This is a genomic window from Flavobacterium saliperosum, from assembly GCF_900100625.1.
GTDB classification, from domain to species: Bacteria; Bacteroidota; Bacteroidia; order Flavobacteriales; family Flavobacteriaceae; genus Flavobacterium; species Flavobacterium saliperosum.
In genome coordinates this window covers 1-57,671 of record NZ_FMTY01000004.1, presented here as the reverse complement: position 1 = coordinate 57,671, position 57,671 = coordinate 1, and the positions used below count along the sequence as shown (strand labels likewise).

The 57,671-nt window shown below is 40.4% G+C and carries 54 protein-coding genes and 1 riboswitch (1 of these 55 running past the window's edge); of the genes, 41 read left to right on the top strand and 13 right to left on the bottom strand.

Annotated elements, in window-relative coordinates; all coding sequences use genetic code 11:
- Positions 1-990 carry the end of a glycoside hydrolase family 2 protein gene (locus BLQ05_RS08875; RefSeq protein WP_035654241.1) on the top strand. Its footprint begins 1,479 nt before the window's first position, so the window shows 990 of its 2,469 coding nt (coding positions 1,480-2,469); its start codon lies beyond the left edge, outside the window; its stop codon occupies positions 988-990.
- Here BLQ05_RS08875 and BLQ05_RS08870 read toward each other — a convergent pair.
- The 3 genes from BLQ05_RS08870 to BLQ05_RS08860 are packed head-to-tail and all read right to left on the bottom strand — an operon-like array spanning position 987 to position 2,845.
- Positions 987-1,379, bottom strand: coding sequence for a hypothetical protein (locus tag BLQ05_RS08870; RefSeq protein ID WP_023575956.1), 393 nt, complete (start codon positions 1,377-1,379; stop codon positions 987-989). The two genes, BLQ05_RS08875 and BLQ05_RS08870, sit on opposite strands and share 4 nt — an antisense overlap.
- 60 nt (positions 1,380-1,439) lie before the next feature.
- Positions 1,440-2,054, bottom strand: a complete 615-nt coding sequence (locus tag BLQ05_RS08865; RefSeq protein ID WP_023569258.1) for a deoxynucleoside kinase — start codon at positions 2,052-2,054, stop codon at positions 1,440-1,442.
- Positions 2,054-2,845, bottom strand: a complete 792-nt coding sequence (locus BLQ05_RS08860) for a hypothetical protein (protein ID WP_035654238.1) — start codon at positions 2,843-2,845, stop codon at positions 2,054-2,056. Before BLQ05_RS08860 ends, BLQ05_RS08865 begins: the two co-directional genes overlap by 1 nt.
- A gap of 113 nt (positions 2,846-2,958) precedes the next feature.
- Here BLQ05_RS08860 and BLQ05_RS08855 point away from each other — a divergent pair, with 113 nt between their 5' ends.
- Both BLQ05_RS08855 and BLQ05_RS08850 read left to right on the top strand, forming a co-directional pair.
- Positions 2,959-3,858, top strand: coding sequence for a GLPGLI family protein (locus BLQ05_RS08855; protein WP_023575955.1), 900 nt, complete (start codon positions 2,959-2,961; stop codon positions 3,856-3,858).
- A 46-nt stretch (positions 3,859-3,904) separates the two neighbouring features.
- Entirely contained in the window at positions 3,905-6,616 is a 2,712-nt protein-coding gene (locus tag BLQ05_RS08850; protein WP_023575954.1) for a carboxypeptidase-like regulatory domain-containing protein, read from the top strand.
- Between the two features lie 60 nt (positions 6,617-6,676).
- On the opposite strand, the gene metK is transcribed toward BLQ05_RS08850, so the two are convergent.
- Positions 6,677-7,963: a methionine adenosyltransferase gene (gene metK, locus BLQ05_RS08845; protein ID WP_023575953.1), complete on the bottom strand. Its 1,287-nt coding sequence runs from the start codon at positions 7,961-7,963 to the stop codon at positions 6,677-6,679.
- A 45-nt stretch (positions 7,964-8,008) separates the two neighbouring features.
- Here metK and BLQ05_RS08840 point away from each other — a divergent pair, with 45 nt between their 5' ends.
- From BLQ05_RS08840 to BLQ05_RS08790, 12 genes are all read left to right on the top strand, one after another.
- On the top strand, positions 8,009-8,248 hold the full coding sequence (locus BLQ05_RS08840) for a hypothetical protein (protein ID WP_035654236.1): 240 nt from the start codon (positions 8,009-8,011) through the stop codon (positions 8,246-8,248).
- A gap of 475 nt (positions 8,249-8,723) precedes the next feature.
- A complete protein-coding gene (locus BLQ05_RS13785) occupies positions 8,724-8,900 on the top strand; it encodes a hypothetical protein (RefSeq protein WP_023575950.1) in 177 nt (58 codons plus the stop codon).
- A gap of 25 nt (positions 8,901-8,925) precedes the next feature.
- Positions 8,926-9,399 (top strand): OsmC family protein, encoded by a 474-nt coding sequence (locus tag BLQ05_RS08835; RefSeq protein ID WP_023575949.1) that lies wholly within the window; start codon positions 8,926-8,928, stop codon positions 9,397-9,399.
- A gap of 605 nt (positions 9,400-10,004) precedes the next feature.
- Entirely contained in the window at positions 10,005-11,009 is a 1,005-nt protein-coding gene (locus BLQ05_RS08830) for an alpha/beta fold hydrolase (RefSeq protein WP_023575947.1), read from the top strand.
- Positions 11,006-13,423 carry a bifunctional aspartate kinase/homoserine dehydrogenase I gene (thrA, locus tag BLQ05_RS08825; RefSeq protein WP_035654235.1) on the top strand — a complete coding sequence of 806 codons (2,418 nt, stop codon included), beginning with the start codon at positions 11,006-11,008 and terminating at the stop codon, positions 13,421-13,423. The genes BLQ05_RS08830 and thrA overlap by 4 nt, the downstream gene beginning before the upstream one ends.
- A gap of 84 nt (positions 13,424-13,507) precedes the next feature.
- A complete protein-coding gene (locus BLQ05_RS08820) occupies positions 13,508-14,680 on the top strand; it encodes a trans-sulfuration enzyme family protein (protein ID WP_023575945.1) in 1,173 nt (390 codons plus the stop codon).
- A 139-nt stretch (positions 14,681-14,819) separates the two neighbouring features.
- A riboswitch (SAM riboswitch) is annotated at positions 14,820-14,924 on the top strand.
- Positions 14,925-15,099: 175 nt separating this feature from the next.
- The gene (locus tag BLQ05_RS08815) at positions 15,100-16,086 is read left to right on the top strand and encodes a homocysteine S-methyltransferase family protein (RefSeq protein ID WP_023575944.1); all 987 of its coding nucleotides are present in this window, start codon (positions 15,100-15,102) and stop codon (positions 16,084-16,086) included.
- Positions 16,086-18,764 (top strand): methionine synthase, encoded by a 2,679-nt coding sequence (gene metH, locus BLQ05_RS08810; RefSeq protein ID WP_035654234.1) that lies wholly within the window; start codon positions 16,086-16,088, stop codon positions 18,762-18,764. The genes BLQ05_RS08815 and metH overlap by 1 nt, the downstream gene beginning before the upstream one ends.
- Before the next feature lies 1 nt (position 18,765).
- Positions 18,766-19,722, top strand: a complete 957-nt coding sequence (gene metF / locus BLQ05_RS08805; RefSeq protein WP_023575942.1) for a methylenetetrahydrofolate reductase [NAD(P)H] — start codon at positions 18,766-18,768, stop codon at positions 19,720-19,722.
- Positions 19,723-19,848: 126 nt separating this feature from the next.
- On the top strand, positions 19,849-20,283 hold the full coding sequence (locus BLQ05_RS08800) for a hypothetical protein (protein WP_023575941.1): 435 nt from the start codon (positions 19,849-19,851) through the stop codon (positions 20,281-20,283).
- Positions 20,284-20,388: 105 nt separating this feature from the next.
- Positions 20,389-21,480 (top strand): acyloxyacyl hydrolase, encoded by a 1,092-nt coding sequence (locus BLQ05_RS08795; protein WP_023575940.1) that lies wholly within the window; start codon positions 20,389-20,391, stop codon positions 21,478-21,480.
- Positions 21,477-22,217 (top strand): head GIN domain-containing protein, encoded by a 741-nt coding sequence (locus tag BLQ05_RS08790; protein ID WP_051365737.1) that lies wholly within the window; start codon positions 21,477-21,479, stop codon positions 22,215-22,217. Before BLQ05_RS08795 ends, BLQ05_RS08790 begins: the two co-directional genes overlap by 4 nt.
- A 93-nt stretch (positions 22,218-22,310) precedes the next feature.
- Here BLQ05_RS08790 and gldA read toward each other — a convergent pair whose 3' ends face one another.
- Positions 22,311-23,210 (bottom strand): gliding motility-associated ABC transporter ATP-binding subunit GldA, encoded by a 900-nt coding sequence (gldA, locus tag BLQ05_RS08785; protein ID WP_023575938.1) that lies wholly within the window; start codon positions 23,208-23,210, stop codon positions 22,311-22,313.
- A gap of 118 nt (positions 23,211-23,328) precedes the next feature.
- Between gldA and BLQ05_RS08780 the strand changes: the two genes are divergently transcribed.
- The 8 genes from BLQ05_RS08780 (at position 23,329) to BLQ05_RS08745 (ending at position 30,573) form a co-directional block, all read left to right on the top strand.
- Complete coding sequence (locus tag BLQ05_RS08780; RefSeq protein WP_023575937.1) at positions 23,329-24,009, top strand: TetR family transcriptional regulator C-terminal domain-containing protein; 681 nt, start codon at positions 23,329-23,331, stop codon at positions 24,007-24,009.
- Between the two features lies 1 nt (position 24,010).
- Positions 24,011-25,318, top strand: coding sequence for an ABC1 kinase family protein (locus BLQ05_RS08775; RefSeq protein WP_023575936.1), 1,308 nt, complete (start codon positions 24,011-24,013; stop codon positions 25,316-25,318).
- A 231-nt stretch (positions 25,319-25,549) separates the two neighbouring features.
- Entirely contained in the window at positions 25,550-26,371 is an 822-nt protein-coding gene (locus BLQ05_RS08770) for a prephenate dehydratase (RefSeq protein ID WP_023575935.1), read from the top strand.
- Positions 26,372-26,407: 36 nt separating this feature from the next.
- Positions 26,408-27,487, top strand: coding sequence for a bifunctional 3-deoxy-7-phosphoheptulonate synthase/chorismate mutase type II (locus tag BLQ05_RS08765; protein ID WP_023575934.1), 1,080 nt, complete (start codon positions 26,408-26,410; stop codon positions 27,485-27,487).
- An 85-nt stretch (positions 27,488-27,572) separates the two neighbouring features.
- Positions 27,573-28,553 carry a ribosome small subunit-dependent GTPase A gene (gene rsgA, locus BLQ05_RS08760; protein WP_023575933.1) on the top strand — a complete coding sequence of 327 codons (981 nt, stop codon included), beginning with the start codon at positions 27,573-27,575 and terminating at the stop codon, positions 28,551-28,553.
- Between the two features lie 12 nt (positions 28,554-28,565).
- Entirely contained in the window at positions 28,566-29,018 is a 453-nt protein-coding gene (gene dtd / locus BLQ05_RS08755) for a D-aminoacyl-tRNA deacylase (protein WP_023575932.1), read from the top strand.
- Entirely contained in the window at positions 29,018-29,344 is a 327-nt protein-coding gene (locus BLQ05_RS08750; RefSeq protein ID WP_035654233.1) for a nucleotide pyrophosphohydrolase, read from the top strand. Before dtd ends, BLQ05_RS08750 begins: the two co-directional genes overlap by 1 nt.
- Before the next feature lie 2 nt (positions 29,345-29,346).
- The gene (locus tag BLQ05_RS08745) at positions 29,347-30,573 is read left to right on the top strand and encodes a 3-phosphoshikimate 1-carboxyvinyltransferase (protein WP_023575930.1); all 1,227 of its coding nucleotides are present in this window, start codon (positions 29,347-29,349) and stop codon (positions 30,571-30,573) included.
- On the opposite strand, the gene BLQ05_RS08740 is transcribed toward BLQ05_RS08745, so the two are convergent.
- Together BLQ05_RS08740 and BLQ05_RS08735 are read right to left on the bottom strand one after the other, a co-directional pair.
- Positions 30,574-31,320, bottom strand: a complete 747-nt coding sequence (locus BLQ05_RS08740) for a LytR/AlgR family response regulator transcription factor (RefSeq protein WP_023575929.1) — start codon at positions 31,318-31,320, stop codon at positions 30,574-30,576. It lies immediately after the preceding gene.
- A 55-nt stretch (positions 31,321-31,375) separates the two neighbouring features.
- The gene (locus tag BLQ05_RS08735; RefSeq protein ID WP_023575928.1) at positions 31,376-34,282 is read right to left on the bottom strand and encodes a sensor histidine kinase; all 2,907 of its coding nucleotides are present in this window, start codon (positions 34,280-34,282) and stop codon (positions 31,376-31,378) included.
- Between the two features lie 300 nt (positions 34,283-34,582).
- Here BLQ05_RS08735 and queA point away from each other — a divergent pair, with 300 nt between their 5' ends.
- The gene (gene queA / locus BLQ05_RS08730) at positions 34,583-35,632 is read left to right on the top strand and encodes a tRNA preQ1(34) S-adenosylmethionine ribosyltransferase-isomerase QueA (RefSeq protein WP_023575926.1); all 1,050 of its coding nucleotides are present in this window, start codon (positions 34,583-34,585) and stop codon (positions 35,630-35,632) included.
- A 52-nt stretch (positions 35,633-35,684) separates the two neighbouring features.
- Here the strand turns inward: queA and BLQ05_RS08725 are convergent, their stop codons facing one another.
- Positions 35,685-36,125, bottom strand: a complete 441-nt coding sequence (locus tag BLQ05_RS08725; protein ID WP_023575925.1) for an SRPBCC family protein — start codon at positions 36,123-36,125, stop codon at positions 35,685-35,687.
- A gap of 31 nt (positions 36,126-36,156) precedes the next feature.
- A complete protein-coding gene (locus tag BLQ05_RS08720; protein ID WP_074460119.1) occupies positions 36,157-36,888 on the bottom strand; it encodes an SIMPL domain-containing protein in 732 nt (243 codons plus the stop codon).
- Between the two features lie 108 nt (positions 36,889-36,996).
- Here BLQ05_RS08720 and kynU point away from each other — a divergent pair, with 108 nt between their 5' ends.
- The 5 genes from kynU (at position 36,997) to BLQ05_RS08695 (ending at position 43,736) form a co-directional block, all read left to right on the top strand.
- Entirely contained in the window at positions 36,997-38,274 is a 1,278-nt protein-coding gene (gene kynU / locus BLQ05_RS08715; protein ID WP_023575924.1) for a kynureninase, read from the top strand.
- Positions 38,275-38,361: 87 nt separating this feature from the next.
- On the top strand, positions 38,362-40,443 hold the full coding sequence (locus BLQ05_RS08710) for a T9SS type A sorting domain-containing protein (RefSeq protein ID WP_074460118.1): 2,082 nt from the start codon (positions 38,362-38,364) through the stop codon (positions 40,441-40,443).
- A 190-nt stretch (positions 40,444-40,633) separates the two neighbouring features.
- Entirely contained in the window at positions 40,634-41,710 is a 1,077-nt protein-coding gene (locus BLQ05_RS08705) for an agmatinase family protein (RefSeq protein ID WP_143000936.1), read from the top strand.
- A gap of 134 nt (positions 41,711-41,844) precedes the next feature.
- Positions 41,845-42,246, top strand: coding sequence for a glycine zipper family protein (locus BLQ05_RS08700; RefSeq protein ID WP_023575921.1), 402 nt, complete (start codon positions 41,845-41,847; stop codon positions 42,244-42,246).
- Positions 42,247-42,392: 146 nt separating this feature from the next.
- The gene (locus BLQ05_RS08695) at positions 42,393-43,736 is read left to right on the top strand and encodes an FAD-dependent oxidoreductase (RefSeq protein ID WP_074460116.1); all 1,344 of its coding nucleotides are present in this window, start codon (positions 42,393-42,395) and stop codon (positions 43,734-43,736) included.
- Positions 43,737-43,741: 5 nt separating this feature from the next.
- Here the strand turns inward: BLQ05_RS08695 and BLQ05_RS08690 are convergent, their stop codons facing one another.
- Together BLQ05_RS08690 and BLQ05_RS08685 are read right to left on the bottom strand one after the other, a co-directional pair.
- Positions 43,742-44,107: a cupin domain-containing protein gene (locus BLQ05_RS08690; protein WP_023575919.1), complete on the bottom strand. Its 366-nt coding sequence runs from the start codon at positions 44,105-44,107 to the stop codon at positions 43,742-43,744.
- A gap of 2 nt (positions 44,108-44,109) precedes the next feature.
- On the bottom strand, positions 44,110-45,627 hold the full coding sequence (locus BLQ05_RS08685; RefSeq protein ID WP_074460115.1) for a helicase HerA-like domain-containing protein: 1,518 nt from the start codon (positions 45,625-45,627) through the stop codon (positions 44,110-44,112).
- 336 nt (positions 45,628-45,963) lie between these two features.
- On the opposite strand from BLQ05_RS08685, the gene BLQ05_RS08680 reads away from it, so the two are divergent.
- The 9 genes from BLQ05_RS08680 to BLQ05_RS08640 all read left to right on the top strand — a co-directional run bounded on the left by BLQ05_RS08680 (position 45,964) and on the right by BLQ05_RS08640 (position 53,319).
- Positions 45,964-46,794 carry a MotA/TolQ/ExbB proton channel family protein gene (locus BLQ05_RS08680; RefSeq protein ID WP_035654211.1) on the top strand — a complete coding sequence of 277 codons (831 nt, stop codon included), beginning with the start codon at positions 45,964-45,966 and terminating at the stop codon, positions 46,792-46,794.
- Between the two features lie 89 nt (positions 46,795-46,883).
- The gene (locus BLQ05_RS08675; RefSeq protein WP_023575917.1) at positions 46,884-47,498 is read left to right on the top strand and encodes an ExbD/TolR family protein; all 615 of its coding nucleotides are present in this window, start codon (positions 46,884-46,886) and stop codon (positions 47,496-47,498) included.
- 19 nt (positions 47,499-47,517) lie between these two features.
- Positions 47,518-48,078 carry an ExbD/TolR family protein gene (locus tag BLQ05_RS08670; RefSeq protein ID WP_023575916.1) on the top strand — a complete coding sequence of 187 codons (561 nt, stop codon included), beginning with the start codon at positions 47,518-47,520 and terminating at the stop codon, positions 48,076-48,078.
- 29 nt (positions 48,079-48,107) lie between these two features.
- Positions 48,108-48,923, top strand: a complete 816-nt coding sequence (locus BLQ05_RS08665; RefSeq protein WP_074460114.1) for an energy transducer TonB — start codon at positions 48,108-48,110, stop codon at positions 48,921-48,923.
- A 1-nt stretch (position 48,924) separates the two neighbouring features.
- Positions 48,925-49,146 carry a hypothetical protein gene (locus BLQ05_RS08660; RefSeq protein WP_023575915.1) on the top strand — a complete coding sequence of 74 codons (222 nt, stop codon included), beginning with the start codon at positions 48,925-48,927 and terminating at the stop codon, positions 49,144-49,146.
- A gap of 212 nt (positions 49,147-49,358) precedes the next feature.
- On the top strand, positions 49,359-50,288 hold the full coding sequence (locus tag BLQ05_RS08655) for a PstS family phosphate ABC transporter substrate-binding protein (RefSeq protein WP_035654206.1): 930 nt from the start codon (positions 49,359-49,361) through the stop codon (positions 50,286-50,288).
- Positions 50,289-50,318: 30 nt separating this feature from the next.
- A complete protein-coding gene (locus BLQ05_RS08650) occupies positions 50,319-51,995 on the top strand; it encodes a tetratricopeptide repeat protein (RefSeq protein WP_023575913.1) in 1,677 nt (558 codons plus the stop codon).
- Between the two features lie 258 nt (positions 51,996-52,253).
- Positions 52,254-52,886: a 7-carboxy-7-deazaguanine synthase QueE gene (locus BLQ05_RS08645; protein ID WP_074460113.1), complete on the top strand. Its 633-nt coding sequence runs from the start codon at positions 52,254-52,256 to the stop codon at positions 52,884-52,886.
- Positions 52,887-52,911: 25 nt separating this feature from the next.
- A complete protein-coding gene (locus tag BLQ05_RS08640) occupies positions 52,912-53,319 on the top strand; it encodes a DUF2059 domain-containing protein (protein ID WP_023575911.1) in 408 nt (135 codons plus the stop codon).
- 56 nt (positions 53,320-53,375) lie between these two features.
- Here the strand turns inward: BLQ05_RS08640 and BLQ05_RS08635 are convergent, their stop codons facing one another.
- Positions 53,376-54,086 (bottom strand): class I SAM-dependent methyltransferase, encoded by a 711-nt coding sequence (locus tag BLQ05_RS08635; protein ID WP_023575910.1) that lies wholly within the window; start codon positions 54,084-54,086, stop codon positions 53,376-53,378.
- A gap of 91 nt (positions 54,087-54,177) precedes the next feature.
- On the opposite strand from BLQ05_RS08635, the gene BLQ05_RS08630 reads away from it, so the two are divergent.
- Together BLQ05_RS08630 and BLQ05_RS08625 are read left to right on the top strand one after the other, a co-directional pair.
- Positions 54,178-54,675, top strand: a complete 498-nt coding sequence (locus BLQ05_RS08630; protein ID WP_023575909.1) for a YkgJ family cysteine cluster protein — start codon at positions 54,178-54,180, stop codon at positions 54,673-54,675.
- A 1-nt stretch (position 54,676) separates the two neighbouring features.
- Entirely contained in the window at positions 54,677-55,078 is a 402-nt protein-coding gene (locus tag BLQ05_RS08625; protein WP_023575908.1) for a PH domain-containing protein, read from the top strand.
- Positions 55,079-55,108: 30 nt separating this feature from the next.
- Here BLQ05_RS08625 and BLQ05_RS08620 read toward each other — a convergent pair whose 3' ends face one another.
- Positions 55,109-56,338: an exo-beta-N-acetylmuramidase NamZ family protein gene (locus BLQ05_RS08620; protein ID WP_023575907.1), complete on the bottom strand. Its 1,230-nt coding sequence runs from the start codon at positions 56,336-56,338 to the stop codon at positions 55,109-55,111.
- Between the two features lie 5 nt (positions 56,339-56,343).
- Between BLQ05_RS08620 and BLQ05_RS08615 the strand changes: the two genes are divergently transcribed.
- Entirely contained in the window at positions 56,344-57,576 is a 1,233-nt protein-coding gene (locus BLQ05_RS08615; protein WP_023575906.1) for an ABC transporter permease, read from the top strand.
- The last annotated feature ends 95 nt before the right edge of the window (positions 57,577-57,671 follow it).

Below are 57,671 nucleotides of genomic sequence, written 5' to 3'. Positions count from 1 at the left end.
GGCTGGGGAAGAAAGGAGAGTCTGCTTCAGGGTGATTCCCATTATTGGGGCGTTTGGTGGGGCATGGAGCCGTTTGAAATTTATAAGAAAAAAGTCGGCCGATTTATGTCGGAATACGGTTTTCAAGGGATGCCCAAACTGCAAGCATTTAAGGCTTTTGCAAATGAAACCGACTTACATCTTGCTTCCGAAACGGTAAAAAACCATCAGAAACATCCAACAGGCTATCAGACCATTCAAACGTATATGGAACGGGAGTATAAAGTTCCGACGCAATTCGAAGAGTATATTTATGTTTCCCAATTGTTACAGGCGGAAGGAATGAAAACCGCGATTGAGGCGCATCGGAGGGCAAAACCGTATTGTATGGGCACCTTGTATTGGCAATTGAACGATTGCTGGCCGGTGACGTCGTGGAGTTCGGTGGATTATTTTGGAAATTGGAAAGCGTTCCATTATCAGGCGAAGCGCAGTTTTGAACCTATCCTGGTTTCGGTTGCAGAAGAGGACAATCAGTATAAAGTGTATGTGGTTAGCGATGAATTGACTCCGAAAAAGGGAAGATTGCAACTTGAATTGATCGATTTTAAAGGAAATGTTTTATGGAAATCAACTTCGGAAATTCAGGTAGAGGGAAACACCGGTAAAGAGTATTATGCGATTGCTGGAAAAGAGATGGAGAAGTTCAATTCCAAACAGGTGGTACTTTCGGTAAAGCTTTTATTGTCTGATGCAGATGTGAAATCGACATTGTTTTATTTTGAAAAACCAAAGGATTTAGAATTGAAGGAACCGAAAATCACCATCAGATACCGGAATGAAAATACGATGGAAATTTCTTCCGATGTTTTGGCGAAAAATGTTTTTCTTTCAGTTGATGCTGTTCATTTTTCAGATAATTATTTTGATTTGTTACCGGGTGAAAAACGAATTATCCACTTCTCAGGACATATTGAAAATCTTAAGATTAAGACATTGAACGAGTTTTAAAAACCTCCAACCGGACCCGCACCGGTACTCCAACCACTCGATGTAATAAGTGCAACCAAAAGTCCGATGGTAACCGTGACGCCGGCAATGGTAAGTAGTCGTGACTTTGGTTTGTTGATTATTTGGATTTGTTGGATTTCTTCTTTTTTGATTTCTTTTTTGATGATGTTTAACCCGGATTCCTCAAGGCCATAATAGGTGCTGTCCGTTTTTTCGATTCTTTTGAAGAATCGTTTCTTGTTGTCGACTGTAGTGATTTTTAACCTTTGATTGGATACAGCAACTTCTTCAAGCGGCACGGGAATTTTTTGGTACACATGACAACTCCCGAATAATAAACTCATTGTCAAAAGATAACAAAGCCATTTGTGTTTTCCTGAAGGTGCCATTTCCAATCCTTTTGAAATAAAGGTATAAAAAAATCCCGATGTAAATCGGGAGTGTAGAATTTAAAATAATCCGTTTATTTCGGCATCGATTCGGTTGATGATCATTCCTAAATCTTCAGGATTATCTACAAAATTGATGTTGTCCACATCGATAATCAATAATTTTCCTTTGTTATAGGTTTGCACCCAGGCCTCGTAACGCTCGTTCAATCGGCTCAAATATTCGATGGATATGGTATTTTCATAATCACGTCCGCGTTTGTGAATCTGGGAAACCAAATTCGGGATGGAACTTCTCAGGTAAATCAGCAAATCGGGAGCGCCAACCAAATTTTCCATCAGTTCGAATAACGAGGAATAATTTTCGAAATCGCGGTTGCTCATCAATCCCATTGTGTGAAGATTCGGCGCAAAAATATGGGCGTCTTCATAAATGGTTCGGTCCTGAATGATTTTTTTTCCGCTTTCACGAATCTGCAATACCTGACGGAAACGGCTGTTCAGGAAATAAATCTGTAAGTTAAACGACCATCGGTCCATCGAATGATAAAAGTCATCCAGATACGGATTGTCCACCACATCTTCAAAATGAGGTTCCCATTTGAAATGTTTGGATAAAAGTCGGGTTAAAGTGGTTTTTCCGGCGCCAATGTTTCCTGCTACAGCTATATGCATTATGGTAAAATTATTTTGTAATTCCTGATTTCGTTGGTGGTAAAAATAGACAAAATTTGTTCTTTATAATAAAAATTGTCAAAGCTTTTTTCGGGTAAGGAAACGATTTGTGAAGTTTGTTTTTCTACCTCAAAAAGATTTAATAAAGCGCCTTTTTTTAACAGGATTTGCTTGGAAGAAATAATTTGAATCTGATCGAATTCCGGTATTTTTCCAAGGAAACTTATTTTTCCGTAGTTGTTGGACGCATACAGATTCTGCTGATTGTCAACCCAGTAAAAATAGTTGTAATCCGATTTTGAATGGATAATCGGTGTTTCAAACGGCACTGAAATGGGATGGAAGGTGTTCTTCTGATAATCGTACATACCCAGTTTTTGCGAGGCCTGATCGTAAAGCCAAAGCCGATTTTGTGTCGTTAAGCCGACCCACTGGGGGAGCAATTCGGGATTGGTTTCCGAAAAATTAATTTTAATCGTTTCATTCAGTTGATTGTCCAATACGACCACAGCATTCATTACCTTGTAAAACAAGACAATCTGCAACGGATTGGTTAAGTCCACCTGTTCGATTTTTCCTAAAGCGATGTTTTTATAATCCCATTTTTGCTGCTTGTTCTCTTTTCGGAAGACATTGTCTGATAGGGTATAATTATAACCAAAGGCGTCTTTGCCAACAAAAGCGTCCGCCTCGGTTTTCTGAGTTTCAAGGTGGGTTAAGCCAATGTTTTTTTGTTGGCAAAAGCCGAAACAAAAGTGAAACAGGAAAACGATTTTGAAGATATTTTGCATGAAAGCCAAATTACGAATAAACCTTTTACAAAAACAGCAGTCTAACAAGAATATTTTTGTAACAAAAAACGTTTTCAATCGTCTTATATGTCGTTAATTAACTTAAAAAAATCATGAAAAAAATTTCAATAGCATTGCTAGTATTATTTTGTACTTCATTATCCTCGTTTGCCCAGGAATTTCAAGGGATGGCGGTTTATGAGTCGAAAACCAGTACGGCCGATTTCAAATCGCGAATGGATGGTAACAAAGAGGTGACTCCCGAGATGCGAAAAATGATTGAAGAACGTATGAAGAAAATGTTTGAGAAAACATTTATTCTGAATTTTGACAAGACAAGTTCGATTTATAAAGAAGAAGAGAAACTAGACGCTCCAGGACAAAATGCAGGCGGTTTCCGTGTGATGAGCTCCATGATGGGCGGCGGCGGAACGTTCTACAAAAACGTTAAGGATAAAACCTATACGGTGGATAAGGAATTCATGAGTAAGGAATTTTTAGTGGTGGATTCCCTGCCCAAATTGGCATGGAAGCTGGGAAGCGAAACCAAGAAAATCGGGGATTATACCTGCTTTAAGGCAACGGCGATAAAACCGGTTAGCGCTTCCGATTTCAGAAATGCCCGTCCTAAAAAAGAAGAAGCTAAAAAAGAGGAGGCTAAAAAAGGCGAAGAGACCAAAGAAAAGAAAACCAATTTCATGGCGGATTTTGACATGCCGAAAGAAATTGAAATCACCGCATGGTACACTCCGGAAATTCCAATCAGTCAAGGACCTGAGAGTTATTGGGGATTACCGGGTCTGATATTGGAAGTGAACGATGGAAAAACGGTTGTTATGTGTTCGAAACTGGTAATGAATACGAAAGACAAAGTGGAAATTAAAGCGCCCAAAAACGGGAAAGTAGTCAAACAGAAAGAATACGACGATATTGTGGTGAAAAAAATGCAGGAAATGCAGGAGCAGTTCCAGTCACAAGGCGGAAACAGAGGGGGAATGAGAATGGGACATTAATGCAATTAATTAAACAAAAACTTATTTTTATTCCCATTCCCATTATATGAAAAAAATATACCTTGTTGTGCTGTTTCTGGTTACAACAATCGCTTTTTCACAAAACGTGAAATTTGAAGGAGTTATCAAGGACACCACTGGAGTGGCTTTGGAGATGGCCAATATTATGGCAGTCAATCAGGCAACCAAAGCTATGGACGGCTATTCCATTACCAATGACAAAGGGCGTTTTCAAATATCACTGAACGCCAATACCACTTATGACATTAAAGTTAGTTATGTTGGTTTTCAGCCGTATGAAATCACGCTGAAGACCGGTACCGAAAATATCATAAAAAACATTGTACTTAAAGAAGGAACGCTGCTCAAGGAAATCGAAATCGTAAAAGAAATGCCGGTTTCCATAAGTGGCGATACCATTATTTACAATTCCGATTCTTTCAGAAACGGGACGGAGCGTAAGCTGGAAGATGTACTGAAAAAACTTCCCGGAGTCGAAGTCAATAAAGACGGCGAAATTCAGGTGGAAGGCAAGAAAGTGCAGAAAATAATGGTGGAAGGCAAAGATTTCTTCGATGGCGATACCAAAATTGCTACCAAAAACATTCCTGCCGATGCGTTGGATAAAATTCAGGTGCTTCGAAACTACAACGAAGTAACCAACCTGAAAGGCCTGGAAAACAATGAGGAAAACGTAGCCATCAACATCAAACTGAAAGAAGGGAAAAAGAACTTCTGGTTTGGCGACATGACTGCAGGAATCGGTGTGGGGCATAAGGAAGACCGGTACATTATTAATCCGAAACTCTTTTATTACAGTCCGAAATACAGTTTGAATGTCATCGGTAACCGTAACAATATCGGCGAGTTGCCTCTGACCATGCAGGATTACTTCAAGTTTACCGGCGGATTCAAAAACATGATGAAAAAAGGCGGTTCCAGTTTTAATGTGGCCTCGAATGATTTGGGGATTTTAGGCTTGCGAAATAATCAGGCGAAAGAAATCGACACCAAATTCGGAGCGGCCAATTTCAGTTACAACCCATCGAAAGCCTGGACCTTGAGCGGATTCGGAATCTTTTCTTCCAATGAAACCGATATCGAAACCAATGCCAAAACCACACGAACCGACCGGTTACCCGACGGAACGTCTGTGGTTGTAAATGAAACCCGTCAGGATCTTTCCCGTCAGCAATCGTCATTAGGATTGTTTAAGCTGAGCTCAAGTTATGTGCCTTCGGAAAAAGTGCATTTCGATTATGACGCTTTGCTGAAATTGTCGGATCAAAAAGAAAATACCAGCGTTTTTTCCAGTTTGCTGGATGATATTTATACGACCAAAAAGCAGAATCCGTTTTCGTTCAATCAGAATATGAATTACTATTATACGCTGAACGATAAAAACGTGTTTGCCTTTGAAATGCAGCATATGTATCAGGATGAAGATCCGTTTTACAACGCTAATTTAGCGAATCAGCCGTTTGTGTTTTCGGGTTACAATAACACTCAAACTCGTAACGACCTAACGCAAAACCGTTTTGTAAAGACCAATAAAGTGGATGCGAAGTTTGATTATTATTACATGGTAACGCCAAAGAGCAACATCAATCTTACATTGGGAAATACCTATTCGTACCAAAATTTCAATTCCCATATTTTCCAGATACTGGATGACGGAACGCAAAACGATTTGAATGATCCGGAAAATAATAACGATGTGAATTACGCGTTTAACGATGTGTTCATGGCATTGCATTATAAATTCATTACCGGGAAATTTACCTTTAATCCGGGATTCAGTGTGCATAATTATCTGACGAATGATGAACAATTGGGTACATCCAACAAGAATTCATTCAATAGGGTTTTACCTGATTTTTACGCGTTATGGCAATTGAAAAAAGCAGAAACGCTGACGTATAATTTCTCGATGAGCAATAATTTCACTGATATTAATAAGTTAGCACAAGGCTATGTTTTCTCCAATTACAACAGTTTGTTCAGCGGTAACAGAATGTTAGAAAATTCGCTTTCTCAGGTACATTCGTTGCGTTATTTCAAATACAACATGTTTAATTTCGAGAATATTTTCGGTAACATTACCTATACCAGACAAGTTGATGCAGTGAAAAACAAGGCTTTCTTCGATGGGGTAAATCAACAATCTTCGTCGGTAAATATGAATTCTGCTTTCGCCGATGAAACCCTTACGGGAAGCGGAACTTATGGGCGTTCGTTTCTTCGTTATTACAAGGCATCGTTGGGTGCAAGTTTGAACTGGAGTAAGTTTAACAACCTGCGTGTTTATTCGCCAACGGAAGAAAGTGTTCAAACGACAGAATCGTTTACGCAAAATTATACGGCTCGTTTCTCGACGAATTACAAAAAGATTCCGAATCTTGAATTTGCCTATAATTTCACGGTTAATGATTTTTCAAGTGATACGTTTTATGTCGACAGCCCTTCGGTAACTTTGGAATATTACTTCCTGGATGCCTTTTCATTTACTTCGGAATATTCGTTTTATCACAACCGAAACAAAACCAAAACGTCCAATAACGAATACGATTTCTTAACCGCAAGTCTGATGTATCAAAAGAAAGACAGCAAGTGGGAGTGGAAACTTTCCGGAACCAATTTGTTGGATACGAAGTCGATTAATGACAGTAGTTTTGAACAGTTAGGAGGAAGAAGTACCTTTTCAAGTTATATTGTTCAGCCGCGCTATTTGATTTTGAGCGTGAAGTATGCGTTATAGTATAAAATAAAAAACCATTCGCCGCGGCGAATGGTTTTTTTATATCAAAACGGTTTTGAATTACAATCCGAAAGCCGCTTTTACCTGATCAACATAATCCAGTTTTTCCCAAGTAAACAATTCTACAGTAACTGTTTTTGGAGTGCCATTTGGTAATTGGAACGTTTTTGTTACCGTTTCTGGTTTTCTACCCATGTGACCGTAAGCAGCGGTTTCACTGTAAATTGGATTTCTCAATTTCAAACGTTGCTCGATAAAATACGGACGCATATCAAAAACGTTCTCCACTACTTTGCTGATTTCACCGTCAGTCAAATTCACTTTGGAAGTTCCATAAGTTACCACATTGATAGAAGTTGGTTTTGCAACTCCAATCGCATATGAAACCTGTACCAAAACTTCATCACACAATCCGGCAGCCACCAAGTTTTTAGCAATGTGACGCGTTGCATACGCAGCGGAACGGTCTACTTTTGAAGGGTCTTTTCCGGAGAAAGCACCACCACCGTGAGCTCCTTTTCCACCATAGGTGTCCACAATAATCTTTCTTCCGGTTAAACCGGTATCTCCGTGAGGACCTCCGATTACGAAAACACCGGTCGGGTTGATATGGTAGGTAATGTTATCATTGAATAAATGAGCATATTGCGGGTATTTAGCTTTGATTCTTGGAATCAGAATCGAAACTAAATCACTCTTAATTTTAGCTAACATTTCGTTATTGGCGGCTTCTTTGTCAGCTTTTGAATCTGATTTTGGTTTTACAAAATCGTCGTGTTGTGTAGAAATTACAATAGCATCAATACGCTGTGGTTTGTTGTCATCAGAATATTCTAAAGTTACCTGAGATTTTGCATCCGGACGTAAATATTTGATCTCGTTATTTTCTCTTCTTAAACTAGCCAATTCAATCAATAAAGCATGAGATAAATCCAGTGCCAACGGCATGTAATTTTCTGTTTCATTGGTGGCATAGCCAAACATCATTCCCTGATCACCGGCACCTTGGTCTTCTTTGTTTGCACGTTCAACTCCTTGGTTAATATCAGCCGATTGTTCATGAATGGCAGATAAAATACCACAAGAGTTCGCCTCGAACATGTATTCACTTTTAGTATACCCGATTTTTTTGATTACCTCGCGTGCAATCTCTTGTACATCAAGATAGGTGTTGGATTTTACTTCACCGGCAAGAATTACCTGTCCTGTTGTTACCAAAGTTTCACAAGCCACTTTAGAATCGGCGTCAAACGCTAAAAAGTTATCGATTAATGCATCTGAAATCTGATCCGCCACTTTGTCCGGATGTCCTTCACTCACTGATTCTGACGTAAATAAATAAGCCATAATTAAATTGTTTTAAATTTAAGCGAGGAAAAATAATTGCAGGGAATGCCTAAAGGAGTAGTAGTTACTGCTTTAGCATTTTTTAATGAGGTTGCAATCAGTTCAAATTTTTCCTCTGGTTTTCGTTTGCAAATGTATGAAACAAATTTAATTTCCAAACGAAACTTGTCTTTTTTTTGTTTTTTAAGAATTCGCAAACAAAAGTTGGTTTTGAAGGTTTTAAATAAATTATCAACAACAAAAAATGTTAAAATTTACTTTTTTGTTTGGTTAGTTCGAAATTAGTCCTCAATTTTGCATCAACAAATAAGAGAAAAAATGAATTCAATTAAGCGATATATGTGTAATTTTAAGTGGAAAACCTCCGCAGAGCATGCTATTGTTTAAATTGAAAGTCAAATTTTAATATACAGTTAAAGCCTCTGCCAACCGCAGGGGCTTTTTTTATGAAATCGGTTAAAAAATATTTCGAAACAAGTTCAAAACAAAATGAAAAATACAACAGCAATTACAAAGTTTAATAAACGATTTATGTGCAATTATATGCGCCCTAATTCCCATTGTTGTTACCGAAACCGGATGAGTTAATCTCAAGTTATAGTTCAAACTGTAAAAGTCCTTTTGGTAACAAATCCGAAAGGGCTTTTTTATTTTCCGAAAAACATTGTTTGCCCAAGGTCGTCAAGAACGCCCTTCAACCGGAAGAAAATATATTAATGGGCGTTTAAAATAAATTTCAATCAAATAAAATAAATAGATCATGACAGCTTTAAAAAACAAAATAAGAAGAATACAATCCATTGTTTCATCCATAGAGAACGCACACAATATCGCAGTGGAACACCAAATAAACGAAGTGAAAGAAGAAACCATTGCCGCTTCCGAATTACTGATTTTACAAATCAATTCCGAAGAAAACGAATTTCTTTTCATTTAATAAGAACAGTACACATAATCGAGACATGAGTAACAGAACAATAGCAATAAAAGGGACTTCAGGGATAGGGAATCAGTTTTTGGTGCAAACCACAGATTCCAAGGTGACCATCAGTAATTCGGTTTCGGGTGAATCGGGTACAGGGCCGAGTCCGACGGATTATCTGCTGGCCGGTTTTGCGGGAAGCATTAATGCGGTAGGGCTGATGGTAGCCGAAGAATTGGGAATCGAACTGCAGTCGGTGGAAGTTGAAATCATCGGTGAATTGGTCCCGATAGCTATCGGGACCAAAAAGGCAGAAGGGATTCAAACTCGATCCAGAGCCGGTTTCAGAAAAATCGATGTCATCGTTAAGCCGATTTCGGATGCACCGTTGGAACTGTTAAAACAATGGATTGATCAGGTCAAAGAGCGATGTCCTTTGCGTGATAACCTGATGAATTCTACTCCGGTCGTACTCACATTGCTCAAAGAATACAGTCAGCACGGTGCTGCCTGATACAAGTTGTTTTTGTTTGTTTTTAAACCGTCTCTCGACTTATTGATGACGGAGACGGTTTTTTATAAACGGAATAAATAACTACAAAAGAGTTTTAAATTTAAAAAATAAAGAAAAAAAAACTATTTAATTTGTTTATTTAGAAAATTAATCTAAATTTGCAACGTAATAAAAAACAACAAAATGAAAACGATTACGCAATTTATGATGTGCATGATGTGGAAGAAACTTCCGCAGGGGTCTTTTTTTGCTTAATCTGTCTGAAAAGAACATAAAGCTGAAACCTCTGTATGTCGCAGGGGTTTTTTTAATAGAATAACCTAATCACACAACTACAATTTTAATTATTTACAACCGAATTAGAAACCAGATGAAAACAACAGCAATGAAAATGATGGATATGAAAAGAATGATGCGCATGTGTCGTTCCCTCTATTGTTGCTGAAAACGGATGAGTTAATCTCAGGTTATAGTTCAAACTGTAAAAGTCCTTTTGGTAACACTTCCAAAAGGACTTTTTTAATTAAATCGGGTAAGGAACACAACTAAAAGTTGAAAGTCAGGCGATTTGTTATCGAAAAACGAATCCTTTAAAAAAAGTAAAAATGAGTGCATTACAAAGAGTAGATATTTTTGATTTCACATTGCAAAATGCGACCCACAAACGTTGGTTGCCTTTGTATTATCAGGTTTTCGGACAGCCGGTTGGAACAGCACCGGTGGTTTTGGTGAATCATGCCTTAACCGGAAATTCCGAAGTAACCGGAAAAAACGGCTGGTGGAAGAACTTGATCGGGGAAAATAAAACCATCGACACCGAAGTATATACCGTGATTGCCTTTAATGTGCCCGGGAATGGTTTCGATGGCAATTCCGAAAATCTGATTCCGAATTACAAGGATTTTACAACCAAAGATGTGGCCAGACTTTTCTGGGAAGGGCTTTATTCCTTAAATGTAAAACAGCTTTTTGCAGCTATCGGCGGAAGTTTGGGTGGTGCAATTGCCTGGGAAATGGCCTTTTTACAACCGAAAAACATACAGCATCTCATTCCGATTGCCTCCGACTGGAAAGCCTCCGATTGGTTGATTGCCAATGTTTTGGTACAGGATCAGATTCTGAATAATTCTTCTGCTCCCATTCACGACGCAAGATTGCACGCGATGTTGTTGTACCGCACACCGGAATCGCTGAAAGCCAAATTCAACCGAAGTAAAAATGAAAATGAAAATGATGACTTGTATCAGATTGAAAGCTGGCTGCTGCACCACGGAAAGAAACTGGAAAGCCGTTTTGAATTGGCAGCCTACAAACTGATGAATCACCTGCTGAAAACTATCGGAGAAACAACAAATTGCGGTCGGTTTTTGGCTTTTGCCAAAGAAACAACGGCCGATATTCATCTGGTCGCCGTGAATTCCGATTATTTTTTCACTGCCGATGAAAACCGCGAAACCTACGAAATTCTTAAAAGGGTAACGCAGAATGTGGCTTATAGCGAAATAAATTCGATTCACGGCCACGACGCTTTTTTAATCGAGTTTGAACAATTGAACACTATTCTCAAAAACATATTTAAAACAACTAAACTAAAAACAAAACAAGCATGAAAATTTTAAAATTCGGTGGAAAATCGTTGGCTTACGGCGACGGTTTCGACAAAGCAATCAACATTATTCTGGATAAGGTCAAGCAACAGGAAAAGTTTGCGGTAGTGGTTTCTGCCATCGGAAATGCGACCGATGAACTGGAAGAGATTCTGGAAAAAGCGAAGAAAAACGGAGTTTATCAGGTGCAGTTGGAAAATTTCAAAACCTATCAGAAAGGAAATTCAGCGGTAGATTTGTCTTCAGAATTCGGTTTATTGGAAAAACTATTTGAAGGGGTCGCACTTTTAGGCGATTACAGCAAGAAAATAAAGGACAACGTATTGGCGCAAGGGGAAGTGATTTCCGGGAAAGTGGTCACGCAAGCCTTAAAAGAAAAAGGTGTCAACGCCAATTTTTCCGATACCCGCCAACTGATTAAGACCGATGCGAAATTCGGAAATGCCCAACCAGTGGATGTGATTTCCCGAAAAAACGTTCAGAATTACTTTTCTTCGCATAACGGCACCACCGTAAATGTCGTAACCGGATTTATCGCTTCCAGTACCGATGGAGAAACCACGACGCTGGGTCGAAACGGGAGCAATTTCACCGCTTCCTTATTGGCCAATTACCTCGATGCCGAAGAACTGCAAAGCTTTACCCATGTGGACGGCATCTTCACCGCCAATCCGGATTTGGTGCCTGATGCCAAAAAAATAGACCAGCTTTCTTTCGAAGAAGCTAATGAAATTGCCACTTTCGGCGCCACGATTCTTCACGCGAAAACCATCATTCCGCTTATCGAAAAGAAAATTCCGCTCCGAATTTTAAATACCTTCAACCATACGCACAACGGAACCTTAATCAGTTCCGAAAATTCACGTAAAGGCATCAAATCGCTTTCGGTGCTGGAGAATGTAACATTGGTGAATCTGGAAGGCCGAGGTCTGTTGGGAAAACCGGGAATTGACGCGCGAATTTTCAGGGTTTTGGCTCAGAATAATATCAGTGTGAGCATCATTTCGCAAGGGTCTTCCGAGCGCGGTATCGGTTTGGTTGTTGATGCAAAAGACGCTCAAAAAGCAAAAGATGCTATTGAAGCCGAATTCGAATTGGATTTCTACACGCACGATGTAAGCAGTGTGTATCTAACGGAAAATGTGTCGGTAATTTCCATTATCGGACAGGAATTGGCCACGTTCAACAAACCTTATGATGCCTTAATCCGCAATCAGATTGTACCGATTTTATTCAATAATACCATAACCGGAAAGAACGTGAGTCTGGTGATGGAAAGAGTCCAACTTAAAAAGGCGCTGAATGTCATTCACAGCGAAATCTTCGGCATCACCAAAAAAGTGAATTTGGTTATTTTCGGACATGGAACCGTTGGGAAAACGCTGATCAATCAATTGCTGGAAACCCGCGAAAACATTATTCAGCGAAAAGGAATCGAACTGAATATCGTAGCGATTGCGAATTCCCGTCAGTTTATTTTCGATGCCAAAGGAGTTTCCAAAGCATGGCAGTCGGAATTGGAAAGTTCCTCTCATAAATCATCTGTGGAAGAAATTCTGAAAGCGGCAAAAGAACATCATTTAGGGAATTTAATCGCAATTGATGCCACGGCAAACAAAGACTTTGTAGCCAATTATGTCGAACTGATTAAAAACGGATTCGACTTGGTTTCCGCGAATAAAATCGCCAATACCAAAGAATTCAGTTTCTATAAAAACCTACGCGAAAATCTTAATTTCTATCAAAAGAATTATTTGTACGAAACCAATGTGGGCGCGGGATTGCCGTTAATTGACACAATCCGTTTGCTGCATCATTCCGGTGAAAACATCACAAGAATACGTGGAGTTTTCTCGGGAACGCTGAGTTACCTGTTCAATACGTTTTCCGCTTTCGATAAGAATTTCAGCGACGTGTTAAACGAAGCGATTGAAAAAGGGTTTACCGAACCGGATCCGCGCGAAGACTTAAACGGAAACGACGTCGGCCGGAAATTATTGATTTTGGCCCGCGAATTGGATTTAAGTAACGAATTCTCCGAAGTGAAAATCCAAAACCTGATCCCCGAAAACCTAAGAGAAGGTAGTGTTTCCGATTTCCTTGCCCGACTGGAAGCGTTCAATCCGATTTATCAGGACATCAAAAACAATCAGGCAGAAAACCACGTGTTGCGTTATGTGGGCGATTTGTCCGGCGATTTGTCGGTAGAAAACGGAGCAACGCTTGAAGTGAGCTTGGTTTCTGTTCCGAAAGAAAGTTCGCTGGGACAACTCAAAGGTTCCGATTCCATTTTTGAAATCTATACCGAATCCTACGGAGAACATCCCATCGTAATTCAAGGCGCCGGAGCCGGTGCAGCCGTAACTGCACGTGGAGTTTTTGGAGATATTTTACGTCTGGCAGAAAAAAGTAAATAATTAATTAACCATAATAAGCCATATGAGTTTTACGGTCTTGCATATCCTTATATGACTTATATGTTTCAAAAAAATAAAAAAAAAATGAGCAATTCCCAATTCGGCTTCGAAACCCAAGCCATCCGCACCCAAACCGAGCGTTCCCAATATCTGGAGCATTCCGTTCCGCTTTATTTAACCTCCAGTTTCGTTTTTGACGATGCCGAAGACATGCGAGCATCGTTCACGGAAGAAAAACAGCGCAACATTTACAGTCGTTTCACCAATCCGAACACCTCGGAGTTGGTGGAAAAAATCTGCAAGATGGAAGGTGCCGAAGCCGGTTATGCCTTTGCTACGGGAATGGCGGCTGTCTATTCCACTTTCGCGGCGTTGCTGGAATCGGGCAACCATATCGTATCGGTGGGAAGTGTTTTCGGGTCGACACATACCTTGTTTACCAAATATTTTCCGAAGTGGAACATCACCACAAGTTATTTCGATATCAACAAGCCGGAAACGATTGAGGATTTTATACAACCCAATACTAAAATCCTTTTTGCGGAATCGCCTACGAATCCGGCGGTTGATATCATTGATTTGGAACTGTTGGGGCAAATTGCCAAAAAACACAACCTGATTTTAATTGTCGACAACTGCTTCGCCACACCGTACCTTCAGAATCCGATTGCTTTTGGTGCCGATTTGGTAGTGCATTCCGCCACGAAACTAATCGACGGACAAGGAAGGGTTTTGGGTGGAATCACGGTGGGTCGCGAAGATTTGATTCGTGAAATTTATCTGTTTTCAAGAAACACCGGTCCAGCCTTGTCGCCGTTCAATGCATGGGTATTATCCAAAAGTTTGGAAACCCTGCCGGTTCGCGTGGAAAAACACTGTGAAAATGCGTTAAAAGTAGCCGAATTTCTGGAGAATCATCCGAATGTGAATACCGTAAAATACCCGTTTTTAAAATCACATCCGCAATATGAAATCGCCAAAAAACAAATGCGTTTGGGCGGAAACATCGTGGCGTTTGAAATTAAAGGCGGTATCGAATCCGGGAGAAAGTTCTTGGATAAGATTCAACTTTGCTCGCTTTCGGCCAATTTAGGCGATACACGAACGATTGTTACGCATCCGGCCTCCACCACACACAGCAAACTATCGGAAGAAGAACGTCTGGCGGTAAGCATCACGGACGGACTGGTGCGCGTTTCCGTAGGCTTGGAAACCGTTCAGGATGTAATCAATGATTTGCAACAGGCTTTGGGGTAGGTTTTTGGAATAAAAATCTATAAATAAAAACATTTAAGGAATGTAAATCTGTTTAGAAGTGCAAATAATGAATAATTTAGAAAATATTTCCAAATGTGAATTTTATGTTTACATTTGCAACGTTCATACACACACTGAATCGTTATCACGAAAGCTGGAGGGAATAGACCCAATGAAAGCTTAGCAACCTCCATCAAGGAAAGGTGCTACATTCTAACTCGTCTTTGGACGGTATAGATAACAAAGAATATTTTTTAGATATTCTCTCTGTATTTCCGGATAACTTTTTATTTTTTTTTGAGCGAATGTCCCGATAGCTATCGGGATGCGCGTTTTTGCTCCCAATTAATATCGGGGCTAGTAAATGAATTTTGTGAATCTCTGGGTTTCTTTGTGAAACTCCGTGAAATAATAAAGATATGTCAAAAATACACGAAGCAATAAAAAACCGAATCCTGATCCTCGACGGAGCGATGGGAACAATGCTGCAACGCTACAAATTTGAAGAAGAAGATTTTCGGGGCGAGCGTTTCAAGGATTTTCCGCATCCGTTAAAAGGAAACAACGATTTGTTGTCGTTAACCCAACCCGAAGCCGTGAAAGAAGTGCACCGCGCCTATTTTGCAGCCGGAGCGGATATTGTCGAAACCAATACTTTTTCCGGAACCACCATCGGAATGGCCGATTACCATCTGGAAGATATCGTCTATGAATTAAACTACCAATCGGCAAAAATTGCCAGAGAAGTGGCTGATGAATTCACCGACAGACCAAGATTTGTAGCCGGTTCCATAGGTCCAACCAACCGAACAGCCTCCATGTCCCCCGATGTGAACGACCCGGGATTCCGCGCCGTAACGTTTGACGAATTGCGAATTGCCTACAAAGAACAGGTAGAAGCGCTAATCGATGGCGGTTGTGATTTGTTGTTGGTGGAAACCATCTTTGATACGTTAAATGCCAAAGCGGCCTTATTCGCCATCGAGGAAGTAAAGGAAGAACGTAACATCGATATTCCGATTATGGTTTCGGGTACGATTACCGATGCTTCGGGTAGAACGTTGTCCGGGCAAACCGTGGAAGCGTTTTTAATTTCGATATCACACATTCCGTTGCTGAGCGTCGGATTCAATTGCGCCTTAGGAGCCGATCAGCTGAAACCGTATTTGAAACGTTTGGCGCACAATACCTCGTTCAATATTTCAGCGCATCCCAATGCCGGATTGCCTAACGCGTTCGGACAATACGACCAGACAGCGGAAGAAATGCAGGCGTTAATCAAGGACTATTTAGACGATAATTTAATCAACATCATCGGTGGCTGTTGCGGTACGACACCGGAACACATCAGACTAATTGCTGAAGTAGCCGCGAATTACAAACCAAGAATACTGGAGGAAGCATAATGACGGACACAGACTGTAAAAGATATTTAAAACTATCAGGATTAGAACCTTTAATCGTTACGCCCGAAACGAATTTCGTGAACGTAGGGGAACGTACAAACGTAACCGGTTCGCGAAAGTTTTTGCGTTTAATCAAAGAAGAAAACTACGAAGAAGCGCTGGATATCGCCCGTGCCCAAGTGGAAGGCGGCGCGCAGATCATCGACATCAACATGGATGAAGGCATGCTGGACGGCGTGTATGCCATGACCAAATTCCTGAATCTGATCGCTTCCGAACCCGATATTTCCCGAGTGCCGGTAATGATTGACAGTTCCAAATGGGAAATCATTGAAGCCGGACTGAAAGTCGCACAAGGAAAATGCGTAGTGAATTCCATCAGCTTAAAAGAAGGCGAGGAAACGTTTATCCATCATGCCAAATTGGTAAAGCGCTATGGCGCGGCTGTAATTGTGATGGCTTTTGACGAAGTCGGTCAGGCCGATAATTACGAACGCCGCATCGAAATCTGCAAGCGTTCCTATGATATTTTAGTGGATAAAGTAGGCTTTCCTGCCGAAGACATCATTTTCGACCCGAACATTTTTCCAGTAGCCACCGGCATGGAAGAACACCGTCGCAATGCACTCGATTTCTTCTTAGCCACCAAATGGATTCGTGAAAACCTTCCGTATACGAACGTGAGCGGAGGCGTGAGCAATGTGTCGTTCTCGTTTAGAGGCAATGATAAAGTAAGGGAAGCGATGCATTCGGCGTTTTTGTACCATGCGATTCAACATGGCATGTCGATGGGAATCGTAAATCCGGAAATGCTGGAAGTCTATGATGAAATAGATAAGAATTTACTGAAACATGTGGAGGATGTATTGCTCGACCGACGCGAGGATGCCACCGAAAGACTGCTGGATTTAGCTGAAAGCTTCAAAGGCGATGTGAAAGTCAACGAAAAGCAGGTACAGGAATGGCGAAGTGGTTCGGTTCAGGATAGAATCACACATGCTTTGGTAAAAGGAATCGACGAGTTCATTGAATCCGATGTTGAAGAAGCGAGGCAACAAGCGGCAAGACCTATCGAAGTCATTGAAATCAATCTGATGGCCGGGATGAATGTGGTAGGGGATTTGTTCGGAAGCGGTAAAATGTTCTTGCCGCAAGTGGTAAAATCCGCCCGTGTGATGAAAAAAGCGGTAGCGTATCTGTTACCTTATATTGAAGCGGAAAAAGACGGAAAATCATCAAATGCCGGTAAAGTACTGATGGCAACCGTGAAAGGTGATGTACACGATATCGGTAAAAATATTGTGTCGGTGGTTTTGGCCTGCAACAATTACGAAATTATAGACTTGGGCGTGATGGTGCCTCCGGAAAAAATCATTGAAACGGCGATTAAAGAAAACGTAGACATCATCGGTTTGAGCGGCTTGATTACGCCATCGTTGGACGAAATGGTGTATCTGGCCAAAGAAATGGACAAGCGGAACATCAAGATTCCAATCATGATTGGAGGGGCTACCACATCCAGAGCGCATACGGCAGTAAAAATTGCTCCGGAATATAGTGAAACCGTGGTGCATGTAAACGATGCTTCCCGAGCGGTAACCGTAGCCGGAAATTTATTAAACAAGGATAAAAAACTTTACGCAAGTACCATTCGGTCGGAATACGAAACCTTCCGCGAAACGTTTTTAAACCGTCAACGCGATAAAAGTTATCATACGATTGAAAAAGCAAGAGCTAATAAATTGGCATTGGATTGGGAGGTATTTGAAGCCAAAAAGCCAAACTTCATTGGTGTAAAAACGATTGAAGTGAATCTTAAAGAATTGGTTCCGTACATCGACTGGACGCCGTTTTTTCAATCTTGGCAATTGTTCGGAAAATATCCGGCGATACTAACCGATAAGGTAGTTGGCGAACAGGCGACGATTTTGTTCGAGGATGCCCAAAAAATGCTGCAGCAGCTGTTGGAAGAAAACTGGCTAACAGCCAAAGGAATTTACGGCATTTTCCCAGCAAATCAGGTAAATGATGACGATATCGAATTGTATGACGAAAACGGAAACGTATTGGAAACGTTTTTAACCCTGCGTCAGCAATCGCAAAAAACCGCGGGTGCGCCCAATATTGCTTTGTCGGATTTCATTTCCCCAAAAGAGGTTGGAAAAAAAGACTATATGGGCGCTTTCTGCGTAACAACCGGTTTTGGAGTGGAGGAAAAAGCCAAAGCCTTTGAAGAAAGCAACGACGATTACAGTTCGATTATGGTAAAAGCATTAGGTGACCGATTTGCAGAGGCTTTCGCCGAATATTTACACGAGAAAATCCGGAAGGAAATTTGGGGCTATGCCAATGATGAGGTACTGAGCAACGACGAACTGATTTCCGAAAAATACAAAGGAATTCGTCCGGCTCCCGGATATCCGGCTTGTCCCGATCATTTGGAAAAACCAACTATCTGGAAATTGTTAAACGTGGAAGAAAACATCGGCGTGACCTTAACCGAGAGTATGGCGATGTGGCCGGCGTCTTCGGTTTCCGGGTATTATTTCGGACATCCGGAAAGTAAGTATTTCGGACTCGGAAAGATAAAGGAAGATCAGGTCCGCGATTATGCCAAAAGAAGAAATTGTACGTATGAATATGCCGAAAAATGGCTAAACCCAAACATAGCAGATTAAAATGAAAGTAACGCAACATATAGAAAACGCCAACGGAAAATCCCTATTCTCCTTTGAAATTTTACCGCCGTTGAAAGGGCAAAACATCCAATGCATTTTTGACAACATTGAACCGTTAATGGAATTCAAACCGCCATTCATTGATGTTACGTATCATCGTGAGGAATACGAGTTCAAGGAATTGTCAAGCGGATTGCTGGAAAAGAAAATCGTAAAAAAACGCCCGGGCACCGTAGGTATCTGTTCGGCGATTCAGAATAAATATCAGGTGGATGCCATTCCGCATATTTTGTGTGGCGGTTTTACCAAAGAAGATACCGAAAACTTTCTGATTGACATGGATTTCCTCGGAATCGATAATGTAGTGGCACTTCGTGGGGATGCGGTGAAAAGCGAAATCTATTTCAAGCCCGAAAAAGAAGGAAACCATTATGCCTCGGAACTGGTAACGCAAATCAGCAATCTGAATAACGGAATTTATCTGGATGCCGATTTACAAAACACCAACAAAACCAATTTCTGTATCGGAGTCGCGGGTTATCCCGAAAAGCACATGGAAGCGCCCAGTATCGACAGCGATATCCACTTTCTGAAAAAGAAAATTAAAAACGGCGCCGATTATATCATCACCCAGATGTTTTTCGACAATCAGAAATTTTTTGAATTTGTGGACAAATGCCGTGCTGCCGGAATCACCGTGCCGATTATTCCGGGACTGAAACCGATTTCCACCAAAAAACAGTTGAATCTGATTCCGCATCGCTTTAAAGTGGATTTGCCGGATGATTTGATTATGGCTGTCGTAAAGGCAAAAGATAATGAAGCGGTGGCACAAATCGGAATCGAATGGTGTATCAATCAAAGTAAGGAATTGTTGAAAGCCGGAATTCCGGTCTTGCATTATTATTCGATGGGAAAATCGGAAAACATTAAAGCGATTGCCGGCGAAGTGTTCTGATTTTCTTGCGTTTAGGATTTGAGAAATAATAATATTTAAAATTTTAACATAAAATATTTTATATTACAAATATAATTAGTATTTTTATGAAGAGTTCAAGTATTGTTTACCCCAAATGCTACTGTTATGAAAAAAATATTACTACTAATCGTTTTGTTCGTTTTTACTTCTGCAAATGTATTTGCCAATGAAGATATTGAAACTTTTAATCTTGCTGTCAAATTAAAAAAGGAGGCGAATTATCAGGAAGCGGTAAAGCTTTTTATAAAAACCCTTAAAGTTCAGGAAGATGATGTTGAGGTAGCTAGAAAAATCTGTTTCGAAATTGCCGATTGTTTTGCGAAAGACGGCAATGAAAAAAGTGCGGTTAAATTCCTTAAAGTCGCAATTCGTAATTATGGCGCAACGCAGGAAGATGTTCAGAACAATCAGATTTTGAATAAAGATTTTACTGCAACGGCATGGAGTTCAATTCAAATGGATTATGATAATTTACGTAGGGTGTATACTTTAAAAATCGGTAACGAAGTAAGAAAAGAATATGCCGCACTGTCAAGATAATTTATCCGGAAAAATAGTATAACCCGATTTGTGATGCAAATCGGGTTTTTTATTGGACTTCAAATAAAATATTCTTTTATATTTGCCTGATTTTCAAAACCCAAAATGCGATTACTAACCTACATTTTACTGTTTTTTTCGGTTGCAATCTTTGCGCAGGAAAAAGAAATGAAACAATACTCGGTGGATGTGAATTACTTTTACGGAAGTATTTTACCACATCATACCAACATACTCCATTTGATAAAAGGACATCCCGAAGGAGCAATAATCGGCTTTAACCGAAAAACATTCGGCAGTAAAAAATGGGAGGCCTGGTATAATTATCCGGATTATGGACTCTCCTTCCAATACCAAAATAATAAAAACCCCGAGTTGGGTGATTTGTACGGACTATATGCCCATTATAATTTTTATTTCCTGAACAGAAGGCTGCAATTGCGTGTGGCACAAGGGGTAACGTATAATACCAATCCGTATGACAGGGAAACGAATTACCGTAATTTGGCTTACGGCGCCCGGTACATGCCGTCAACTTATTTCATGCTGAATTACCACAAACCCAATATCTGGAAAGGTTTTGGAGTACAAACCGGAATCAATTTTGTTCACCATTCCAATGCCAATCTCAAAGCGCCGAATACCAGCACAAATACGATTGCTTTCAATATTGGGGTGAATTATGATATCGAAACCAACGATTCCCTTCATTATATTACCCATCCCAAAGAGAAATTGACCGAACCGATTCGCTATAATTTGGTTTTCCGAAGCGGTGTCAATGAAAGCGATGTGGTGAACAGTGGTCAGTATCCTTTTTATGTGGCTTCGGCCTATGTAGACAAACGAATTAATCGTAAAAGCGCGATTCAGCTGGGAACGGATGTTTTCTGGATGATGTATATGAAAGAATTTATCCGATATCAATCCATTGCCTATTTCGAAAACAATTATGACGGTACGGCCGATTACAGAAGAATTGGTGTTTTTGCCGGACATGAATTATTTATCAATAAATTAGCAATCGATACCCAAATGGGCTATTATGTTTACGATCCTTCCGATAAATTCGGAGCATTGTACCAGCGATTGGGAGCAAAATATTATATAACAAAAAATGTTTCGGCAGGCGTGAGTTTGAAAACACACGTTTCCCGTGCAGAAGCTATTGAATTTGGTTTAGGCGTACGATTATGAGAACAAAATTAGTTTCATGTTTAGCGGTTATGTTGCTTTTGGTTTCCTGTGAATCCGAAATTATTCCGGGATGCTATCGGGAACCGGGTGCGTCCATCATACGTGTTGATGCGGTTGCCGTGTTCAATCAGATTAACATTGGAGAAGGTGTCAATCTGGTTGTGAAACAGGGAACTACGGCAGAAGTAAAAGTGGAAACCGGTGAAAATATAATCGATGAGGTTACAACGGAAGTTGTTGACGGTGTTCTGTATGTCAAAAATAATCTGCAATGCAGTTTGGGAACCACCATACCGGCAAAAGTCACCGTAACCGCTCCGGATATTGTCAAGATTTATTCGTCTTCACAATACGATGTGGTTTCGGAAGGTATATTGAATTTTCCATATCTGAACCTGCAACAGGGGTTGTTCGGTAAAACGGCATCGAATATTTTTGATCTGAATGTCAATTGCCTGAATTTAGTGGTGGAAAACAATAACACGACCATTTTCAGAATCAAGGGAACAACGAATTCTTTGAACGTTTCTTTTTATGCGGGTGATTCCCGATTTGAGGGCGGTAATCTGACGGTTCAGGACGTGTTTATTTTTCAACGCAGTTCCAATGACATGATTTTGAAGCCTTCCAATAAAATAGAGGGAAATATCTACAGCAACGGGAATGTGATTTTACTGAGTCAGCCACCAATAGTTAATGTTACAGAACATTATACCGGGCACGTTATTTATCAATAAACTTTTAACCGCAATGGGCGCAAAAGTTTTTTCCTTTACTGAAAACCGGTAAAAATCCGAATTGCCTGTAACAGTTTCCTCTGTGTTCCGAAACTATTTTTTTGTTTTTTCGCGGAATATCTGCTCCAGATTTTTGTTTTTCAATGCCAGTTGCAGAGTTCTGAAACCGTTATTCTGTGCAAAGTCAAAAACGGTCGGACGCATGTCGTCATTGGTTTCAAAAGTCAGGGTCCAAATCGTGTTCTGAATGTTTTGGTACGATTTGATATTCGGAATGGTGGCCAGTAAATCGGCAGAAATTTCCTTGTCAAATTCCACTTCTATAACCTGTTCCTGGATATCGGAAACCAAATTGTCCAGTTTTTTATCGGTAACGATTTTTCCGTTGTTGATGATAATTACGCGGTCGCAAATCGCTTCCACTTCCTGCATGATGTGTGTGGAAAGGAATACGGTTTTGTCTTTTCCGATGTTACGAATCAAATCGCGGATTTCCACCAATTGGTTCGGATCCAATCCGGTAGTAGGTTCGTCCAAAATCAATACGTCCGGATTGTGAAGTAGCGCCGTCGCCAATCCCACACGCTGACGGTATCCTTTGGATAATTCGCCTATTTTCTTATGGCTTTCCGGTGTTAATCCCGTTAAGGCAATCACTTCATTAATGCGCGATTTGGCTACTTTGTATACATCGGCATTAAAGGAAAGGTATTCACGAACGTACAAATCCAGATACAACGGGTTGTGTTCCGGTAAATAACCTACCGATTTCTGTACGTCTTTCGGAGCACCGGATACATTGTATCCGTTCACGGAAGCTTCACCGGAATCAGCAGTGATATAGGTGGTCAGAATTTTCATCAAAGTGGATTTTCCGGCTCCATTCGGACCCAAAAAACCTACGATTTCTCCTTTTTTTACCGAAAAGGAAACAGCATCCAGCGCCTTCTGCTCGCCGTAATTTTTGGAAATATTCTGAACTTCAATTGACATAATTCGTGATTTGAAGCAAAAATAGTAAATAACCGCTAAATCCTATTCGATAATTTTAAGTTAAATAAGTATTTTTATGTTTAGCCTTTGTTTAAATTTGTTAGACAAAAAAGTTATTATGGCAACGCAAAGAAAAAAGAAGAACATTACTGACGAGCAAATAGTTACATGGTACACCGATTTCTGTATGACTAACGGCAAAAAACCAAGTTCGGTATATGAATTCTCAAAACAAAATGCTTTCGAGGAAACCGATTTTTACAAACATTTTTCTTCGTTTGAAAGTCTGGAATCGGAGTATTTCTCCAAGATGTTTCATTACACGCTTGAATTGTTGGCCGAAAATAAGGAGTATTTGGAATACGACCCCGCACAAAAACTGACCAGCTTCTATTTTACCTTTTTCGAAATGGCGACGGCAAACCGAAGTTTTGTGAAATACCTTTTGGAAGACGGAACCCTACCATTGAAGAACATTCTCAAACTGAAACAATTGCGTTTGGATTTCCTAAACTATGTGAAAACCGTTTTGGATGCACCTTTAAAATTGGACAACGAGAAAATCAAATCGCTTCAGAACAAACTGGTTGCCGAAGGAGCCTGGATTCAATTCCTGTCAATCATAGGTTTTTGGCTGAAAGACACTTCTCCAAATTTCGAAAAAACCGACATTTATATTGAAAAATCGGTCAAAGCAGCTTTTGATATGGTGTACAATGTTCCGGTAGAAAGCATCATCGACTTCGGGAAATTCATCTGGAAAGAAAAAATGGGTGATGCCTTTACATCCAATAAATAAAATGAAAAAAATAGACCGCATCCCCACTAATAAAATGGAACGTGTAGCGAAGTTAGTAACCACCGGTGTAAAAGTCGGAGGGAATTACCTGAAATATTACGGGGAAAAAGCCGTAAACCCCAATCTGACCAAAGACAAACTCCATGAAGACAATGCCGCAGATATTTACGATGGCTTGAAAGAACTGAAAGGAAGTGCGTTAAAAGTGGCGCAAATGTTGAGTATGGAAAAGAATTTACTGCCACAATCGTACGTGGATAAGTTTTCCTTGTCGCAATTTTCGGTTCCGCCTTTGTCGGCACCCTTGGTTCGAAAAACGTTTAAAAATTATTTTAACGCCTACCCCGAACAATTGTTTGATGAGTTTTCGCCTAATTCCATCAATGCTGCGAGCATCGGACAGGTTCATAAAGCCAAAAAAGACGGTAAAGAATTGGCGGTGAAAATTCAGTACCCCGGCATTCGCGAAAGCATCAGTACCGATATCGCGCTGGTGAAACCCATTGCGGTGCGCATGTTCAATTTGCAGGGCACCTCCGATGACTATTTTAAGGAAGTCGAAGATAAATTAACGGAAGAAACCGATTATAAGTTGGAACTGCAACAAAGTGAAGTCACCCGAAAAGAATGCGAGCACATCGAAAATCTGAAGTTTCCATCCTATTATCCGGAATTGTCTTCCGACAGGATCATTACCATGGATTGGATGCACGGGATTCATCTTTCCGAATTCTGCAATCAGGAAACGGCTCAGGAAAAAAGGGAAAAAGTAGGACAGACGCTTTGGAATTTTTACATGTTTCAGATTCATCAGTTAAAGAAATTCCACGCCGATCCGCATCCGGGCAACTTTTTGGTGGACAAAGAAGGTAATCTTATTGCGATTGATTTCGGTTGCATGAAACAGATTCCGGAGTCTTTTTACAAACCGTATTTTGAGGTTTCCTCACCGGAAGTATTGAATAATCCGGACTTGTTTACGAAGAAATTATACGAATTGGAAATTCTGAAACCGACGGACAGCCCTACAGAAATCAAGTTTTTCACACAGATGTTTCATGAATTGCTAACCGTATTTACAAAACCGATTCACAAAGAAACCTTCGATTTTTCGGACCCGACGTTTTCCAATGAGATTGCCGAGTTGAGTGATAAATTCGCCAATGACAAAGTCCTGCGAAAAATGAACGGTAACCGGGGTTCCAAGCATTTTATTTACGTGAACCGAACGTTTTTCGGCTTGTACAATCTGATGTTCGATCTGAAAGCCACTATCCGAATTAACGATTTTGAAAAATACATGAAATAAACTTAAATTTCGAAAAAAGACACCTCCGAAACATTTTTTTACTAAGTTTGTCTTTCAAACAGCGCATTAAAGCAATGAATACAAATAACACGTTTTACAGCAACAATTCTTTTTATTTTTTCTGGAAAGGAGAGCGGGATTGTCGTAGGGTTATTTGATTGGTGTAAAAACTAACTGAAAATATAAACAGACAATCCCGATGGCAACATCGGGATTTTTTTTTTGATTACAATGAAAGAAAGAATAGCAATTCAGGGAATTAGAGGGTCGTATCATCATCAGGTGGCGCAATCCTATTTTGGGGAAAATGTAGTGTTGGAAGAATGCGTTTCCTTTCGTGAGGTGATTGCGAGTGTGCTTGACGCCACTTCCCATAAAGCGGTAATGGCTTTGGAAAATTCGATTGCAGGTTCGATTTTACCGAATTACACCCTAATCGACAACAGCGATTTGCAGATTACGGGAGAGTTTTTCCTGAACATCCACATGAATCTCATGGCATTACCCGAACAAACGATTGAAGACATCAAAGAAGTGCATTCCCACCCGATTGCGTTGTTGCAGTGTGCCAATTTTTTTAACCAGTATCCGCATATTAAACTCGTGGAAAGTTCGGATACGGCCATCACCGCAAAACGGATTCAGGAGCAGCAATTAAAAGGAATAGGTGCTTTGGCAGGGCCTGCCGCTGCAGAGATTTACAAGCTTACCATTTTAGCGGAGGGTGTGCACACCGTAAAAAGCAACAAGACCCGATTTGTGATTCTGAACGCAAATGAAGCGTCAGTAAACAAAGAGATAGTCAATAAGGCATCCATCCGTTTCGAGTTGGATGACACGCCGGGTTCTTTGGCTACGGTACTGAATGTGTTGAACAACTGCAAACTGAATCTCACGAAAATCCAGTCGATACCGGTAATTGAAACCCCGTTCAAGTACTCTTTTTTCGTGGATGTCATTTTTGACAAATACAAACACTTCGAAAAAGCCAAAAAGCTCATGGAAATTATGACGACGCATTTTAAAGTTTTAGGAGAATATCAGCAAGGATAAAAAGGAATGAATTAATTTTACAGCAGCATAAATAGTATGGAAAATAAAAAAGAACTGAGAACCTGGTTGGATGATTTCAAATTGTCACATCCCTTAGTAATTGCAGGACCCTGCAGTGCCGAAACCGAAGAACAGGTGTTGAAAATCGCACACGAACTGCAAGGTTCCGATGTGAGTGTTTTTCGTGCCGGAATCTGGAAACCCAGAACGCGTCCGGGCGGATTTGAAGGCGTAGGCGAAATCGGTCTGAAATGGCTGCAGAAAGCCAAAGCCGAAACCGGTTTATTAATGGCGGTGGAAGTAGCTAATGCGGCACATGTGAAATTAGCATTAGAACACGATATTGATGTGTTGTGGATTGGTGCCCGTACTACCGTAAATCCGTTTGCGGTTCAGGAAATAGCCGATGCCTTGCAGAATACCGACAAGATTGTCTTGCTGAAAAATCCCGTAAACCCCGATTTGTCGTTATGGTTGGGCGGATTGGAACGCTTGTACAATGCCGGAATTAAGAAGTTAGGCGTAATTCACCGTGGTTTTTCGACGTATGAAAAATCGAAATACCGTAACAACCCCGAATGGCAGATAGCCATTGATTTGCAGAACCGTTTCCCGGATTTGCCCCTAATTTGCGATCCGTCCCATATTACCGGAAAACGCGATATGATTCTTGAGGTTTCCCAACAAGCCCTGGATTTAAATTATGATGGTTTAATCGTCGAAACCCATATCGATCCGGACAATGCCTGGAGCGATGCCGCACAGCAAGTTACGCCGGATGCTTTAAAACGCATTTTCGTTGACTTACGCGTGCGAAAAGCAACGGATGAAGCGGATGATTTCAATATACGAATGACAAAATTGCGTGCACAAATTGACGATGCCGATGTCAAATTATTGGAAATTTTAGGGAAACGTATGAAAATTGCCGAGAAAATCGGAGCATTGAAAAAGGAGAAGAACGTTTCCATTTTACAAAGCAGCCGTTGGCATGAAATTTTGGGCAAAATGGTGTTGGAAGGCGAAGAGAAAGGATTGAGTGAAGAGTTTATTCTGAAATTATTCAAAGCCATTCACCAGGAAAGTATTTCGCATCAGGAGAAAGTAATGCGATAATTACGAATTTCAAATTACGGATTATCAACGAGAATAGTTGTAATTTTGCAGTGCGTAATTTGGAATTCACAATTCGTAATTAAATATGACAGGAACCGTTTATAAATCCACAGGGAGCTGGTACACCGTAAAAACCGAAGACAATTCGTTTTTAGAATGCCGTATCAAGGGTAAATTCCGAATGAAGGGCATCAAGAGTACCAATCCTATTGCTGTGGGCGATATTGTTGACTATGAATTGGAGGAAACCACCGATGTAACCACCGGTACCATCACAAATATCCACGAAAGAAAGAATTATATCGTTCGGAAATCGGTTAACCTGTCGCATCAGATGCACATTATCGCGTCGAATATCGATGTGGTTTTTCTGTTGGTTACGATTAACAACCCGCCAACCACTACCAGTTTCATAGACCGTTTTTTGGTAACTGCCGAAGCCTATGGAATTGAAGCCGTTTTGGTTTTCAATAAGATTGATACCTTCGACGAAGCGACTTTGGACGAACAGCTATACCTGCAATACATTTATTCCAATATCGGTTACAAATGCCTGCGTGTTTCTTCCACAGAAGGAAAAGGGATTGAGGAACTGAAAGCCATGATGAAAGGAAAGGTTTCGATGTTTTCCGGACATTCCGGTGTGGGAAAATCCACATTGGTAAATGCCTTGGAGCCTACACTAAACCTGAAAACCAAAAAAATTTCCGAGCAACACCAGCAAGGACAACATACCACCACTTTTGCGGAAATGTTCGATTTGTCGTTTGGCGCACAAATTATTGACACACCCGGGATTCGCGGTTTCGGAATCGTCGACATGGAAAAGCAGGAAATCGGGAATTATTTTCCGGAGTTTTTCGCGTTGAAAGACCAATGCAAATTCAACAATTGCCTGCACAAAGAAGAACCGCATTGCGCCGTAAAAGACGCCTTGGAAAAAGATGAAATTGCCTGGTCCCGCTATAAAAGTTATATCCAGATTTTAGAAGGCGATGACGAACATTACCGTTCCGATATTTACGGAGACGACCGCGAAGCCAGTGACAAAACCAGACAATCGTAATTTGTAATTGATTTGAAAGCCGTACTACAAAGAGTTTCCGAAGCATCGGTAACTATAGAAGGAAATACAGTAGCCGCTATCCCAAAAGGATTACTGGTGCTTATTGGAATTGAAGATGCCGACAATCAGGAAGATAGTAATTGGCTGACTTCAAAAATTGCCAACCTTCGTATTTTCGGAGACGATAATGATGTGATGAATCTTTCCCTAAAAGACATTGACGGCGAAATGATAGTGGTAAGTCAGTTTACATTGCACGCCTTAACCAAAAAAGGCAATCGCCCGTCTTACATCAAAGCGGCAAAACCCGAAGTTGCCATTCCGTTATATGAAAGTTTTGTAAAACAAATGGAAGTCGAATTGGGTAAAAAAGTACAAACCGGACAGTTTGGTGCCGACATGAAAGTGGCATTGATAAACGACGGACCGGTAACGATAGTAATTGATACAAAAAATAAGGAATAATGAACCTAAAAAACGCCCAACAGGAAGTGGACAACTGGATCAAAAATCACGGAGTCCGTTATTTTAACGAATTGACCAATATGGCGCAACTTACCGAAGAAGTAGGTGAAGTAGCCCGAATCATAGCGCGTCGTTACGGAGAACAATCCGAAAAAGAAAGCGATAAAAACAAAGACCTTGGCGAAGAATTGGCCGATGTGGTGTTTGTGGTACTGTGTCTGGCCAATCAAACCGGTGTGGATTTGCAGGCCGCTTTCGACAAGAAACTGGATCTGAAAACCAAACGCGATCACGACCGTCATCAAAACAACGAAAAACTAAAATAGTTTTGAACTTACTTCTTAAGTCATCAATCTGCAATCCGCAATCTGCAATCTGTATTTCCGGTTCCAAGTCGGAGACGAATCGCCTGTTGCTTTTGCAGGCACTGTATCCGAATATTATTTTGGAAAACAGTTCCAATTCCGATGATTCTGAAGTAATGACGAAAGCGTTGCAAAGTAATGATGAGATAAAGGATATTCATCATGCAGGAACCGCCATGCGTTTTCTCACCGCTTTTTATGCCATTCAGGAAGGGAAAGTTGTTATTCTGACGGGTTCTTCCCGAATGAAAGAACGCCCGATTACAATTCTGGTGGAAGCTTTACGACAATTGGATGCGGATATTACTTATGCTGAAAATGAAGGTTTTCCACCCTTGCGAATCACCGGAAAGAAAATCACCAAGCATAAAGTTACCTTGAAGGCCGATGTAAGCAGCCAGTATATTTCGGCTTTATTGCTAATCGCTCCAAAACTGGAAAACGGTTTGGAACTCACCTTGGAAGGGGAAATCACGTCCGTTCCTTATATCAAAATGACGTTGGCGTTGTTGGACGGGATTGGGGTAAAAACTTCTTTTGTTGGCAATACCATTACAGTGGCTCATGCCGAAGTCGTTGCCGAAGCGAAACCAATAATTGTCGAATCCGATTGGTCTTCCGCTTCCTATTTTTATTCGATTGTCGCTTTGTCCGATATCGGTACCGAAATTACCTTGTCCAGCTACAGGGAAAACAGTCTGCAAGGTGATAGTGCTTTGGCAGAAATTTATAAAAACTTCGGAGTAACCACTACTTTTGTTGGCAATTCCATCGTTTTAAAGAAAACCGTTTGTGAACTCCAAGTAATAACCTGCCATCTGAACGCGTCACCGGATATTGCCCAAACCATCGCAGTAACCTGCTTCGGATTGGGAATCGGATGCCGTTTAACCGGACTGCATACGCTGAAAATCAAAGAAACCGACCGTCTGGAAGCCTTGAAAAACGAGTTGGGCAAATTAGGGGCAAACGTTTCGGTAACCAACGACAGCTTAACCTTGGAACCTTCCTCTGAAATAAAAGAAAATATCAGAATCAAAACGTATCAGGACCACCGAATGGCGATGGCCTTTGCGCCTTTGGCTTTGCGTACGGACATTGTTATCGAAGCGGCCGAAGTCGTTTCCAAATCGTATCCTGATTTCTGGAAGGATTTAGAGGATATCGGTTTTCGGATGGCGAGGGTTTAGTTAGCGTTTCACAATCTGTACGTTGTCCAAAATCAGTTGTGCTTTGTCTGATGAAACGGGGATATGGATGTTGTTTTCCAATTCCAGACTGCCACCATCCGATTTGTTGAAGGCGACCACATGATCAAAATTAACCACATACGATTTGTGAACCCGCAGAAACCGGTTGTCGGAACACAGAATGTCTTCGAAGTTTTTCAGGTTTCGGCTTACCATCCGTTTGATGCCGTTACTGCAAAACACTTCCGAATAGGAACCTTCTCCTTTGATATACAATATTTTGGCAATGTCTAAAAAAATCAGACTGTTTCCGGAAGGAACCGCAATTTTGGTCAGGTTGTCCTGCTGCATGTTTTCCTTGAGGACTTTGTAGTTTTCCAGCTTGTGTTTTTGTTTTTCCAATCGTTTGACCGCATCGGCCAGTTCTTCGGGAACGATAGGCTTCAGCAAATAGTCTATCGCCGAAAATTTAAACGCCTGAATGGCATACTGATTATAGGCCGTTGTGAAGATAATGGAAAAATGCACTTCGTTTTCATCAAAAAAATCGAGCAATTCCAAACCGCTGTGCCCGGGCATTTCGATGTCGAGCAAAACCAAATCGGGTTGGTGTTTTCGGATGGCTTTGACACCTTCGGATAAATTCTCACATTCGGCAACCAACGTTATATTGGGACAATAGTCGGCCAGCAGTAAGGATAGGGTTACACGGGCTCTTTTTTCGTCGTCGATTAGTATTGCTTTCATATGTTTAAAATTTATTTAGTCCTAGTTGTCTATGTTATTTATTAGCGATTCATTTTTAATACGTTATTGGAATTTCGAATACCACAAGAGTGCCTGTGGGTTCGTTGTTCGTATTGGCTTTATCGGTGTATTGTATGGTAATGTTTTTACGGTTGAACTGATTTAACAAAGTTACCCGGTTTTGCATCGCTTCCGTGGCAAAAGAGTGGTGTTTTTTGTTTTTTATGGCGTTAAGTTCTTCGCTTTTTTGCCTTCCGATACCGTTATCGTCTATTGATATTTTTAAAACATCGTCTTCTTTTTCAAAACGTATCTGAAGGTGTTTTTTTCCTTTTTTGTGCAGTAATCCGTGTTTTACGGCGTTTTCCACATAGGGCTGCAGTAACATGGTTGGGATTTTGATATTATCGGCATCCACAGTGGTTCCGATTTTAATGTCGTAACTGAAATCGTCATCAAACCTTGCTTTCTCAATGTCGAGATACAATCCGAGTGTTTTCGCTTCTTCTGAAACGGAAAGGGTTTCTTTTTCAGTCATCTCCAAAATGGTTCGGGTCAGACTCGAAAATTTCGACAAATAGCTTACCGCCTGTTTTTTATCGTTGGATAGAATATAGGATTGAAGGGTGTTAAGTGCATTGTAGAAAAAATGCGGATTCATTTGGGATTTAATCGCTTTTAATTTCGACTGGTTGAGGTTTTTTTCCAGATTGACCTTTTCCAAAAGAAGCGCATTTCTTTTTTCAATTTTCAGAATCTGCCATTTGTAATAAGCATGAAGCAATAGCAACAGACCTAAGCCAAGAACCGATATTACAATGGGATTCAGCCAAATAGGGTTTTTTATGGTGAATTTGATTTTTTGAACAGGGCTATTGTCCTCTTCTCCGATTTTTAAATGTACGGTATACACATCGGGTGACAGTGCCGATAAAATTAAGCTTCGGGTGTTGTGGTCTAACTTATTCCAATTGCCATTGTTGATCTTGTAAAAGAACTCGTGTTTTTCATTTGGGATATAGGATAAAGCCGAGAAGTTTATTTTGATATTGTTTTCGTTATGCCGCAATTCGGGAATGTTCCCGGAAGCAATCGCCATATCATTGATCAGAATTTCGTCGATGATTAATTTGGGTTGTATCGAGGCTTTGTTTTTCTTCCGTTCCTTTACAATAATCCCTTTTGAGGAGGCAAAATAGAATTTATTGTCAATCAGTGAAATGTCGCTAATGTCGATATCCGGAGTTAGCGTTAGGATTTTTTGAAATTGCTCGGATACCAAATCGATTTCATAGATAGCGTTTGCGGCGTACAGATAGAGGTACTGTTTCTCCAAATCGATTTTCTCAATTTTTTCCCCTTCCATGGCTTTAGGTAATTGAAACAGTGTGATCTGGTTTGATGAAGTAATCACATACACTTTTTCGTTATTCGAAACCCCGTACAGATTGTTGCGGAAGCATTTTATACGGGTAAGATGAATCGTTTGGTTTTGGTATTTGATTTCTTTGGTTGCTTTTAGCGAACAGGCCATTAATCCGTTGTTGGTAGCATAATAAATGGTTTTGTTTGCCGGATTGTAGGCAGTGGATTTTCCGTTAGCATTTGGAACCAGGTAGGCTTGGTTGAAATTCGGTTCGAATTCCGTTTTGTTTTTCTCAAAAAGAGAATCCCACTCGCTGGTTTGGGTTTTATTCGCTGCAAAAATCCCCGATATGCCGCTGGCCGCATAACTGTAATATTTGGAATCAATGGGAGCGATGTCTTTTACGGCAAAGGCAATTTCGAATCGGACTTCTCTTTTAAAGGTTTTAAATTTTGAAGAAGTAAAAAACAACTGTTCGTTGGATTTGTCATAAGTCAGTTGGTACACGCTATGATTGCTGTTGCCCTTGTATGGTGAACTGATTTTATTGTTCCCCAATTCCATTTTATACAGCGCATCCTTATCGGTACCAATGAACAGATCGGTTTCCGAATGCGCCAAAACGATGGGCCTCGGGGTCATTTCGTATAATTTTGTATCAAAGTTTTCAATGAAATAGACACCATTATTTATTGTGGAGACCCAATGATTTTTCTGCTTATCCATGAAAACACTGGAAACGTTACTATCGTTAAAATACGTTTTGGAAGTATTGGTAACACGATCCAGCCGAATAACACCTTTGGTGGTACACAGCCAGTCGTTTTTTTCGGTTGAGGCCACATTTTGAATGAATTCTGTCGAAAAGGGGAACCGATTCTTTAAAAACGTTCCGTTTTGATAGAAGTAATAGTTATTTGAGTATTTGGAAGCGATAAACAATCCTTCCGAAGTGTTTTGTATGATAGGTGTGCCGATTTCTTCTTCAAAATTTTCAGGTAGCGGAATGGTGGTTTTGTTTCCGTTTTCATCAAAGGAATGCATTTCTTCGGCGAAAGCATAAAAGTAAGAGCCGTCACTGCAAGTGAATTTTAAGGTTTTGAACCCCAGCGGAATCGTTTTTATGATTTTCAGGGTTTTAAGGTCATAGATAATAAGACTTTTGGACTGGATAACGAATAATTTGTTTTTAAGGATACCGTATTTATAAAACCCCATGGAGACAGGTTGCTGTAAGGCGTGTAACTTTCCGTTTTCCACATAATACAAATACCCGTCGAAATTTTCATACCAGATTCTTCCGTAAGCATCCTCCGAAATGCAGGAGCCGGATTTTGAGGTTTGAAAATCTTCGGATACTGTTTTTACCATATTTCCGTCATAACGACATAAGCCTTTTCCGGTGGCAAACCACATGAACCCTTTGCTGTCCTGAAAAATATCGTATACACTGTTGGAAGGCAACCCCGACGATTTGTTGATTGTATGATAATACGGATTCTGACCGAAAGCCGATTCGAGAATGCATAAAAGGAATATCGTAATGAGTTGTTTCAAAAGGGAATACGTTTTTAACAAATGTATAAAATTACGCATCCATTTTACGAATGAGTTTGTGAAACCTGCATTGGAATTGTAAAAATAAGGAAGTTATGATTTGATGCCGAAATAGCAGTTTGAAAAACGATTGGTGTTTCTTGTTGGTTTCCGTAACGGTCGTTGCCACTGGTCAGCATACTGAAAACCATGACAAAACAAGGAAAAAGGGTGTTAAATAGAAACGTTAGGCTTTCGTTTTCAGCAGTGTAGGCAAGGGATGTTGAAAATAAACAGGGATTTACTTGACAACGCCTCTCTCGCGATAGTATATTTGCAGTCAATATTAAAACACGTAGAATGAAGTTATCCAATTTCAATTTTAATCTTCCGGCAGAACTTTTAGCCGAATATCCAGCAGAAAACAGAGACGAAGCCCGTTTAATGGTTGTGAACAGAAAAACACAAACCATAGAACACAAGTTGTTCAAAGATGTTTTGGAATATTTCGGAGAAGGCGATGTCATGGTTCTGAACAACACCAAAGTTTTCCCGGCACGTCTTTACGGAAATAAAGAAAAAACCGGTGCAAGAATCGAAGTGTTTTTGTTGAGAGAATTGAATGCGGAACAACGTCTTTGGGATGTATTGGTAGATCCGGCAAGAAAAATCCGTATCGGAAATAAATTATACTTCGGAGACGACGATTCGTTAGTGGCTGAAGTTATCGATAACACCACCTCACGCGGAAGAACCTTGCGTTTCCTATATGACGGTTCGTATGAAGAATTCAGAGCGAAATTATTAGAATTGGGCGAAACCCCGATTCCGAAATACATCAACCGTGAAGTGACTCCGGAAGATGCAGAACGTTACCAGACGATTTACGCGAAAGAAGAAGGAGCGGTGGCTGCACCAACAGCAGGTTTGCACTTCTCCAAACATTTAATGAAACGTCTTGAGATTAAAGGCGTGGAATTTGCCGAAGTAACCCTTCACGTAGGATTGGGAACGTTCAATCCGGTTGAAGTGGAAGATTTGTCAAAACACAAAATGGATTCCGAAGAATTGAAAATTTCTCAGGAAGCCTGTGATATCGTAAACAAAGCCAAAGTAAACAAGAAACGCGTTTGCGCTGTAGGAACCACTACGATGCGTGCGATGGAAAGTTCGGTTTCGTCTTCCAGAACCCTAAACGCTTTTGAAGGATGGACCAATAAATTCATCTTCCCTCCCTACGATTTTAGCGTTGCGGATTGCATGATTACGAATTTCCATACGCCAAAATCGACCTTGTTAATGATGATATCAGCATTCTGTGGTCACGATTTAATGCGTAAAGCGTATGATGAAGCGATTAAAGAAGGTTATAAATTCTATTCGTATGGTGATGCCATGCTGATTTTATAATCATAAGATAAATACTAAAAAAAAAAAGCGTTCGCCTAGGCGAACGCTTTTTTTATGGCTGGCTCTCAGCAAATTTCCTGAAGCTCTCCAGGTATTTCATGCTTTGCTTCTTAAACATGCCCGGCATCAGGAAGCCTAGAATTTTCATCATCAGATTATCGAACTGGAATTCATTCTCGGTAACATATCTTGTTTTGGTATCAGAAATCGGGATGAATTTGTTTTTGATGGTATTCAATGTTCCTTCCATTTCGTACGTTCCAGAAAACTCTTCCGGAAGGTTGCGTACAGTGACCGTCTCAATCATTTCCATTTCGCGTTTTCCCATTTTAAATTTCAAACGGGATTTGGCACCGGGTTGTCCGGGTTCGCCACTCAGGTGTTCGAAATGCTGTAATCCGTCCATCCACTTTTTTAAATTGTCGGGATTATCAAATAAAGCAATGACTTTGTCAACAGGCTGATTGATGTCAACTTCACATGTGTATTTCATAATTGAAATTTGGTTTAGAAGTCAAATATAATTAATCCACCTGATAAACCAATTTTACGGTAATATTTGCAGTTTTATTTTTTGAAGAGGTGTTGAAAGAACCGCCATAGGAGAAGTCTTCCGACGAATTCTGTCCCGTAATCTGAAAAACACCCATGTCTGATTTTTTCAGATTCCCCAAATCGGCACCCGCATTTTCTGCGATGCTTTTTGCTCTGGTTTGGGCATCTTTCGTGGCTTCGGCAATCATTTTTATTTTCAGTTCGGCCAGTTTCGTGTAATAATATTCCGGCGCATTGGAATAAAATTCGATTCCCGAATTAATCAGTTCGCTTGATTGTCTCGATATTTCTTCAATTTTATTCACGTTCTTTGACTGTATCGATACGTTTTGCGTAAGGGTAAATCCGGTAAAAACCTGTTCTCTCATGGTGCCGTTTTCATTGTAAGTGGTTTGGAAATCTTTATTGAAGTTTACTGCCGAAAACACAATTTCATCCGCACCAATTCCTTTGGAAGTCAAGTATTTCTTGATGTTTTCCCTGTCGGTGTCCAACGCGGCATAGGCTTCTTTCAGGGTAAAACTCTTTCTGGAAAAACTACCGCTCCATACTATCAGATCCGAAACAAAATCTTTTTTGCCCAAACCCGTTACGCTGATTGTGTCATTACTCTGGTTGCGTTTTTTAAACGCATCGGAAAACAAAAAAGCCGAAATAATTACGGCTAGAGCAATGATAATGGAATTGGCATTGGTTTTCATAACGAATAAGTTTTTAGGTGTTATAAATGTATGGAATATCGGTCTAATATTTGTTAACGTCAATTCCTATTTTTTCTTATTTTTACCCCCTATTTAAAAAACCAATCGATGAACTTCGAAAACACACGTGAATTTGCTCAACAACTCGACGCTAAGGACGAGCTACGAAAATACAGGGATGAATTCTTTTTTCCTCAGGTAAATGGGAAACAGGTAATTTACTTTACCGGAAACTCTCTGGGGCTGCAGCCTAAACGAACAAAAGCCTATGTGGATGAAATTATGACCGATTGGGCAAACCTTGCGGTTGAAGGGCATTTTTATGCCGACAAGCCCTGGTGGGATTACCACGAACGTTTTGCAGCGCCACTAAGCAAGATAGTAGGAGGAAAACCAAGTGAAATTACCGTAATGAATACGTTAACGGTAAATCTTCATTTGCTGATGGTTTCTTTTTACAGACCAACTGCCAAAAAATATAAAATCATTTGCGAAGAAAAAGCATTTCCAAGCGATCAGTATATGTTTCAGAGTCAGGTTAAGTTTCACGGACGGGATCCAAAAGACGCCATAGTGGAAATCAAACGCCGTGACGGAGAACACAATATCCGTCTGGAAGATGTTCTGGCTAAAATTGATGAGGTTGGTGAGGAATTGGCCCTGGTTTTAATAGGAGGCGTGAATTATTATACCGGACAGGTTTTTGATATGAAAACAATTACCGAAGCCGGACATAAATACGGAGCTTATGTGGGCTGGGATCTGGCACATGCCGCCGGGAATATTGCCCTGCAGCTACACGATTGGAATGTGGATTTTGCCGTTTGGTGCAGTTACAAATACATGAATTCGGGCCCGGGAAATGCTTCCGGATGTTTCATTCATGAAAAACATCACAATAATCCGGATTTGCCAAGATTCGCTGGCTGGTACGGTCATAATAAGGAAAGACGATTCAAGATGGAACCCGATTTCGATCCGGTACACGGCGCCGATGGTTGGCAAATCAGTAACTTACCGATATTGTCTTTGGCTCCTTATCTGGCATCGGTCGAAATGTTTGCCGAAGTGGGAATGGAGAAATTAATTGCCAAACGAAACCTGATTACAGCCTATTTGGAGTTTATCCTTCATGAAGTGGATAAAGACATTGAAGGTTCCGAATTCGAAGTGATTACACCGGCCAAACAAGAGGAGAGAGGTTGCCAGCTGTCTGTTTTTCTTCATGGTCAGGGAAGAGAACTGTTTGACTATCTGATGAAAAACGGAGTAATTACTGATTGGCGTGAACCCAATGTGATCCGTTTGGCACCGGCTCCGTTTTATTGTTCGTTTGAAGATATGTATGAGTTTGGTCAGATTCTTAAAAAAGGCATACTGAAATAATTTATTTGGTTGTTTTTTAGGCGTTTATGTTGCGGATAAAATTTTTTTTATTTTATTTGTGAGAACTTAACTAAAAAACAACCAAAAATGAAAAAAAAACTACTAAGTGTTGCGATTTTATTGCTCGGGTTTTCGTTTTTTTCGAACGCCCAAACATCCGATAAGGAACAGGCGGCAAGAGAATGGATCACATCCAATGTTAAAGAATTAAATCTTCACTCGGAAAGCGATTTGAACCTTCGATTTGTTCGAAAAAGCTTATCTGGTGAAACGCTGCGTTTTCAGCAAATGGTGAATGGTGTGCCAGTTTTTGACACCGAAATCGTAATTCACTTTTCTACAAACGGAGAGATTACCCATTCTGATTTGAATATCGATAAAAACGTAGCTTCCATAAGTACGACACCTCAAATTTCCAAGGAGCGTGCAGTCGAATTGTCAGATAAAGCCATTGAAGTTTCAGGAATGGTCACTTTTCAGGAGAGTAAGTTATTTGTTTACAATAAAACCGGAGTGACAAAATTGGTTTATCGGGTGGTAACGAATTTTGAGAACAAACCTGGAAGTTGGGAAGTAATTGTAGATGCGAATTCCGGAGAAATAATCAGTAACAAAGATATTGCAATATACTGTGGCAGCGAATGTGCCACTTCCCACAATCATACTTTTTCCTCTGATAAAAAGGAACAGAAATATTTTATCACCAATGAAAGCGCACAACCATTGGCTTTCGTTTCAGGTACCGGAATGGTTTTCAGTTCCGATCCTCTTTCCGTTGCCCGTGTTGGTTATTCCGGAAATTATGTGGATGGAAACGATGCGACAAACGCTTCTTTAGATGCTGCACGCTCAACAGTAACATTGCCTGAGATAGATTTAACAGGAGGTGTTTATACCTTGAAGAGTTCGTATGTCGAAATCAAAAACCTGGAAAACCCTAATAAGGGATTGTTTACCCAAGCAACAGCAGATTTTCTTTTCAACAGAAGTCAGGATGGTTTTGAAGCGACAAATGTTTTCTACCAAACCGACAACAGTCTGCGCTACATAAATGAAACATTGGGTATTGTGTGCCGACCGTTAACAAATTCCGGGATACTTTGGTTTGACCCGTCTGGGGTTAACGGAGCGGATAATTCCTATTATTCCAACGGAAGATTGGTGTTTGGAGAAGGTTGTGTGGATGATGGTGAGGATGGGGATGTTATCTGGCATGAGTTGGGACATGGTTTACACGATTGGATTACCGGAGGTTCATTGTCTCAGGTAAACGGATTGAGCGAAGGAAGCGGTGATTATTGGGCACAATCTCACAGTAGAGCTTTAGGTCAGTGGACTTCTTCGGATGCGGCATATCATTACATGTTTAACTGGGACGGACACAATGCGTGTTGGGGAGGAAGAACCACAAATTACGGAGCGGTTTATCCGGGTGGTTTAGTAAATCAAGTGCATACGGACGGTCAGATTTGGGCTACTGTTTTGATGAAAATTTGGGACGCCATTGGACGTGAGAAAACAGACAAAGCTTTCCTTGAAGGGTTGTCAATGACCAATAGTTCAACAAACCAGCAAAATGCTGCGATTGCTGTTCGTCAGGCAGCTATTGATATGAATTATCCTTGTGCAGACATAAAAACGATGACAGAAAAATTCACGGCAGCGGGTTATACAATGCCGGCCGTTACTTTGCGAATCAATTGTCCGGGGACACAAACCGTAACCGCTGATGGACTAGGTAATTATACCGTTCCGAGTTTCTCAAGTTTAGCGAATGCCATTAATCCAAATTGCGATGCCATAGTTACACAATCTCCAGCAGTCGGTGCTGTAGTTGGTGTTGGAACACATACCGTAACAATGACCGCTACTGGTGGGGGGACTGCAACATGTAATTTTAATTTGGTTGTTAATCAAAACTTAGGTACAAATGATTTCGTTAAGAATTTATTTGTTGTGTATCCAAACCCTGCTGCTACTTCCATCACGATTAAAGGTGAAAATTTTGAAAATGAAGAGGTTGAAATCTACAATATGTTAGGACAAAAAGTAATGCAGCGTTCCTTAATTACTAATGAATCGACTCTTGATGTCTCTAAATTAGCCAATGGGGTTTATACTTTGTATTTTGTAAATGCTAAAGTTTCAAACAAGTTCGTAAAACAGTAAAGCTTTAAAATAATAAATCAGAAAGCCGGACAAATCGTTCGGCTTTTTTTATGAAATCGCCGTTAACAACAGGTTTGCGTATGCAAACACCAATAAATAAAAGCGATAACATATATGATTGCTGAAAAATACATTTTACATATATGAAATAAAGTATCTTTGCTATTCGAAATTATGCAGTTAATATATCATGACAAAAGAACAAATTTTAGAGAATTTTGATCCTTCTCAACCGGGATTGGCAGACGCGACCGTTTTCGGATTGCCGTTTTCTGCAGACCAAAGTGAAATTATTGTAATTCCGGTGCCATGGGAAGTAACGGTAAGCTACGGAGCCGGCGCGTCAGAAGGGCCTGAAGCCATTATGGAAGCCTCTTTTCAGGTGGATTTGAATCATCAGGAATTTCCCGAATTATGGAAACTTGGAATTTATATGGACGAAGCTCCGGAACACTGGAATAAGAATTCTCATAAATTCAAAGGCTTGGCACAACCTATTATTGAAGCTTTGGAAGCTGGTGAAGACGTATCGACGTTCCCGGCATTACAATCCGATTTAGACAAGATTAATAAGGCGTGTGCAGCAATGAATGAAGAAGTGAAAAACCGCACGCTTCATTGGATGAATCAAGGCAAGAAAGTGGCGCTTTTAGGAGGAGATCACAGTACGCCCCTTGGTTATTATCAGGCATTGGCAACAAAGCATGAGAACTTCGGTATTCTGCATTTGGATGCACACATGGATTTACGTATCGCTTATGAAGGATTTACGTATTCCCATGCTTCCATTATGTACAATGCGTTGCAAATTCCGCAGATTTCCAAAATCGTTCAGGTGGGAATCCGTGATTTCTGCGAACAGGAAGTGGAAGTGGCGTTGAAAGACCGTGTTTTGGTGCATACGGATATGGATTTGAAACAGGAAACCTTCGAAGGAAAAACATGGGAAGCCCAATGTGATCGAATTATCGCATCCTTACCGGAAAAAGTGTGCGTTTCATTTGATATCGACGGAATGTATCCTTGGTATTGTCCTAATACGGGTACGCCGGTTCCGGGAGGTTTCTCATATGAACAAGCGGCCTATTTGTTAAGTCGTCTGGCAGAAACCAACAAGGAAATTATTGGATTTGATTTGGTGGAAGTCGCTCCGGGTGATGATGATTGGGATGGAAATGTAGGTGCCAGAATGTTATTTCACATGTGTGGCGTTTTTGCGAAATCCCAAAAGATGAAGGTCGGACAAAAAATAAAATTCAACCGATAATACTACGAAAAGGCGAGCTGATAAGGTTCGCCTTTTTTATGACCTTAAAAAAATGTAATTATTTCCGGAAATTTTATAACAAGCTTAAAAGCTATTGGTGCTTACTTTGTATAGTAATTTTAAAGCAAACGGTTATGAATAAGATAGTGGCATTCGGAATGGTTTTCTTGGCAATGGTATCGTGTAAAGAGATCCAGAAAGAAAATCAGGAACTGACAAGCAAAACGGCTGTTATCGATTCGATGAAACTGGAAATGGAAAAACAACGCATCATCGACTCGGTAAAAATGGCGGAGAACAGTAAAAAAGAGGCTGTGGTGGTCAACACTACCGATTCGCAATCCAATCCAACCGCAGCGCCCCGAAAAAAAATGAGTGGTGCCGCTAAAGGAGCATTAATTGGTGCGGGCGTTGGTGCAGTAACCGGAGCGATTGTCAGTGATAAAAAGACGGAAGGAGCAATTATCGGTGGGGTTGCGGGTGCCGGAGTGGGTGCCGGTACAGGGGCAATCATCGATGAGATTAAGAAAAAATAAATACAATGGTGTTTTTTGAAAGTGCGTCAGTGAATGGCGCACTTTTTTTGTTTTATCGGTAACCATTGTTTTTCAAAAGCAAATAAATACAAAAAGAATCGCACATTCATTGAAAAAACATAAATTTGTAAAAAGTTAATTCCGCAATGCAAACTCCCCAAAAAATAGCCGTAGTCGGTTCCGGATTAGTAGGAACGCTATTGGCAATTTACCTCAAGAAAGCAGGTCACACCGTTCACGTTTACGACAGGAGTCCCGATATTCGTAACGTAGCTTTCTCAGGCCGTTCCATCAATCTGGTAATGTCCGACAGGGGCTGGAGAACCTTACAGGAAATCGGTTTGGATGAAGAGATTAAAAAAATCGGAATCCCGGTGGATAAGCGGGCGATTCACATGCTGGGCAACGAATTGAGTTACCAGCACTACGGAAAAGACGGCGAAGCTATTTTTTCATTGTCAAGAGGTGTGCTGAATCGTAAAATGGTGGACTTGGCAGAAGCGGCCGGAGTGGAATTTTTCTTCAATAAAAAAGTGTGGGATGTTACTTTGGCTACCGCTACTTTGCATGAAGGTGATACCGAAAGAGGCGAGTGGGAAGAGCTGGATTACGACATTGTTTTTGGTGCCGATGGTGCTTTTTCAAGAGTACGTCACCGTATGCAGCGTCAGAGCATGTTCAATTATTCGCAGGATTTTATTCGCGTGGGTTATAAAGAACTGCATATTCCCGCAAACGCAGACGGGACCCATAAAATCGATAAAAATTCGTTGCACATTTGGCCCAGAGGCGAATTCATGCTGATGGGGTTGGCCAATCCGGATGGAACATTTACCTGTACCCTTTTCATGCCGCACGAAGGCGAGAATTCTTTTGAAAAACTGAAAGATAAGGACACCTTAATTGCCTTTTTTGCCAAACATTTCCCGGACACCAAAGAAGTTATTCCGGATTTGGTGGAAGATTTCTTCAAAAACCCAACCAGTTATCTAGTAACCATGAAATGCTATCCTTGGACCTATGAGGATAAAGTGGCGTTAATAGGGGATGCGGCTCATGCCATTGTGCCTTTTTACGGTCACGGAATGAACGCCGGTTTTGAAGACATTACCATTTTGAATCAAATGATGGAAAAATATGGCGACGATTGGAACACCATTTTCAAAGAATATCAGGAATCCCGAAAACCCAATGCCGATGCCATAGCCGAACTTTCCTATCGCAACTTTATGGAAATGAGTTCGAAAACGGCAGACGCGAAATTCCACCTGCAGAAAAAAATCGAAAAATGGTTCTCAGGCAAACATCCTGACAAATGGGTGCCGTTGTACAGTCGCGTAACGTTCAGTCACCAGCCGTATTCGGAAGCACTGGCGGAAGGCGATAAACAGAACCGTATCATGGAAGAAATTCTGAGCATGGAAAGTATCGAACAGATTTGGGATACCGAAGTGGTGGAACAAAGAATTCTGGAATTACTTAGAAAATAAATTCTCTATTCGTCCTCCCGATGAACTAAATCCATACTGAAAGCCGGTGTACAAACCGCGATATACTCACAAGGTTCGTCAAACGGATTGGAATATTGTACCCTTACGTTTTTCTCAATTTTTATGGACTGACCGGTTTCTAAAACCACGGTTTCCCCTTCAATGATAAATTGTTTTTTCCCTTTGATGATATAGGTGTATTCGTCGAATTCCGGCGTTTGAAACGGTTCGCTCCACCCCGGAGGCGCAATCATGTGAGCGATTGAAATCGCTTTGTTGTTTGTTGTTGCCAATCCGTGGTGTTCTTCAATCAGTTTGCCATCGGTAGTAGGAACCACAAAAGGTGCGTTTTGAATAAAATAGTTTTTCATACTTACTTTTTAAACAGCTTCATTAGGATTCCGAAAGCCCCACGAATAAAAGAGGCACTTGTGACCACTTTTGTAACGGACTTTCCGATCACTTCAGCCGTACTCGGCTCGCTTTTTGTTCTTTTCTTTTCCCCTTCCGCTTCTTCTTGGGCTTGCGCCTGTTCTGTTGCTTTTTCGATTTTTTTCGTCAGCATCTCATAAGCACTGTCGTTATCGATAACCTGATTGTATTTTGTAACCAATTTGGAATTGGCGTTAATGGCGCTGATTTCAGCTTCGGTCAACACATCCATTCGGCTCATGGGTGCACGCATCATGCAGGCAACCAGCGGCGTTGGGATTCCTTTTTCGTTTAAAGCCGTAACAAAAGCTTCTCCGATTCCCAATTGCGTAATCACGTCTTCCGTTTTGTAAAAATCGGATAACGGGTAATTTTCCGCCGTCATTTTGATGGCTTTTCGGTCATTGGCGGTAAACGCCCGCAAGGCATGTTGGATTTTCAGACCCAACTGCGCTAAAACGCCTGCCGGGACATCAGTAGGATTTTGAGTGATAAAATACACCCCTATGCCTTTGGAACGAATTAGTTTCACAATCGTTTCAATCTGGTCCAATAAGGTTTTGCTGGCCTGATCGAAAATCAAATGAGCTTCGTCAATGAAAATAACCAATTCCGGTCTTCCGCTGTCGCCTATTTCCGGCATTTGCTGGTACACTTCCGCCAAAAGACTCAGCATAAACGTCGAGAACAATTTAGGTTTGTCCTGAATGTCCGTCAGACGGATGATATTAACGTACCCGTACCCGTTTTCGTCGATGCGCATTAAGTCATCAATGTCAAAGGACAGTTCGCCAAAGAACACATCGGCGCCCTGTTGTTCGAGTTCTATAACTTTTCGAAGAATGGATCCGGTGGAAGCTGTTGAAATTCGGCCGTAATTGGATTCAAATTCGTCTTTGCCTTCATCGGTGGCATATTGCAGTACTTTTTTGAAGTCTTTTAAATCGAGAAGCGGAATTTTATTGTCGTCGCAATATTTAAAAATCACGGTTACAACACCGCCTTGCGTATCATTTAGATCCAGGATTCTCGAAAACAGCACCGGCCCGAATTCGGAAACTGTAGAACGGAGGCGAACGCCGTTTTGTTCCGACAAGGTCATCAGTTCCACCGGAAACGCTTTGGTCTGATAGGGAATTCCGATTTTCGCATGACGTTCAGTAATGAATGGTTTTTCTTCTCCCGCAGCTGCAATTCCGGAAAAATCACCTTTGATATCCATCATCAGCACCGGAATGCCGTTCTGGGACAATTGTTCCGATAAAACCTGAATCGTTTTGGTTTTCCCGGTACCGGTGGCACCTGCAATCAAACCGTGACGGTTAATCGTTTTTAAGGGGATTTTTACAAGGGTGTCCGGAATGGCTTCGCCGTTTAAAATGGCGCCTCCCAAAACAATATGATCACCGCTGCAGTTGTATCCCGAATTGATATGTGCTGAAAAATCGTTATTTGACATGTCTTGAAGTGTTTTTCTTGTAAGAATGGTTTTATTTACAAATATAATAGTATTAATTCTACGCGAAATTGGATTCTTTTAAATAATTATGAAAAATAGTAAATTGGAATAAGAATAAAATTAACATTTAAGCGTTATAAAATTAAACTTGTGTTAATAAAGAATAAAGGATTTAAAACAAAACGTGTTTACAAGGTTAAATAAATCGTAAACTCACAGTAAAAAAAAGCGAATTTGTTTTTTTATTTATTCTAAAAACATAAATTTGCGACTCTTATACATGTTTTTTGTGTGTAAGAGCAGTTAAATAAATCGAAAAAACTAAAAATTAAAAAAATGACAAACGTATCTAACGAAACTGTTGAAAATGGAGCTAGCTCTAAAAGCTCAAACTTATTTGCAGGTTTAGCAATTGTAATCTGTTTAGTGATTGGATTTCTAGTGTGGAAATTCGTTATGGGGCATTCATCCAATTTTGAAAATGGAGACAATACTGGTCACCCACTACCAGGAAACTATTTAGGAATGGTTTATAAAGGAGGTTTTATTGTACCGATGTTGATGGGATTGTTCTTAATGGCAGTTGTGTTCTCGTTTGAGAGATTCTTCGTTATTAGTAAAGCTGCTGGAAAAGGAAACGTTGAAAGTTTCGTTAAAAATGTACAGGTTTTAATCGGTCAGGGAAAAATTGATGAGGCTATTGCTGAGTGTGATGTTCAACAAGGTTCAGTTGCTAATGTTGTTAGAGCTGGTTTGACTAAATATCAGGAAGTGAAAAGAGAAGGTTTCGACAGCGAAAAAGCTACAGAAACAATTCAAAAGGAAATTGAAGAGGCTACTTCATTGGAAATGCCAATGTTGGAAAAAAATATGACAATCATCGCTACATTGGTATCAATCGGTACGTTAATGGGATTGTTAGGTACGGTATCGGGGATGATTAAAGCGTTCTCCGGATTAGCTGCTGCCGGTGCTCCTGACCAGGCTGCTTTGGCAACAGGTATTTCCGAGGCCCTTATTAATACGGCTACAGGTATTGGAACTTCTACGTTAGCAATTATCATGTACAACGTATTTACATCTAAAATTGATAAATTAACTTACTCTATCGACGAGGCTGGTTTTGCTATCACGCAAGCCTACAGACGTATGAAAGCCCGTGTATAATCACACGTCAAAAGAGAGTTAATTATTAATTTGTTGCAATTGAAAGAATGTGTTCAGCATTCTGCAGTTGTGATTAAAACCAAAAGAAAATGGCAAAAGTAAAAATGTCAAAAAAGAGTACGAAGATTGATATGACGGCTATGTGTGACGTAGCATTCTTATTATTGTCTTTCTTCGTAATGACATCTACAGCTAAAATACCCGAGCCACTTCCTGTTGACACACCTGCTTCTACCAGAGAAACCAAATTACCGGATACGGATTTGGCTACCATAACCGTAGGGGATAAAAAAGTGTTCTTCGGGATTGCAGGTCAAGATCTTCGTAGAGAAGCGTTGGGTATTATTGCTGAAAAATACAGTGTAACATTTACTGAGGAAGAGACCAAGCGTTTTTCTTTAATTGATGGTTTCGGAGTTCCTGTGGGGAATCTGAAACAGTTGATTTCACTGAAAGGTGATGAAAGAAACAAGCCGGGTGTTCAGCCGGGAATCCCTTATGATTCCTTGGACAATCAGTTAAGAGAGTGGGTTTTGGCGGCACGTACGGCTGCAAAGAATGCTCACCAGACTGAGCTAAAAATTGCAATCAAAGGTGATGCGAAAGAAGAATATCCTACTATTAAAAAAGTAATCGATATTTTGCAGCAACAGAAGGTAAACAAGTTTTTCTTGGTTACCGGCTTAAGAAGTGAAGATTTTTAATTAAAAAAAATACTGTAAAATGGCAGAATTAAATACCGGCGGTGGCGGCGGCAAGAAGAAAGGCCATGTAAGAAGTAAGAAGCAGGACGCAAGTGTCGATTTGACCGCAATGGTGGATTTGGCATTCCTTTTGATTACGTTCTTCATGTTAACCACTTCATTGTCCAAACCACAGTCCATGAACTTGGCAATGCCGGATAAGACTGAAGATCAAACTGAGAAACCAGTTATTGATGTTGCTGATGATCGTACAATGACTTTGTTGTTAGGGGAGAAAAACCAAATCGTTTGGTATTATGGTTTGCCTGACAGTCCGATTGAAGGGCCGACGAAAGTGGGTTACGGCAAAAATGGGATTAGAAAAGAACTGTTGGAGAAAGAGAAAACAGTTTTGTCTAAATACGGTGATCCTAAGAAAGGGTTAATCGTTCTTATCAAAGCAAGTAAGAAATCCACATACAGAAACTTAGTGGATGTATTGGATGAGATGGCTATCGCTAAAGTTCCGACTTATGCGATTGTAGACATTACTCCGGAAGAAAACGCAATGTTGGAAAAAGAAGGTTTGTATACCAAATAACTTCTTTTCAATCATTAAAAAATAAAATTATGTCAAAATTAAACATATTTAAGACAGAGTGGATTGATATGGTCTTTGAAGGCCGTAACAAAGCCTACGGTGCTTATCAGTTGCGTTCAGAAAATCCAAAGACTACAACGAGATCGTTGCTTATTGGTGCGTTTTTATTTGCCGCGGCAATAGCTGGACCGGTTGTAAAAAACATCATTAACGATCGATTGGCTAAAGGTGAAGAGGAAAACAAGGACAAAATTGTGGAAACAGTACTATTGCCGCCACCACCTAAAGAAGATTTACCACCACCTCCACCACCGGAACCACCAAAATCAGTGAACGATCAGGTGAAATTCCCTCCACCGGAAGTGGTGAAAAAGGAATTGGTTCGTGATGAGGATCCGCCTACAGTGGAAGAATTGAAAGACGCCGATCCTGGACAAAAGGATGTTAAAGGGGATAAAACCGCCGGTGATATCGTTATCGACCAACCTACGGGTGATGGTGATAAAGGTGCCGAAATTGTAGACGACAATAAAGTATATGTTGCCGTTGAAGTTCAGGCAGGTCCTGCCGGAGGGATGCAGGGTTTCTATAAGAAGTTTGCAAGTTCATTCGTGGCTCCTGAAGTAGACGAAGGTGTTTCTCAAATTCGCGTAATGTTAAGTTTCGTTGTTGAAAAAGACGGAAGTTTTACCGACGTGAAAGTATTGAGAGATCCGGGTTACGGTGCTGGAAAAGAGGCGATGCGTGTTTTACGAAGCATGCCAAACTGGAAACCGGCCATCCAAAACGGACGCCCGGTGCGATCACAATTTACATTGCCAATTACCATTCAGGTAGCCCAGTAATATGAAATTATTTCAAAATTTTAAACAGAAATCGCCACAACAGCGATTTCTGTTTGTTTTAGGACTTGTCTTTTTAGGATTGTATATTTTTTTAGGCGTAACTTTGTTTGTTTGGAAAAGTATGCCGGTGGAAATATCCTATACAAGAAGGATGATTTTAGGCGGAATATTGATTATCTATGCGGCCATACGTTTTGTGCGTTTGCAACAAACCCAAGAGTAAATAGAAGTAGTTTTGCTTCAATTTTGACCTTTGTGTTTTGTCAGGATATTCAAAATCAGCCCAAAAACTTGTTGCGAAGTGGATTTCCACAACCGCAGTGTTTTTTAATGTATTACTGCGTTGGACATCGGCAAACGATAGTGGATTCTGTTTTGCCAATTGATATTACCGATTGCAGTAAAAGTGCAATAATTTAAAGTTTGTAAGTGAACATGAAAAAAACTATTTTCTTCTTCGCCATAATCGGCTTATTTCTGATGTCAATCAACGGTTGTACTAAGAAACCTTCTGATGCATCGGATGTCAAAGAGACTGCCGTAGCAGGTTCGACGACCATTCTGGTAGATGAAACGATTTTTCCTTTAGTGGAAGATGTTGCGATTCTTTTTGAAAACGAATATAAACGTGCCAAAGTCACTCTAATCAGTAAATCGGAAACCGAAATCATACAAATGATTCAGGAGGATAAATCACGTATCGCAGTTCTGGCCAAAACCCTGGATTCCACAGAGATGAAATACTACAACAACACAAAAAAAGTTTATCCGAGAATCACCGAGTTTGGTAAGGATGCGCTCGCCTTTATCGGAAACGGGAGTATAGCGGATTCAACCATCGTATTGAACGACGTCCTGAACGTTTTACGTGGCAATGCAAACAGTAAGATAAAAACATTGGTTTTTGACAACCCCAATTCAAGTACAGTTCGCGAATTAAAAACACTTGCAGGAATAAAGGAATTGCCAAAACAAAATGTTTTTTCAGTTCATTCCAATAAAGAAGTGGTGAAATACGTTACAGAAAATAAAGGGGCAATCGGAATTATCGGTATCAATTGGTTACTGCAGCCCTCAAACGATTTAACGGCATATCTTCCGAAAATACAGGTGTTAGCTGTTGAAAATGTTAAAGTTAACGAAAAAAATAAGTTTGTTAAACCGAATCAAACTAATATTGCAGACGGGAGTTACCCGGTTACCCGAAAATTATATATGTTAAATTTTCAGGGGTCAACAGGTTTAGGCATGGGTTTTGCTTCTTACATTGCAGGGCAACAGGGGCAAAGGATTATTTTAAAATCAGGCCTGGTTCCCAAACATTTTCCCACCCGTCAGGTTTCGGTGAGAAACGAAGTTGAATAATATTGAATAATTATAAAAACGAGTTTAGAAATGAAAAATGCTAAATTTTTAAGTTTATTATTGTCTGTGTTTTCCACTGCCGCTTTTGCGCAGGATTTGGAGCAGGCAAAAAAAGCTATTGATGCGGAACAATATGATAAAGCAAAAAAAATATTAAAAGGGTTGGTAAAATCGAATCCTGATAACGGTAAAAATTTCTTCTACCTAGGCGATGTTTACCTAAGAGAATCGGAAGCGGATTCTGCCACTATCGTTTTTAATAAAGGTCTGGCCACCAAAGATAAAGCGACTTTAAATTTTATCGGTTTGGGGCAAATTGATCTGGACGGTAAAAGAGCGGCAGCAGCGCAGGCAAACTTCGACAAGGCAGCCGCAGGCATCAAGAAAAAAGATGTGGATGAATTGTTGCTGATTGCCAGAGCCTACATCAATTCCGAAAACCCAGATTACAAAAAAGCAATCGAAATCGCTAAAAAAGCATTATTGATTGACGATAAAAACGCTCAGGCGTATTTGGTTTTAGGAAACGCCTATTACGGTGATAAAGACTCCAATGAAGCCTATAGCGCCTACCGTAACGCCTACGATTTAGACAGTTCGTTGCTTTCCGCCAAAATGAAAGTGGCCTCCATTACCAAAAACGCGAAAGCCTTCACCGAAGCGGTTAAATCGTTCAATGAGATTGTTGCCATCAACCCGAATTATGGTCCGGTATACAGAGAATTGGCGGAAACCTATTATTTCTGGGGTGCCAGCGAACCGGCTAAATACGAAGAGTACATCAAGAAAGCCTTAGGGTACTATGAGAAATACATGAGCCTGACGGATTATTCGGTAGCTTCCCGTATGCGTCATGCTGATTTCCTAATCTTGGCAAAAGATTACAAAGCGTTGGAAATCGAAGCGAACGAAATGAAAAAACTGGACAAGGTAAATCCGCGTATTTTACGTTATTTGGGATATGCCGCGTACGAAAACGGAAATTATGCCGAAAGTTCCAAAGCAATTGCCGAGTTTTTCGCCAAAGTGGAGCCTAAAAGAATCATCGCAAGAGATTACCTGTATTTGGGGTTGACCAAAATGGCTGAAGCTAAAAAGGCAGATGGTACCTACGATGAGAAAATCTTCAGCGAAGGTGTTGTGGAATTGAACAAAGCAGTGGATAAAGATCCGGTTATCGCTAACGAACTGAATGCTATCGGACAAAAAATGTTCAAGGATAAATTATACAAAAATGCCGCTCGTTTGTTCGAAGTCGCCATCAAAAACCCAAAATCGAAAAATTATCTTTACGATAACTTCTACTTGGGATATGCCTTGTATTTTGATTATGATGACAAAACGTCACCTAAAGACCAGTTAACGAAAGCGGATGCAGCCTTTTCAAAGGTAATTGAAGTGTCGCCAACCACGCAGGATGCTCATTTGTTCAAAGCGCGAGTGAACGACCAGATCGGAACACCGGAATCGAAATTGGTGGCTTTGGCAAGTTATGAGCAATACGTGAAAATCCTTGACGGAAAAGGCGATGCCGAAAAAGCAAAACCGAACAACAAAAAAGGATTGATTGAAGCCTTAACATTTGTAGGCGCGCATTATGCCAACTCGTCTGATAAAGCAAAAGCAGTGGAAAACCTGCAAAAACTTTTAACGATCGACCCGGCAAACGAATATGCTTCCAAAACACTGAAAGCTTTAAAAGCATAAGGATACCAACAGAATAGAAACCGATAACGAAAGTTGTCGGTTTTTTTTGGAGCGAAAGGTTCGGGAATTCCTGCAAACCATGTTCCCGCTGTCCGTTGCAATCTGTCTTGAAAGCTTGCACGACAATCTCTCAAGCCAGGATTTCCACTCCCATCGGGGCTGGAAAGGAAATTTTCCGCTTCTTTGGAATCGAAGCATTCAAAAAGCTAAAAATCTAATATTCTAATTGCGTACCTTTGCAGACTATTTTAAAGCGAGATGTTAAAAAAAGAAATACAGATAGCGGTTGAAAAAGGCGAAATGTTGCCTTTAATGGAGGAGTTTTATACCATTCAGGGCGAGGGTTACCATACGGGAACAGCGGCCTACTTTATCCGAATCGGCGGTTGCGACGTAGGTTGCCATTGGTGCGATGTGAAAGAAAGCTGGAATGCCGAATTGCATCCGCCAACTAGTATCGATATTATCGTAGCCAATGCCAAAAAATACGCCGAAACGGTTGTGGTAACCGGCGGTGAACCGTTAACATGGGACATGACCGTGTTGACCAACAAGTTAAAGGAACAAAATCTTCGTGTGCATATCGAAACTTCCGGTGCCTATCCCGTAACGGGCAGCTGGGACTGGTTTTGTCTTTCCCCCAAGAAAACAAAACTTCCGGTGGAGGATGCCTATAAAATCGCACACGAACTAAAAGTGATTATCCATAACAAACACGATTTCCAGTTTGCCGAAGAACAGGCGGCAAAAATTAACGACAACGCCATTTTATTCCTGCAACCCGAATGGAGCAAAAAAGAGGAAATGACCCCGTTAATTGTAGATTATGTTATGAATAATCCCAAATGGCGCGTATCTTTACAAACCCATAAATATTTGAATATTCCATAATTTTTATAACCAACAACCAAAAACAATGAAAAAACTGATGGTAACTTTCGCACTTGTTTTAGTAGCGAACTTAGGAATGGCTCAGGTTAACGAAGCCTTCAAAAAAGACGTATTGAAAATGATTGAACTTACGGGTTCGGCCGGTCAGATGAAATTGGCAAAAGATCAGATCCTGAAAATGGTTCCGAAAGAAAAGCAAGCTGCTTTCTTAGTGGAATTCGAATCCACATTACCAGCCCTGTATGATAAAATGGCCGGAGTGATGATGACCGAATACACTCATGACGATATAAAAGCGATTTTGAAATTTTACGAAACGCCAGTTGGAAAAAAAATGACTGAAAAATCAGGGGTTTTAGCCGAGAAAAACATGGCTGCAAGTCAGGAGTGGGCTATGGGCTTACAAGGAATGATGATGAAATACATGCAATAATAGCATGGTCTGAATATAAAAAAAATCCCAAGCTGTAATGGTTTGGGATTTTTGTTTTATAAATGGGTCAGTTTGGCCAGATAATCATAATGTTCCCCTTCCAAAAGCAATTCGCTTTTCAATCCGTTGGCGTAAGCGGCGTTTTGTAGTGTGTTATAATCAATGTACATCCAGTCAAAAGGGGTTTCTTTTTCGCCTTTATATGAAACATTAAAAATCACTTCCCCATAATATTCATTGTCGCTCGGAATCCATTTACCACCGTCTTCATCTTCATCAAACATATAGATGATATCGGAACTGTCCAATAAAATCTGACCATTTTCATTCAACAGTGATTTTAGTTTTTGAAGAAAACCGGCAATCTTTTTCAGCTTTCCGCACATTCCGGCTCCGTTCATCATCAGTAAAATGGTATCGTATTTCTCGTTTTCGATCTCCATTACATTTTGAACACGGGCCTTTTTTACGCCACGCAGTTCACAAGCCTTAATCGCATTGGCAGAAATATCAATGGCAGTCACGTCTAAGTTTCGCTCATTTTGCAGATACAAAGCATGGCTTCCCGCTCCACAGCCCACATCCAATACTTTTCCTTTGGCCAGATCCAAGGCTTTTCGTTCCATTTTCGGCATGGCTTTATACTCGCGAAACAAATAGGCAACACTCATTTCATCGGCTTCCGATATGGAGGTTTCCGTAATTAAATCTTCCGGGGAATTGTTGGTTTGGTAATCCAGTATGGCTTTTCCGAAAAGGTCTTTCATTGTTGTAAATTTGTTACGATGGTTATTTGTTTGTCTGAATTGAGTAATTTTGCAGGGTTATTTTTCGAATAAACGAATAACCAGATCCAAAATGCTCAAACCGTCCTTAAACGAACTTCAAAAGTTGGCCAAAGATAAGCATAACGAAAACAAAAAGTATTTCGATAAGCTTAAAAAGAAGACGCCTAAAAATCTGGATTATGTGATGCAGGACTTGCACGATGCCGAATTCAGGCGCACGGATTGTCTGGAATGCGCCAACTGTTGCAAAACGACCGGGCCACTTTTCACTTCTGCCGATATTGAGCGCATCGCAAAACATCTGAAACAGAAACCACAACAGTTTATCGACCAATACCTTCGCATCGATGAGGATAACGATTATGTGTTGCAAAGTGTGCCGTGTACTTTTTTGGATGCTCAAAATTACTGCATGATTTATGAGGTTCGCCCGAAAGCCTGCCGTGAATTTCCGCATACGGACCGAAAAAAGTTTCAGCAGATTTCCGATCTGACGTTAAAGAATGTTGCGATTTGTCCGGCAGCCTATAATATTGTTGAAGAAATGAAAAAGAAATTACCGTTATAATATGAAAGTATACAAATCTAAAGTGGATTGGTTCTTCTTTTTGCCATTATCCTATCCGATATTTCTATGCGTTAAAGGTTTTATAACCGGTAGTTATTTGATGTCGGCAATTACGTTGATCATTTTGGTGTTGATCGGTTTAATGATTCAAAAAACGGAATACACCATTTCGGAAAATACATTGAATGTTAAATCCGGATTTCTGGTAAATAAGAAAATTGATGTGAAAACCATCAGAAAAATTGAGAATACGAAAAGTATAATCAGTGCTCCGGCACTTTCAAGAGATCGAATTTTGTTGATCTATAATAAGTTTGATGACATTGAGATTTCACCAAAGGACAAGGAAGAATTCATAAAACATCTGTTGGTAATCAATCCGAATATTGAAGTAAAGTCATAATAAAAAAGGAGCTCAATTTGAGCTCCTTTTTTATTCACCATATATAAGGTAGGGTTTTCGCATCGTTTTAAAATCTGCTATTCCTTTTTTCCAGCTTTTTCGGATCTCATTTTCCGAAACGCCGGTTTCAATCTGTTGCTGCAGTTTTTTGGTTCCGGCCAACTTGGTGAAGAAATCATTAAAGAATTTCGTTTTGTCACCGGTAGTTTGGTAGGCTTTCATCAGCCATTTCAATTCCAGTTGTGTTACTTTTTCAATTTTTGACAAATCTTCTCCATAACAGGTTTTACCATTATGCGTGGGATCTTTGGCGCCTAAATTCGGTAGCGGGACAAAACTGAAATCACTTTTGGGTAAAAAGGGCGAACCGTAAAGCTGAAATTGTTTGTCGGTTCCGCGCCCCATACTCACATTCGTCCCTTCGAAGAAACACAAACTGGCATATAAATTAATCGCTTGGTCGTTGGGTAAGTTTGGTGATGGTTTTGCCGGTAAGCTGTAAGCCATATTCCGGGTGTAATTCAAACAGGGAATTACAGTTACTTGGCAGGTCATTCCGTTTTTCAGCCATTTTTCTCCGTTGATCATCTTGGCATATTCCCCAATCGTCATGCCGTGCAATACCGGAATTTGATGCATCCCTACAAAACTGGTATGCTCTTTTTCTAAAACGGGACCATCAACGATGCCGCCATTCGGATTTGGTCGGTCTAAAACGAGTAACGGAATATTGTTTTCCGCACAAGCTTCCATCACATAATGTAATGAAGAAATATAGGTGTAAAAACGCGCACCTACATCCTGTAAATCAAAAATCATAACATCGATTCCAACTAATTGTTCCGGTTTAGGTTTTTTGTTGTTGCCGTAAAGCGAGAGAATCGGCAGACCGGTTTTGGTATCTTTTCCGTCTTTGATTAATTCCCCGGCATCGGCAGTACCACGAAAGCCATGTTCGGGAGCATAAATTTTCTGAACAGCAATTTTATTTTCCAACAGAAAATCCACCAAATGAGTTTTGTCCGACAAAATTCCGGTTTGATTGGTGACAATACCTACTTTTTTATTTTTCAATAAAGGTAAATACGCCGCATGATTATCGGCTCCGGTTTTAATTTCGGATAACGGTTTTTTGTCCGTGGAAACGATTTCTTCTTTTTCCTTTTCCCTTTTCTCTTGGGTCTTGGCAGAATTTCCGCAGGCGACTATCGATAAAAACAAGAATAAAACTGTATTTTTGAAGACCGAATTTGAAATCATATACTTTGAAATTAGAATATTTTATTGCTAAAAGGCTTATCACTACTAAAAACTATAAAAGTAGTATATCTGCACCAATTATAAAAATTGCCATAGCGGCGATAGCCATCGGAATGATTATGATGATCGTTTCCATTGCCACCGGTATGGGTTTGCAGCAAAAAATACGCCAAAAGATTTCTGCTTTCAACGGCCATGTGATTATTTCGAATTACGACGACAACCAATCGGAAGTCAGTGTGGAACCCATTTCCTTGAATCAGAAGTTCTATCCGAAGTTCAAAAGCATTGATGGTATCAGTCATATTCAGGCAGTAGCGACCAAAGCCGGTATCATCCGAACCGAAAAAGCGTTTGAAGGAATCGTTTTCAAAGGCGTAGGCAAAGATTTTCAGTGGGAAAACCTGCAGGAATACATCATCAGCGGAACAATACCCAACTTAAAAACGAATCTCAATCCCGAAGTCATCATCTCACAATACCTGGCAAACCGACTTCAGTTGAAAGTCGGCGATAAATTCAACACCTATTTTATGAAAGAGGAAGGAAAATTGCCCAACCTCCGTAATTTTAAAATCGTCGGAACATACAATTCCGGTTTTCAGGAATTTGACGCTACCTATATATTAGGAGATATTCGTCATGTGCAACGCATCAACAAATGGCAGAAAGATCAGGTAGGTGCTTTCGAAGTTTTTATCACCGATTTTTCAAAAATAAAAGAAAAGGGTGAAGAAATCTATGCTGAAATTCCTTCTACCTATAATAGTGTAACGATAGAGGAAAAATATTTCAATATTTTCGAATGGCTAAAACTGTTTGATTTTAATATTGTAGTGATTCTTATTATTATGATTGTTGTGGCTACAATCAATATGGTGGTGGCTTTGTTGGTGTTAATTTTGGAACGAACCCAAATGATTGGAATCCTCAAGGCTATTGGCGCCAATAACTGGACCGTTCGAAAAATATTCCTGTATAATGCGGGTTATTTAATCCTTCGCGGTTTGTTTTGGGGGAACCTTGTCGGCATCAGTGTGTTGCTGGTTCAGAAACATTTCGGTGTCATCAAGCTTAATCCTGAAAATTATTATGTAACCGAAGCCCCGGTTGCCATAGATGTCTTGAATATTTTGGTGCTTAACCTGGGAACAATATTGGTTTGTTTGCTGGTTTTGTTAATCCCTTCCTATATTATTACCAAAATATCACCGGTCAAAGCCATCCGATTCGATTAGGAGCGAAAGTTCCGGGCTTTTTTTCGGACCATATTCCCGCTTTCCGTTACAATCCGTCCTTGCGAGCTTGCGCTGCAATCTCCCAAAGCCGGGAT

Excerpts from the sequence above, each read along its gene's own strand:
- metF (WP_023575942.1), top strand. The coding sequence starts at position 18,766 with ATGAAAGTAACGCAACATATAGAAAACGCCAACGGAAAATCCCTATTC.
- BLQ05_RS08795 (WP_023575940.1), top strand. The coding sequence starts at position 20,389 with ATGCGATTACTAACCTACATTTTACTGTTTTTTTCGGTTGCAATCTTT.
- BLQ05_RS08725 (WP_023575925.1), bottom strand. The coding sequence starts at position 36,125 with ATGAAATACACATGTGAAGTTGACATCAATCAGCCTGTTGACAAAGTC.
- BLQ05_RS08855 (WP_023575955.1), top strand. The coding sequence starts at position 2,959 with ATGAAAAAAATTTCAATAGCATTGCTAGTATTATTTTGTACTTCATTA.
- BLQ05_RS08640 (WP_023575911.1), top strand. The coding sequence starts at position 52,912 with ATGAAAAAACTGATGGTAACTTTCGCACTTGTTTTAGTAGCGAACTTA.
- BLQ05_RS08630 (WP_023575909.1), top strand. The coding sequence starts at position 54,178 with ATGCTCAAACCGTCCTTAAACGAACTTCAAAAGTTGGCCAAAGATAAG.
- gldA (WP_023575938.1), bottom strand. The coding sequence starts at position 23,210 with ATGTCAATTGAAGTTCAGAATATTTCCAAAAATTACGGCGAGCAGAAG.
- BLQ05_RS08835 (WP_023575949.1), top strand. The coding sequence starts at position 8,926 with ATGAGTAACAGAACAATAGCAATAAAAGGGACTTCAGGGATAGGGAAT.
- BLQ05_RS08620 (WP_023575907.1), bottom strand. The coding sequence starts at position 56,338 with ATGATTTCAAATTCGGTCTTCAAAAATACAGTTTTATTCTTGTTTTTA.
- BLQ05_RS08660 (WP_023575915.1), top strand. The coding sequence starts at position 48,925 with ATGAAATTATTTCAAAATTTTAAACAGAAATCGCCACAACAGCGATTT.
- BLQ05_RS08780 (WP_023575937.1), top strand. The coding sequence starts at position 23,329 with ATGGCAACGCAAAGAAAAAAGAAGAACATTACTGACGAGCAAATAGTT.
- BLQ05_RS08740 (WP_023575929.1), bottom strand. The coding sequence starts at position 31,320 with ATGAAAGCAATACTAATCGACGACGAAAAAAGAGCCCGTGTAACCCTA.
- BLQ05_RS08750 (WP_035654233.1), top strand. The coding sequence starts at position 29,018 with ATGAACCTAAAAAACGCCCAACAGGAAGTGGACAACTGGATCAAAAAT.
- BLQ05_RS08695 (WP_074460116.1), top strand. The coding sequence starts at position 42,393 with ATGCAAACTCCCCAAAAAATAGCCGTAGTCGGTTCCGGATTAGTAGGA.
- BLQ05_RS08815 (WP_023575944.1), top strand. The coding sequence starts at position 15,100 with ATGTCAAAAATACACGAAGCAATAAAAAACCGAATCCTGATCCTCGAC.
- BLQ05_RS08870 (WP_023575956.1), bottom strand. The coding sequence starts at position 1,379 with ATGGCACCTTCAGGAAAACACAAATGGCTTTGTTATCTTTTGACAATG.
- kynU (WP_023575924.1), top strand. The coding sequence starts at position 36,997 with ATGAACTTCGAAAACACACGTGAATTTGCTCAACAACTCGACGCTAAG.
- BLQ05_RS08700 (WP_023575921.1), top strand. The coding sequence starts at position 41,845 with ATGAATAAGATAGTGGCATTCGGAATGGTTTTCTTGGCAATGGTATCG.
- BLQ05_RS08790 (WP_051365737.1), top strand. The coding sequence starts at position 21,477 with ATGAGAACAAAATTAGTTTCATGTTTAGCGGTTATGTTGCTTTTGGTT.
- BLQ05_RS08800 (WP_023575941.1), top strand. The coding sequence starts at position 19,849 with ATGAAAAAAATATTACTACTAATCGTTTTGTTCGTTTTTACTTCTGCA.
- BLQ05_RS08685 (WP_074460115.1), bottom strand. The coding sequence starts at position 45,627 with ATGTCAAATAACGATTTTTCAGCACATATCAATTCGGGATACAACTGC.
- BLQ05_RS08710 (WP_074460118.1), top strand. The coding sequence starts at position 38,362 with ATGAAAAAAAAACTACTAAGTGTTGCGATTTTATTGCTCGGGTTTTCG.
- BLQ05_RS08865 (WP_023569258.1), bottom strand. The coding sequence starts at position 2,054 with ATGCATATAGCTGTAGCAGGAAACATTGGCGCCGGAAAAACCACTTTA.
- BLQ05_RS08735 (WP_023575928.1), bottom strand. The coding sequence starts at position 34,282 with ATGCGTAATTTTATACATTTGTTAAAAACGTATTCCCTTTTGAAACAA.
- BLQ05_RS13785 (WP_023575950.1), top strand. The coding sequence starts at position 8,724 with ATGACAGCTTTAAAAAACAAAATAAGAAGAATACAATCCATTGTTTCA.
- BLQ05_RS08830 (WP_023575947.1), top strand. The coding sequence starts at position 10,005 with ATGAGTGCATTACAAAGAGTAGATATTTTTGATTTCACATTGCAAAAT.
- BLQ05_RS08690 (WP_023575919.1), bottom strand. The coding sequence starts at position 44,107 with ATGAAAAACTATTTTATTCAAAACGCACCTTTTGTGGTTCCTACTACC.
- BLQ05_RS08860 (WP_035654238.1), bottom strand. The coding sequence starts at position 2,845 with ATGCAAAATATCTTCAAAATCGTTTTCCTGTTTCACTTTTGTTTCGGC.
- queA (WP_023575926.1), top strand. The coding sequence starts at position 34,583 with ATGAAGTTATCCAATTTCAATTTTAATCTTCCGGCAGAACTTTTAGCC.
- BLQ05_RS08655 (WP_035654206.1), top strand. The coding sequence starts at position 49,359 with ATGAAAAAAACTATTTTCTTCTTCGCCATAATCGGCTTATTTCTGATG.
- BLQ05_RS08850 (WP_023575954.1), top strand. The coding sequence starts at position 3,905 with ATGAAAAAAATATACCTTGTTGTGCTGTTTCTGGTTACAACAATCGCT.
- BLQ05_RS08675 (WP_023575917.1), top strand. The coding sequence starts at position 46,884 with ATGGCAAAAGTAAAAATGTCAAAAAAGAGTACGAAGATTGATATGACG.
- BLQ05_RS08625 (WP_023575908.1), top strand. The coding sequence starts at position 54,677 with ATGAAAGTATACAAATCTAAAGTGGATTGGTTCTTCTTTTTGCCATTA.
- metK (WP_023575953.1), bottom strand. The coding sequence starts at position 7,963 with ATGGCTTATTTATTTACGTCAGAATCAGTGAGTGAAGGACATCCGGAC.
- BLQ05_RS08770 (WP_023575935.1), top strand. The coding sequence starts at position 25,550 with ATGAAAGAAAGAATAGCAATTCAGGGAATTAGAGGGTCGTATCATCAT.
- BLQ05_RS08765 (WP_023575934.1), top strand. The coding sequence starts at position 26,408 with ATGGAAAATAAAAAAGAACTGAGAACCTGGTTGGATGATTTCAAATTG.
- BLQ05_RS08820 (WP_023575945.1), top strand. The coding sequence starts at position 13,508 with ATGAGCAATTCCCAATTCGGCTTCGAAACCCAAGCCATCCGCACCCAA.
- BLQ05_RS08670 (WP_023575916.1), top strand. The coding sequence starts at position 47,518 with ATGGCAGAATTAAATACCGGCGGTGGCGGCGGCAAGAAGAAAGGCCAT.
- metH (WP_035654234.1), top strand. The coding sequence starts at position 16,086 with ATGACGGACACAGACTGTAAAAGATATTTAAAACTATCAGGATTAGAA.
- BLQ05_RS08775 (WP_023575936.1), top strand. The coding sequence starts at position 24,011 with ATGAAAAAAATAGACCGCATCCCCACTAATAAAATGGAACGTGTAGCG.
- BLQ05_RS08705 (WP_143000936.1), top strand. The coding sequence starts at position 40,634 with ATGACAAAAGAACAAATTTTAGAGAATTTTGATCCTTCTCAACCGGGA.
- BLQ05_RS08645 (WP_074460113.1), top strand. The coding sequence starts at position 52,254 with ATGTTAAAAAAAGAAATACAGATAGCGGTTGAAAAAGGCGAAATGTTG.
- BLQ05_RS08680 (WP_035654211.1), top strand. The coding sequence starts at position 45,964 with ATGACAAACGTATCTAACGAAACTGTTGAAAATGGAGCTAGCTCTAAA.
- BLQ05_RS08720 (WP_074460119.1), bottom strand. The coding sequence starts at position 36,888 with ATGAAAACCAATGCCAATTCCATTATCATTGCTCTAGCCGTAATTATT.
- BLQ05_RS08635 (WP_023575910.1), bottom strand. The coding sequence starts at position 54,086 with ATGAAAGACCTTTTCGGAAAAGCCATACTGGATTACCAAACCAACAAT.
- rsgA (WP_023575933.1), top strand. The coding sequence starts at position 27,573 with ATGACAGGAACCGTTTATAAATCCACAGGGAGCTGGTACACCGTAAAA.
- BLQ05_RS08665 (WP_074460114.1), top strand. The coding sequence starts at position 48,108 with ATGTCAAAATTAAACATATTTAAGACAGAGTGGATTGATATGGTCTTT.
- thrA (WP_035654235.1), top strand. The coding sequence starts at position 11,006 with ATGAAAATTTTAAAATTCGGTGGAAAATCGTTGGCTTACGGCGACGGT.
- BLQ05_RS08840 (WP_035654236.1), top strand. The coding sequence starts at position 8,009 with ATGCCTAAAGGAGTAGTAGTTACTGCTTTAGCATTTTTTAATGAGGTT.
- BLQ05_RS08650 (WP_023575913.1), top strand. The coding sequence starts at position 50,319 with ATGAAAAATGCTAAATTTTTAAGTTTATTATTGTCTGTGTTTTCCACT.